General features: G+C 70.0%; 44 protein-coding genes (1 of these 44 cut by a window edge). 17 read left to right on the top strand and 27 right to left on the bottom strand.

Going from position 1 to position 57,671, the window contains the following annotated elements; all coding sequences use genetic code 11:
• Positions 1 to 50 precede the first annotated feature (50 nt).
• Positions 51 to 773, top strand: coding sequence for a ChaN family lipoprotein (locus HHL11_RS03415; protein WP_240979993.1), 723 nt, complete (start codon positions 51 to 53; stop codon positions 771 to 773).
• Here the strand turns inward: HHL11_RS03415 and aptA are convergent.
• Positions 770 to 2,104, bottom strand: a complete 1,335-nt coding sequence (gene aptA, locus HHL11_RS03410; RefSeq protein WP_169417038.1) for an omega-aminotransferase AptA — start codon at positions 2,102 to 2,104, stop codon at positions 770 to 772. The two genes, HHL11_RS03415 and aptA, sit on opposite strands and share 4 nt — an antisense overlap.
• Before the next feature lie 66 nt (positions 2,105 to 2,170).
• Positions 2,171 to 2,863: a DUF4197 domain-containing protein gene (locus HHL11_RS03405; protein ID WP_169417037.1), complete on the bottom strand. Its 693-nt coding sequence runs from the start codon at positions 2,861 to 2,863 to the stop codon at positions 2,171 to 2,173.
• Between the two features lie 79 nt (positions 2,864 to 2,942).
• On the opposite strand from HHL11_RS03405, the gene purU reads away from it, so the two are divergent.
• The 8 genes from purU to HHL11_RS03365 all read left to right on the top strand — a co-directional run bounded on the left by purU (position 2,943) and on the right by HHL11_RS03365 (position 14,297).
• Positions 2,943 to 3,791 carry a formyltetrahydrofolate deformylase gene (gene purU, locus HHL11_RS03400; protein ID WP_169417036.1) on the top strand — a complete coding sequence of 283 codons (849 nt, stop codon included), beginning with the start codon at positions 2,943 to 2,945 and terminating at the stop codon, positions 3,789 to 3,791.
• A gap of 6 nt (positions 3,792 to 3,797) precedes the next feature.
• On the top strand, positions 3,798 to 4,664 hold the full coding sequence (locus HHL11_RS03395; RefSeq protein ID WP_169417035.1) for a LysR substrate-binding domain-containing protein: 867 nt from the start codon (positions 3,798 to 3,800) through the stop codon (positions 4,662 to 4,664).
• Between the two features lie 62 nt (positions 4,665 to 4,726).
• Positions 4,727 to 6,097 carry a S1C family serine protease gene (locus HHL11_RS03390; RefSeq protein ID WP_169417034.1) on the top strand — a complete coding sequence of 457 codons (1,371 nt, stop codon included), beginning with the start codon at positions 4,727 to 4,729 and terminating at the stop codon, positions 6,095 to 6,097.
• An 18-nt stretch (positions 6,098 to 6,115) separates the two neighbouring features.
• The gene (locus HHL11_RS03385) at positions 6,116 to 7,426 is read left to right on the top strand and encodes a S1C family serine protease (RefSeq protein ID WP_169417033.1); all 1,311 of its coding nucleotides are present in this window, start codon (positions 6,116 to 6,118) and stop codon (positions 7,424 to 7,426) included.
• A 17-nt stretch (positions 7,427 to 7,443) separates the two neighbouring features.
• Complete coding sequence (locus HHL11_RS03380; RefSeq protein ID WP_169417032.1) at positions 7,444 to 8,724, top strand: S1C family serine protease; 1,281 nt, start codon at positions 7,444 to 7,446, stop codon at positions 8,722 to 8,724.
• Between the two features lie 74 nt (positions 8,725 to 8,798).
• The gene (locus HHL11_RS03375; protein ID WP_169417031.1) at positions 8,799 to 10,988 is read left to right on the top strand and encodes a carotenoid biosynthesis protein; all 2,190 of its coding nucleotides are present in this window, start codon (positions 8,799 to 8,801) and stop codon (positions 10,986 to 10,988) included.
• A complete protein-coding gene (locus tag HHL11_RS03370; protein ID WP_240980150.1) occupies positions 10,988 to 12,727 on the top strand; it encodes a sensor domain-containing diguanylate cyclase in 1,740 nt (579 codons plus the stop codon). Before HHL11_RS03375 ends, HHL11_RS03370 begins: the two co-directional genes overlap by 1 nt.
• Before the next feature lie 76 nt (positions 12,728 to 12,803).
• A complete protein-coding gene (locus HHL11_RS03365) occupies positions 12,804 to 14,297 on the top strand; it encodes an FAD-linked oxidase C-terminal domain-containing protein (RefSeq protein ID WP_169417029.1) in 1,494 nt (497 codons plus the stop codon).
• 15 nt (positions 14,298 to 14,312) lie between these two features.
• Here the strand turns inward: HHL11_RS03365 and HHL11_RS03360 are convergent, their stop codons facing one another.
• Positions 14,313 to 23,312, bottom strand: a complete 9,000-nt coding sequence (locus HHL11_RS03360) for a YDG domain-containing protein (protein WP_169417028.1) — start codon at positions 23,310 to 23,312, stop codon at positions 14,313 to 14,315.
• Positions 23,313 to 23,545: 233 nt separating this feature from the next.
• On the opposite strand from HHL11_RS03360, the gene HHL11_RS03355 reads away from it, so the two are divergent.
• Positions 23,546 to 24,490, top strand: coding sequence for a GlcNAc-transferase family protein (locus tag HHL11_RS03355; protein WP_169417027.1), 945 nt, complete (start codon positions 23,546 to 23,548; stop codon positions 24,488 to 24,490).
• Between the two features lie 3 nt (positions 24,491 to 24,493).
• On the opposite strand, the gene HHL11_RS03350 is transcribed toward HHL11_RS03355, so the two are convergent.
• Genes HHL11_RS03350 through tsaB form a run of 3 tightly spaced genes read right to left on the bottom strand, consistent with a single transcriptional unit; the run spans position 24,494 to position 26,486 of the window.
• A complete protein-coding gene (locus HHL11_RS03350; RefSeq protein ID WP_169417026.1) occupies positions 24,494 to 25,315 on the bottom strand; it encodes a uracil-DNA glycosylase in 822 nt (273 codons plus the stop codon).
• Positions 25,312 to 25,776 (bottom strand): ribosomal protein S18-alanine N-acetyltransferase, encoded by a 465-nt coding sequence (rimI, locus tag HHL11_RS03345; protein WP_169417025.1) that lies wholly within the window; start codon positions 25,774 to 25,776, stop codon positions 25,312 to 25,314. The genes HHL11_RS03350 and rimI overlap by 4 nt, the downstream gene beginning before the upstream one ends.
• Positions 25,773 to 26,486 carry a tRNA (adenosine(37)-N6)-threonylcarbamoyltransferase complex dimerization subunit type 1 TsaB gene (gene tsaB / locus HHL11_RS03340; protein WP_169417024.1) on the bottom strand — a complete coding sequence of 238 codons (714 nt, stop codon included), beginning with the start codon at positions 26,484 to 26,486 and terminating at the stop codon, positions 25,773 to 25,775. Before tsaB ends, rimI begins: the two co-directional genes overlap by 4 nt.
• 44 nt (positions 26,487 to 26,530) lie before the next feature.
• On the opposite strand from tsaB, the gene dacB reads away from it, so the two are divergent.
• Positions 26,531 to 27,931 (top strand): D-alanyl-D-alanine carboxypeptidase/D-alanyl-D-alanine endopeptidase, encoded by a 1,401-nt coding sequence (dacB, locus tag HHL11_RS03335; RefSeq protein ID WP_169417023.1) that lies wholly within the window; start codon positions 26,531 to 26,533, stop codon positions 27,929 to 27,931.
• A gap of 34 nt (positions 27,932 to 27,965) precedes the next feature.
• Here dacB and HHL11_RS03330 read toward each other — a convergent pair whose 3' ends face one another.
• The 4 genes from HHL11_RS03330 to purE form a co-directional block, all read right to left on the bottom strand.
• A complete protein-coding gene (locus HHL11_RS03330; RefSeq protein WP_169417022.1) occupies positions 27,966 to 28,916 on the bottom strand; it encodes an SGNH/GDSL hydrolase family protein in 951 nt (316 codons plus the stop codon).
• A gap of 61 nt (positions 28,917 to 28,977) precedes the next feature.
• Positions 28,978 to 29,967: an L-threonylcarbamoyladenylate synthase gene (locus HHL11_RS03325; RefSeq protein ID WP_169417021.1), complete on the bottom strand. Its 990-nt coding sequence runs from the start codon at positions 29,965 to 29,967 to the stop codon at positions 28,978 to 28,980.
• 2 nt (positions 29,968 to 29,969) lie between these two features.
• On the bottom strand, positions 29,970 to 31,127 hold the full coding sequence (locus HHL11_RS03320) for a 5-(carboxyamino)imidazole ribonucleotide synthase (RefSeq protein ID WP_169417020.1): 1,158 nt from the start codon (positions 31,125 to 31,127) through the stop codon (positions 29,970 to 29,972).
• Positions 31,124 to 31,627, bottom strand: coding sequence for a 5-(carboxyamino)imidazole ribonucleotide mutase (gene purE / locus HHL11_RS03315; RefSeq protein ID WP_169417019.1), 504 nt, complete (start codon positions 31,625 to 31,627; stop codon positions 31,124 to 31,126). The genes HHL11_RS03320 and purE overlap by 4 nt, the downstream gene beginning before the upstream one ends.
• 36 nt (positions 31,628 to 31,663) lie before the next feature.
• Between purE and trxA the strand changes: the two genes are divergently transcribed.
• Positions 31,664 to 32,554, top strand: a complete 891-nt coding sequence (trxA, locus tag HHL11_RS03310; RefSeq protein WP_169417018.1) for a thioredoxin — start codon at positions 31,664 to 31,666, stop codon at positions 32,552 to 32,554.
• On the opposite strand, the gene HHL11_RS03305 is transcribed toward trxA, so the two are convergent.
• From HHL11_RS03305 to pyk, 3 genes are all read right to left on the bottom strand, one after another.
• Entirely contained in the window at positions 32,551 to 33,456 is a 906-nt protein-coding gene (locus HHL11_RS03305; protein WP_169417017.1) for a phosphoribosylaminoimidazolesuccinocarboxamide synthase, read from the bottom strand. The two genes, trxA and HHL11_RS03305, sit on opposite strands and share 4 nt — an antisense overlap.
• A gap of 70 nt (positions 33,457 to 33,526) precedes the next feature.
• Entirely contained in the window at positions 33,527 to 34,591 is a 1,065-nt protein-coding gene (gene fba / locus HHL11_RS03300) for a class II fructose-bisphosphate aldolase (protein WP_169417016.1), read from the bottom strand.
• Between the two features lie 90 nt (positions 34,592 to 34,681).
• Positions 34,682 to 36,115, bottom strand: a complete 1,434-nt coding sequence (gene pyk, locus HHL11_RS03295) for a pyruvate kinase (RefSeq protein ID WP_169417015.1) — start codon at positions 36,113 to 36,115, stop codon at positions 34,682 to 34,684.
• 125 nt (positions 36,116 to 36,240) lie between these two features.
• On the opposite strand from pyk, the gene HHL11_RS03290 reads away from it, so the two are divergent.
• The gene (locus HHL11_RS03290) at positions 36,241 to 37,317 is read left to right on the top strand and encodes a fatty acid desaturase (protein ID WP_169417014.1); all 1,077 of its coding nucleotides are present in this window, start codon (positions 36,241 to 36,243) and stop codon (positions 37,315 to 37,317) included.
• Between the two features lie 4 nt (positions 37,318 to 37,321).
• Here the strand turns inward: HHL11_RS03290 and HHL11_RS03285 are convergent, their stop codons facing one another.
• From HHL11_RS03285 to def, 7 genes are read right to left on the bottom strand one after another with little or no spacing between them, the layout of a single operon-like run.
• The gene (locus HHL11_RS03285; protein ID WP_169417013.1) at positions 37,322 to 38,515 is read right to left on the bottom strand and encodes an ATP-binding protein; all 1,194 of its coding nucleotides are present in this window, start codon (positions 38,513 to 38,515) and stop codon (positions 37,322 to 37,324) included.
• 9 nt (positions 38,516 to 38,524) lie between these two features.
• Entirely contained in the window at positions 38,525 to 39,718 is a 1,194-nt protein-coding gene (locus HHL11_RS03280) for a phosphoglycerate kinase (RefSeq protein WP_169417012.1), read from the bottom strand.
• Between the two features lie 45 nt (positions 39,719 to 39,763).
• A complete protein-coding gene (locus HHL11_RS03275) occupies positions 39,764 to 40,105 on the bottom strand; it encodes an AzlD domain-containing protein (RefSeq protein ID WP_169417011.1) in 342 nt (113 codons plus the stop codon).
• A 58-nt stretch (positions 40,106 to 40,163) separates the two neighbouring features.
• Complete coding sequence (locus HHL11_RS03270; protein WP_169417010.1) at positions 40,164 to 40,901, bottom strand: AzlC family ABC transporter permease; 738 nt, start codon at positions 40,899 to 40,901, stop codon at positions 40,164 to 40,166.
• Between the two features lie 3 nt (positions 40,902 to 40,904).
• Positions 40,905 to 41,864 (bottom strand): methionyl-tRNA formyltransferase, encoded by a 960-nt coding sequence (fmt, locus tag HHL11_RS03265; RefSeq protein WP_169417009.1) that lies wholly within the window; start codon positions 41,862 to 41,864, stop codon positions 40,905 to 40,907.
• Complete coding sequence (locus tag HHL11_RS03260) at positions 41,864 to 42,367, bottom strand: hypothetical protein (protein ID WP_169417008.1); 504 nt, start codon at positions 42,365 to 42,367, stop codon at positions 41,864 to 41,866. The genes fmt and HHL11_RS03260 overlap by 1 nt, the downstream gene beginning before the upstream one ends.
• Positions 42,368 to 42,386: 19 nt before the next feature.
• The gene (gene def / locus HHL11_RS03255) at positions 42,387 to 42,902 is read right to left on the bottom strand and encodes a peptide deformylase (protein WP_169417007.1); all 516 of its coding nucleotides are present in this window, start codon (positions 42,900 to 42,902) and stop codon (positions 42,387 to 42,389) included.
• Between the two features lie 138 nt (positions 42,903 to 43,040).
• Here def and HHL11_RS03250 point away from each other — a divergent pair, with 138 nt between their 5' ends.
• The 3 genes from HHL11_RS03250 (at position 43,041) to HHL11_RS03240 (ending at position 45,940) form a co-directional block, all read left to right on the top strand.
• A complete protein-coding gene (locus HHL11_RS03250) occupies positions 43,041 to 44,273 on the top strand; it encodes a LysM peptidoglycan-binding domain-containing protein (protein WP_169417006.1) in 1,233 nt (410 codons plus the stop codon).
• A gap of 4 nt (positions 44,274 to 44,277) precedes the next feature.
• Positions 44,278 to 45,387, top strand: coding sequence for a DNA-processing protein DprA (dprA, locus tag HHL11_RS03245; protein WP_169417005.1), 1,110 nt, complete (start codon positions 44,278 to 44,280; stop codon positions 45,385 to 45,387).
• A 73-nt stretch (positions 45,388 to 45,460) separates the two neighbouring features.
• Entirely contained in the window at positions 45,461 to 45,940 is a 480-nt protein-coding gene (locus tag HHL11_RS03240) for a Smg family protein (protein ID WP_169417004.1), read from the top strand.
• Between the two features lie 14 nt (positions 45,941 to 45,954).
• Here HHL11_RS03240 and HHL11_RS03235 read toward each other — a convergent pair whose 3' ends face one another.
• From HHL11_RS03235 to HHL11_RS03215, 5 genes are all read right to left on the bottom strand, one after another.
• Positions 45,955 to 48,525, bottom strand: coding sequence for a DUF1631 family protein (locus tag HHL11_RS03235; RefSeq protein ID WP_169417003.1), 2,571 nt, complete (start codon positions 48,523 to 48,525; stop codon positions 45,955 to 45,957).
• A 10-nt stretch (positions 48,526 to 48,535) separates the two neighbouring features.
• Positions 48,536 to 49,492, bottom strand: a complete 957-nt coding sequence (gene secF, locus HHL11_RS03230; RefSeq protein ID WP_169417002.1) for a protein translocase subunit SecF — start codon at positions 49,490 to 49,492, stop codon at positions 48,536 to 48,538.
• 81 nt (positions 49,493 to 49,573) lie between these two features.
• Positions 49,574 to 51,454: a protein translocase subunit SecD gene (secD, locus tag HHL11_RS03225; RefSeq protein WP_169417001.1), complete on the bottom strand. Its 1,881-nt coding sequence runs from the start codon at positions 51,452 to 51,454 to the stop codon at positions 49,574 to 49,576.
• A 71-nt stretch (positions 51,455 to 51,525) separates the two neighbouring features.
• Complete coding sequence (gene yajC / locus HHL11_RS03220; RefSeq protein ID WP_169417000.1) at positions 51,526 to 51,858, bottom strand: preprotein translocase subunit YajC; 333 nt, start codon at positions 51,856 to 51,858, stop codon at positions 51,526 to 51,528.
• A 115-nt stretch (positions 51,859 to 51,973) separates the two neighbouring features.
• Positions 51,974 to 55,531: an indolepyruvate ferredoxin oxidoreductase family protein gene (locus HHL11_RS03215; RefSeq protein WP_169416999.1), complete on the bottom strand. Its 3,558-nt coding sequence runs from the start codon at positions 55,529 to 55,531 to the stop codon at positions 51,974 to 51,976.
• Positions 55,532 to 55,627: 96 nt separating this feature from the next.
• On the opposite strand from HHL11_RS03215, the gene HHL11_RS03210 reads away from it, so the two are divergent.
• Positions 55,628 to 56,104, top strand: coding sequence for an Lrp/AsnC family transcriptional regulator (locus HHL11_RS03210; RefSeq protein WP_169416998.1), 477 nt, complete (start codon positions 55,628 to 55,630; stop codon positions 56,102 to 56,104).
• Here HHL11_RS03210 and HHL11_RS03205 read toward each other — a convergent pair.
• Positions 56,101 to 56,751, bottom strand: coding sequence for a hypothetical protein (locus HHL11_RS03205; protein WP_169416997.1), 651 nt, complete (start codon positions 56,749 to 56,751; stop codon positions 56,101 to 56,103). The two genes, HHL11_RS03210 and HHL11_RS03205, sit on opposite strands and share 4 nt — an antisense overlap.
• Positions 56,748 to 57,671 carry the 3' portion of an alkaline phosphatase family protein gene (locus HHL11_RS03200; protein ID WP_169416996.1) on the bottom strand. Its footprint extends 1,221 nt past the window's final position, so 924 of the gene's 2,145 nt are visible here — the last part of the coding sequence; its start codon lies off the right edge, out of view; its stop codon occupies positions 56,748 to 56,750. Before HHL11_RS03200 ends, HHL11_RS03205 begins: the two co-directional genes overlap by 4 nt.

The following is a 57,671-nucleotide window of genomic DNA, read 5'->3' as shown; positions in this document are numbered from 1 at the left end:
CCGCCGGGCTTCGTCGTTTCGGGGCCCCTGGAACGCTTAGCATGCGCCCCATGCGCTACCCCCTCGCCGCCGCGCTGCTGGCCCTGGCCGGCTGTGCGGCTCCCCTCCCCGACCTCGGCGGCGCCGGCGCGGTGCTGCTGGGCGAACAGCACGACGCGCCCGGCCAGCCAGCGCTGCAACGCCAGTGGGTGGACGACCTGGCCCACCGCGGCAAGCTGGGCACCCTGGTCCTCGAAATGGCCGATCGCGGCGCCAGCACCGCGGGCCTGCCGGCCAGCGCCGGCGAAGAGCAGGTCCGCGCAGCGCTGCACTGGAGCGACCAGGCCTGGCCCTGGGACCGCTATCGGCCGGCCATCATGGCGGCCGTGCGCGCCGGCGTCCCGGTGGTGGGCGCCAACCTGCCGCGGGCCGAGATGCAGCAGGCCATGCGCGACACGTCCCTGGACCGGCTGCTGCCCGGCCCGGCGCTGAAGGCGCAGCAGCAGGCCGTGCGCCTGGGGCACTGCGAGCTGCTGCCGGAAAGCCAGATCGCGCCGATGACGCGCATCCAGATCGCGCGCGACCTGTCCATGGCCCGTACGATCACGGACGCAGCCGCGCCGGGCAAGGTGGTGGTGCTGGTGGCCGGCGCCGGCCACGTGCAGCCGGATGTCGGCGTGCCGCTGCACCTGGCCAGCGAGCTCGGGGCCCGGCCGGTCGTCTTGCCCGGCGAGCCCACGGGCCGCGATTACTGCGAGGAACTGCGCGAGCAGATGTCGCGCAAGGCTTCCTAGGCGTGCTTCCTGACGGAGTCCGCCAGCGTGTTCACCAGCTGGTCGATGTGGCTCTTCTCCACGATGTAGGGCGGCGCGATCACCAGCACGTCGCCGGCCGGCCGCACCAGCGAACCCTTCTTGAAGCAGTCGACGAAGATGTCGTAGGCGCGCTTGCCGGGTGACCCGGCGATCGGCGCCAGTTCCACCGCGGCCGCCAGGCCCAGGCTGCGGATGCCGATCACGTTCGGCAGGCCCTTGAAGGTGGAATGGAAGGCGTCGCCCAGCACCTTGCCCATCTCGCCCGCGCGGGGGAACAGGCCTTCCTTCTCGTACACGTCCAGCGTGGCGATGGCCGCGGCGCAGGCCACCGGGTGGCCCGAGTAGGTGTAGCCGTGGAAGAACTCGATGGTGTGCTCCGGCGCGTCGGTCTTCATCATCGCGTCGTACAGCTTGTCGCGGCAGATCACGCCGCCCAGCGGGATGACGCCGTTGGTGACGCACTTGGCGAAGTTCAGCATGTCCGGCACGACGCCGTAGAAGTCGGCGCCGAAGTTCGTGCCCATGCGGCCGAAGCCGGTGATGACCTCGTCGAAGATCAGCAGGATGCCGTGCTTGTCGCAGATCTCGCGCAGGCGCTGCAGGTAGCCCTTGGGCGGCAGGTACCAGCCGGCCGAACCGGCCACCGGTTCCACGATGATCGCGGCCACGTTGCTCGGGTCGTGCAGCGGCAGGATGCGCTGTTCCAGCTCCGCCAGCCAGTCCTCGCCGAACTCCGGCTCCACGTTGTGGATGTAGGCGGCGTTCTTCGGGTCGTGGATGAAGCGCATGTGGTCCACGCGCGGCAGCAGCGCCGTGCCGTAGGCCTTGCGGTTGGCCGGGATGCCACCGACGCTCATGCCGCCGAAGCCCACGCCGTGGTAGCCGCGCTCGCGGCCGATGAAGACGTTGCGGTGGCCTTCGCCACGGGCGCGGTGGTAGGCCAGGGCCACCTTCAGCGAGGTGTCGGCCGCTTCCGAACCGGAGTTGCAGAACAGCACCTTGTTCAGGTCGCCGGGCGCCATCGCCGCGATCTTCTCGGCGGCCAGGAAAGCCTGGTCGTTGCTGGCCTGGAAGGCGGTGGCGTAGTCCAGGGTGTCCAGCTGCTTCTTGATCGCTTCGTTGATCGGTTTGCGGTTGTGGCCGGCGCCCACGCACCACAGGCTGGAGATGCCGTCGATGACCTGCTTGCCATCGTGCGTGGTGAAGTGCATGCCGTCGGCAGCCACGAACACGCGCGGGTCCTTGCGGAAGGCGCGGTTCGGCGTGAAGGGCAGCCAGTGGCTGTCCATGTTGAAGTCGTTGTAGGCCATGGGGTACTCCTGGAACGAAGCCCCATTTTGCTACTTCGGGCGCTGGGGTCGCGGCGCGAGCCCAGCCTACTTCAGGGCGCCGAACACCTTCGACAGGATCGCGCTGCCCGTACCCACCGGGTCGCGGCGGATCTTCTTCTCTTCCTCGCCGATCATGAAGTACAGGCCGTCCAGCGCCTTGCGCGTGACGTAGTGGTCGACGCTGGCGTCTTCCTGCTTCACCAGCCCGAAGCCGGCTGCCTTGCCAGCCACCAGGTCGTACTTGGCGGCCAGGTCCACCTTGGAGGTGGCCTGCTTCACCACCGGCAGGAACTGCGCCGACAAGGGCGTGCGGGTCTTTTCGGCGAAGAAGTTCGTGACCGAGGTGTCGCCGCCGGTCAGGATGTTCTTGGCGTCGGTCACCGTCATCTTCTGGACGGCCCCCACCAGCAGGTCCTTGGCCATGGGCACGGCGTTCTCCGCCGCCCGGTTCATCGCGGTTTCCAGGTCGTCCACCTGCTTCTTCTGCCCCAGGGCGCTGAGCAGCTTGGCCGCGTCCTTCAGGTAGCCGGGCAGGGGAATGTGCACCTGCGGGTTGCCCAGGAAGCCGCCCGGTTTCCCCAGCAGCTGGATGGCGCTCATGGCGCCGGTTTCCAGGGCCGTCTTCAGGCCCTTGCTGGCGTCCAGGTCACTGATGCCGGCCAGGCCCTGCGCCTGTACCCGGGTGGCGGCCGCCAGCGCTCCCAGCGCCAGCCAGGCCGAAATCTCTCGGCGGTCCATATCGTTCTCCTCTGAGCCATCGATCATGCCCGGGCCGCCAAAAGCGCGTCAACGGCGCCCCTGCGACAATTGCACCGATATGTCTCACGCCTACATCCTCACCCTCTCCTGCCCGGACCGGCCGGGCATCGTGCATGCCGTTTCCGGTTTCCTGCTGGAGCGGGGCGGCAACATCGAGGAAGCCGCGCAGTACAACGACCACGACACCGGCCTGTTCTTCATGCGCGTGCGCTTTGCCTGCGGGCAGCTGGCGCCGGAGGACCTGCGGGCGCAGCTGAAGTCTTTCGCCGAAGGCTTCAAGATGGACTGGAAGCTGCACGGCGGCGAGCAGCCGGTGAAGACCGTGATCTTCGTCAGCAAGGAAGGCCACTGCCTCAACGACCTGCTGTTCCGCTGGAAGAGCGGGCTGTTGCCGCTGGACATCCGCGCGATCGTCTCCAACCACCGCGAGTTCTACCAGCTGGCGGCCAGCTACAACGTGCCCTTCCACCACATCCCGGTGACGGGCTCGACCAAGGCGCAGGCCGAGGCGCGCCAGTTCGAGGTGATCGAAGCCGAAGGCGCGGAGCTGGTGGTGCTGGCGCGCTACATGCAGATCCTGTCGGACGACCTCTGCCGCAAGCTGTCCGGCCGGGCGATCAACATCCACCACAGCTTCCTGCCCAGTTTCAAGGGCGCCAAGCCCTACTACCAGGCACACGACCGCGGCGTGAAGCTGATCGGCGCCACCGCGCACTACGTGACGGCGGACCTGGACGAAGGCCCGATCATCGAGCAGGACGTGGCCCGCGTGGACCACGGCTACACGGTGGAAGACCTTACCGCCACCGGCCGCGACACCGAGGCGCAGGTGCTCGCCCGCGCCGTCAAGTGGCACTCCGAGCACCGCGTGCTCCTGAACGGGCACAAGACCGTCATCTTCCGTTAGGGCGCCGTGCCGCCGCGCATCCCGCCGATCCAGTGCCTCCTGACCTTCGAGGCGCTGGCACGGCTGCGCTCCGCCACCCTGGCGGCCGATGAACTGTGCGTCACGCCCAGCGCGGTGAGCCACCGCGTGCGCCAGCTGGAGGAGATCCTGGGCGCCAAGCTGTTCGGACGTTCCGATTTTTCGCTCACCACCGAAGGCAGCGAATACCTGGCCCACGTGCGCGAAGGGCTGGCGGTGCTGGGACGCTTCCCCGGCCGCGAGGGCGCCGGCAAGCGCAAGCTGCGCGTGGCCGTGACGCCGACCTTCGCGCGCTCCATCCTGATGCCGCGGCTGCGCGGCTTCATCGAGGCGTATCCGGACATCGACCTGACCTTGCAGGTCTCCATCCCCTTGCTGGACGTGGTGGCGGAAGACGCCGACCTGATGATCCGCTTCGGCGCCGGCCGCTATGCCGACGTCGAACACACCTGCCTCGTGACCGACGACGTCACGCCGCTGGCCGCGCCGGCCTTCCTGCGCGAGCACGGCCCCATCGAGAACATCGAGGACCTGCTCGCCTCCAAGTTGATCAAGAGCCCGCTGGAGCCCTGGCGCACCTGGTTCCTGGCGCATGGCATCGACGCCCCGGAACCGGCCGAAGGCTCCTCGTTCAACGACGTCGGCCTGGTCTGCGACGCCGCCGCCCAGGGCCTGGGTGTGGCGCTGGTGCGACTGAAACTGGGGCGGCCGTGGCTGGAAGACGGCACCCTGGAGCGCATTTCCGAGCGCAACGTACCCAGCCCGCACGCCCACTACCTGTGCTGGCGCACCGGCACCATGGACCGGTGGGAATGTTCCGCTTTCGCGGACTGGCTGAAGAAAAGCCTCGCCTGAGCGCCTGCGCCGTTACATCTCTGCAGTAGAGTTTCCGCAGAGAGAAGAGGGGACGCACTTCCATGGCATGGCAAACGCGCGCGCTGTCCGGCGCCCTTGCAGCATTCATCCTGGCCGGACCGGCCGCCGCGCAGCGATCCGCGATCACGCCCGAGGAGTTGTACGAGCGGGTCGCGCCCAGCATCTGGCTGGTGGAGAACGACATGGGCAGCGGCAAGGGGGCCATCGGCAGCGCCGTGGTCGTCGCCCCGGGCACGCTGGTCACCAACTGCCACGTCGTGGAAAAGGCCGAGACGCTGCACGTCGTGCACCGGCGGCGCCGCTTCACCGCGCGCCTGCAGTACCGGGACCCGGTGCGCGACCTCTGCCAGCTGCAGGCCCCCAGCGTCGACGCGCCGCCGGTGCGCATTGCCGCGGCCTCGCACCTGCGCGTCGGCGCCAAGGTCTACGCGGTCGGCAACCCCAAGGGCCTGGAGCTCACGCTGACCGACGGCCTGGTGTCCGCGCTGCGCGAAGGCAGCGCCGGCGACCTGGAATACCTGCAGGTGTCCGTGCCGATCTCCCCCGGCTCCAGCGGCGGCGGCCTGTTCGACCAGGCCGGCCGGCTGGTGGGCATCACCGCGGCGGGCATGAAGGACGGCCAGAACCTCAACTTCGCGCTGCCGGCCGAATGGATCATCGAGCTGCCCGCGCGTGCCGGCGGCGGGCCGGCCGTGGCGAAGCTGGAGTCGGACGCGCCGCGTGAAGCCGTGGCCGCGGCGCCTGCGCCTGCGCCTGCACCCGCCCCGGCCCCGGCCCCGGCCCCGGCCCCGGCCCCGGCCCCGGCCCCGGCCCCGGCCCCGGCGACTGTGCCCACACCGGCAGCCGTCGCCACGCTGCCCAACGTCTACGAATACCGCCTGCGCGACGCCATCTCCGGCAAGGTGCGCGAGGTCGTCTACCACGTCGACAAGCGCGTGGGCGATACCGTGGTCATGAACGGCGGCGGCCGCGTGGAGGACAGCAAGGGCCGCGTGATGGCGCTGAAGGCAGTGATCGCCGGTGAATTCGAACAAGCCATGCCGCCGGGCGGCTGGATCGCCAGCGAGCCCGCCAGCGGCGCCAGCTGGGACCTGAACTACAGCGCCGGCCTGCCCGGCCAGCCGGTGGACATGAAGCTGCACGCCCGCGCCACTGGCGAGTCGACGACGCTCCATGTCCAGGGCCGCGACCTGCGCGCCGTGGCGGTGGAATTCAACGGCTACACCGAGCGTGGCGCGGGGATCAGCTCGCTCCCGCCCGGCCCGCCGGGCCGCTACCGGGCCCGCGCCTGGTACGCGCCGGAGCTGGGGCGCGTCGTGCGTTTCGAGGCCAAGACCCATGGCGGGATGTCCGGTGCCGCGGCCTTCCTGATCGAAGAGCAGCTGGACCTGGTCGACATCCGCACGGAATAGAGGGAAGGACGCATTTCCATGGCATGGCAAACGCGCGCGCTGTCCGGCGCCCTCGCAGCATTCATCCTGGCCGGACCGGCCGCCGCGATCAGCCCCGAGGAACTGTACGAACGCGTCGCCCCCAGCATCTGGCTGGTGGAGAACGACCTGGGCGGCGGCAAGGGCGCCATCGGCAGCGCCGTGGTCGTCGCCCCGGGCGCGTTGATCACCAACTGCCATGTCCTGGAAAAGGCGGAATCGCTGCACGTCGTGCACGGGCCGCGCCGCTTCACCGCCCGCCTGCAATACAAGGACCCCGCGCGCGACCTCTGCCAGCTGCAGGCCCCCAGTGTCGACGCGCCGCCGGTGCGCATCGCCGCGGCCTCGCAACTGCGCGTGGGCGCCAAGGTGTACGCGCTCGGCAACCCGCGCGGCCTGGAACTCACGCTGACCGACGGCCTCGTCTCCGCCCTGCGCCACGGCCGGGCCGGCGAGCTGGAATACCTGCAGGTCTCGGTTCCCATTTCACCTGGCTCCAGCGGCGGCGGCCTGTTCGACCAGGCTGGCCGCCTGGTGGGCATCACCACGGCGGGCATGAAGGAGAGCCAGAACCTCAACTTCGCGCTGCCGTCCGAATGGATCATCGAACTGCCGGCGCGCGCCGGCGGCCGCCCGGCGGTGGCGCGGCTCGAGACGGAAGGTCCGCCCGCGCCCGCGCAAGTCGCGGCAGCGCCTGCGACTGCGACTGCGCCTGAACGACCCGCGCCCCCTCCCGCCGTGGAGCGAGACGCAGATCCGAACGCCTGGCTGGCGGCCGGCCCCGGACGGAGCTATGAATACCGGTTGCGCAACCGCCTCACGGGGCAGGAATCCAGCTTCACCCTGAAGGTGGACCGGCTGGAGGGCGACCGCATCGTCTTCAACGGCGGCCAGCGCATCGAGAACCTGCGGGGCACGCTGCTGTCGCCGGGCGCGGCGCTGGCGGGCGAAGCGGACGCGGCCATGCCTCCCGATGGCTGGCTTCCGGGCAGCGCGATCCCGGGGAGCAAGTGGCGCGTGCGGCGCGATCCACAGTCCTCGCCTGGCGACATCGCCCTGCAGCTGGACGCGCGCGCAGTCAACGAGGAGCTGCTCCAGGTCGATGGCCGCCCCATCCAGGCGCTGCGGGTCGACTACAGCGGCTACACCAGCCGCGGGGTGACCCTCGGGCGCTCCCCAACCGGCGCCTATCGCGCGCGCGCCTGGTATGCCAGGGGCCGGCTGGTGCGCTTCGAGGTTCGCACGCGCGGCGGGGTCGGCGGCGACACCTTCGTCGTGGACGAAGTGCTGGAACTCGTGCACGCCCGCTGAGGCAGGAGACCCCGCAAATGAAGCTGCAAGTACGCGCGCTGTCCGCAGCCCTGGCGGCCCTGGTCCTGGCCGGGCCGGCCGCCGCGATCAGCCCGGAAGAACTGTACGACCGCGTTTCCCCCAGCATCTGGCTGGTGGAGAACGACATGGGCGGCGGCAAGGGCGCCATCGGCAGTGCCGTGGTGATCGCCCCCGGCGTCCTCGTCACCAACTGCCACGTGGTGGAGAAGGCGGCGTCGCTGCGCGTCGCCCACGAGGAGCGCCGCTTCCCGGCGCAGTTGCAGTACCAGGACCCGGTGCGCGACCTGTGCCAGCTGCAGGCGAGCGGCGTCGACGCGCCGGCGGTGCGAATCGCCGCGGCCTCGCACCTGCGCGTGGGCGCCAAGGTGTACGCGCTGGGCAACCCGAAGGGCCTGGAGCTGACGCTGAGCGACGGGCTGGTCTCCGCCCTGCGGCATGGCCGCGCGGGCGAGCTGGAATACGTGCAGATCTCGGTGCCGATCTCGCCCGGCTCCAGCGGCGGCGGCCTGTTCGACCAGGCTGGCCGCCTGGTGGGTATCACCACCGCGGGCATGAAGGACGGCCAGAACCTCAACTTCGCGCTGCCCGCCGAATGGATCGTCGACCTGCCCGCACGCGCGGGCGGCGGGCCCGCCGTGGCGCGGCTGGACGCGGAGGCGCCGGCACGCGCCGCCCCTGCGCCGGCGGCCGTGGCGCCCCCTGCCGAACCCGCGCCGCCAGCGGCCGTCGCCACGCTGCCCAACGTCTTCGAATACCGCCTGCGCGACGGCCTGACCGGCCAGGCACGCACGGTGGTCTACCACGTGGACAAGCGCGTGGGCGACACGATGGTCATGAACGGCGGCGCCCGCGTGGAAGACGCGAGCGGCCGCGTCGTCAGCCTGAAGCAGGCGATCGCCGGCGAATTCGAGCAGGCGATGCCGCCCGGCGGCTGGGTGAGCCGCGAGAACGCGGGCCTGGCCGGCTGGTCCAGCAAGTACGACGCGCTGGGCGACAGCCGCCGCTTCGGCATGGAACTGAAGGCACGCGCCATGGGCGATTCGACGATGCGGCTGAACGGCCGCGAACTGCGCATCGTGCGCGTCGCCTTCGACGGCTTCACCACCCGCGGCGGCGGCGCCACCAACAACCCGCCGGGCCGCTACCAGGCCGTGGCGTGGTTCGCGCCGGAACTGGGTCGCGTGGTGCGCTTCGAGGCGAAATCGCGGGGCGGCCTCGGCCTGACTGCTTTCGTCGTGAACGAATCGCTGGAACTGGTCGACATCCGAACGGAATAGTGCGCGCGCCATCGCCGTGATGGAGAATCTCGACCGGCACGCAATAAAAAAACCTGTGCCCGGAGGAGAAGATCTTGGCTGAGCGGCGCTTGGGAACGAGTTCGGACTTGCTGTTGCCCGCGGGGCTTGCCGCGGCGCTGGTTGCCTGGACGGCGGCGGGCTGGCGGCCCGTGACGCTGGCCCTGGTGCTTGCCTCTCTCGCCTGGTTCGCGGCCAGCCTCTGGTCCAGCCGCGCCTTGATCGGGCGGCGCGCCAGCTGGATCTTCGTCGGCCTGGCCGCGGCGCTGGGCTGGTTCGCCGAGGAGATGGGCTCGCGCTACGGCTGGTTCTTCGGCGACTACCACTACACCGACGTGCTCGGGCCGCGGGTCGGCTCGGTGCCCATCGTCATCCCGCTCATGTGGTTCGGCGTCTGCCAGGTGGGCCTGACGCTCGCCTGCCTGATTGCATGGCGCCGGCCGGTGCCGCCCGCGCAGGGCTGGCGCACCGGCGCGCTGGTCGCCCTGTTCACCGCGCTGCTGGTGACGGCCTTCGACCTCGGCGCCGACCCCTATTTCGTCTACCAGCTCAAGGCCTGGATCATGGTCAAGGAGGGCGACTGGTTCGGCGAGACCGTCTGGGGCTTCGCCGGCTGGCTGTTCGTGAGCTTCACCATCACGGCGCTGTTCCTCTGGCGCGCCCGCCCGGCGCAGGCGATCGACACCCCGCCCGCCACGCTGCGGCGCGCCGCGCTCGTGCCGATCGTGGTCTACGCCGGCATGATGGCCTTCCAGGTGGCGGTGGGCGACCCGCTCGCCTTGCGCGTCATCTCGTTCTTCGCCATGGGCATCCCGGCGCTGGCCGCGGCGATCGCCTGGCACCAGTGGCGCAGCGAACCGGCGCAGCAGTCGCCCGCCGAACAGCCGGCACGCGTCATCGACTGGGAGGCAGCCACGCTGCAGGCCGATCCGCTGGCCGACCAAGCCGTCGCCGCCATCGTCGGCCCGTGGGAGCCGGGCGCGCAGCCGCCGGCTGCCGCCATGGCGCGCCTCGGCCAGGCCACGCGCCTGCTGGCAAGCTGGACCACCAACGCCAGCATCGCGAACTGGACGCCTCCGGCCCCCGGCAACGACCCGCAGGTGGTCGCGGCGCTGCAGGCCTACCTCGCCGCGGCCGGCCCGGCGCCGGACTGGATGGACGCTGTCCAGGTGGAAGCCGCCGAAGACGTGTTCATGGACTACGGCCCGCTGTCCTGCACCTTGCTGTTCTGCGCCAGCCTGCCGGAGTGCTACCTGCTGCCGCAGTTGTCCGAGGTGCTGCACGTGGCGGGCCAGCTGGAAGCGCGCACCGAGTACCGCATCCGCCAGACCGCCGCGATGGTGTTCCCGGTCATGATGAAGGGCGGCCTCACGCGCGCGGACGGCGGCGGCATCGCCCAGGTGTTGAAGGTGCGCCTGATCCACGCCACCATCCGCCACCTGATCCTGCGCGGCGCGCCGCACGAGGCGCAGGCCACCTGCGTGCCGCCGCTGGCCAAGGTGGCGCCCGGCGCCAGCCTGAACGAAGCCCTGCTCGCGCACGGCTGGGACGCCGGCCGCCAGGGCCAGCCCTGCAACCAGCTGGAACTGGCCTACACCCTGCTCACCTTCGGCTATGTGTTCCTGCGCGGCCTGCGCAAGCTGGGGCTGCCCCTCACGCCGGAACAGGAGCGCGCCTACCTGCACGCCTGGAACGTCGTCGGCCACGCGCTGGGCATCCGTCCCGAGCTGCTGGCGCACACGATGGAAGAAGCGGAGGCGATGTTCGAGCAGCTGCAAGCCCGCGCCTTCGCCAAGCCGGCCGATCCCGACGTCCGTGCCCCCCTGGGACGCGCGCTGATGAACGCGATGGCGAATTCGATCGCACTGCCGGTGCTGCGCAACGTGCCGGTGCCCATGACGCGCTGGCTGATCGGCCGCAAGACGGCGAACGCGATCGGCGTCCGCCGCGGCGGGCTGCTGGCCACGCTGCTGTTCAACTTGGGCCGGGTCTGCATCCTCGGCTTCGACCGCGTCGTACGGCTGGTGCTGCCGGACTTCTCGCTCACGCGCATGTTCACGCGCGTGGTCGGCTACCGCATGCTCTCGCGCTTCCTGCTGGACCAGGCAAGGCCGCTGACGCTGCCCGAGGAACTGCTGAACCCGATGCGCCGCACGGTGGCCGGCTGGCGCAGCGACGCCCGCGCGCCGCGCTGGGTGAATCACCTGGAGACGCAGCTGACGCAACCGGGGAGCGCGGCTTCGTGATGCGGCTGGCGCTGTTCCGGGTGCTGCGCTGGGCCGCATTGGCCCTGCTGCTCGCGGGCGCGGGCGCGTGGGCCCGGGCGCCGGGTGAAGGCGAGATCACGCTGCAAGGCCGCTACTGGATCGATCCGACCGGCACGGCGACCATCGCCGACGTGGCCGGCGGCGCGGCGCAGCTGCAACCCTTCGAGCGGCATCGCGCCTTCATGCTGGGGCAGGCGGCGCTGTGGATGCGCTTCGACCTGCCGGCGCTGGACGCGGGCCACCGCTGGTACGTGCTGCTTCCGGGCTCACCCTTCATCGACCGCGCCAGCCTGTTCACGTCCGCGGACGGCCAGTGGCGCGAGCAGCACGCCGGCGACCACATCCCGGTGGCCCAGTGGGACCACCCTTTCATGTCGCCGCTGTTCGAGCTGCATCCGCCGCACCCCGGCACCGTGTGGTTGCGGGTGGAAAACCAGCCGGCGCCGACCAGTCCCTTCGTGCGGCTGCTCACCGACGACTCGCTGCAGCAGCAGATGCAGTGGACCGACCTGCTGGTGGGCGCCTACCTCGGCTTCGGCCTGCTGGTGCTGCTGGTCGGCCTGATGCATGCGCGCCTGTACGGCGACCGCGTGTTCGACATCTACTGCGCCTACGTCGCCTTCATGCTGCTGTTCCAGCTGGCCTTCACCGGCCTGGGCGGCGTGTTCCTGTGGCGCGAATGGGCGACGGTCAACGACACCGCGCCAGCCGTCTTCATGCTGTGCATGATCGCCTGCGGCATCTGGTTCGTGCGCGAGGCGACCGCGGTGCAGCGCCACAGCCGGATCGTGGACCGCTTCGCCCGCGGCTTCTCGGTGTTCGGCCTGGTTCTCGCTGCGTTCTACGACCTCGGCCGCGACCACGGCGCCTACACCTTGCTGAACGTGTACGGCCTCGTCTCGGTGGTGGTGAGCCTGGGCCTGTGCGCCTGGACCTGGCGCAAGGGTGAGAAGTATTCCGGCTGGCTGCTGCTCGGCTTCCTGCCGGTGCACCTGGGCTACCCCTTCCCGGCGTTGCGCGCGGCCGGCGTGCTGCCGGACAGCTGGGCGACGCAATACGCAGTGCTGATCGGCTCCGCCATCGAGATCCCGCTGCTGCTGTGGATCCTGCACTGGCGCGCCAAGGACTTCAGCGAGAACCGCGTGCGTGCCCGCGCCCTGGACAGCATCGATCCACTCACCGGTCTCGCCATCGCGCCGGTGCTCCGCCTGCGCCTGCGCGATGCCTTGCGGCGTGCGGGCAGCACGGGCCAGCGCTGTTCGCTGATGCTGGTGGAACTGTGCAACCACGCCGCCATCGTGGCGCGCGAAGGCCGCGAGGCCGGCGACCGCGCGCTGGTGGTGGCCGCGGCACGCATGTCGGAGCTGGTGCGCGACCTCGACACGGTCTGCCGCATTGCCGACACCCGCTTCGCCATCCTGACCGAAGGTTCGCAGGACGAGGACCGCCGCCGCATGCTGGCGCAGCACATCGTGGCCCGCGGCCTGGAGCCCGTGCCGCGGCTCGCGCGCGACACCGCGCTGCACTTCCGCATCGTCACCGTCGCGGCGCCGGGCGGTGCGCTGGAACTGAGCTCCAACGCCGCCTTCGACGAGCAGTACCTGATGCAGCGCTTGAACCGCACGCTGGACCGAGTGACCGCCGAAGCCCGCAAGGTGGTCTTCCACATCGAGCCGCGCCCGGAGTTGGACAGCCGCGTCCCGGCCTCGATCCCCTGAGCCGATCCGGCTTTTTTTCAGCCGGCGCCTGCAATTTCTTCAGCCCGGCCGGCCGCGCCGGCCCTACAGTGCGGGCATGAACGCCCCCGATTCCCGCCCGCCCCTGCAGCGCGCCGAGCGCCAGGCCCAGGTGGTGGCCGCGCTGCAGCAGGTGCTGCCGCGCGACGCGCTGCTCTGGCAGCCGGAAGACACCACGCCCTACGAATGCGACGGCCTCACGGCCTACCGCCAGCGGCCGCTGGTGGTGGCGCTGCCGGAGGACGAGCAGCAGGTGCAGGCGGTGCTGCGGGCCTGCCACGGCCTGGGCGTGCCGGTGGTGGCGCGCGGCGCCGGCACCGGCCTGTCCGGCGGCGCGATGCCGCATGCGGAAGGCGTGACCTTGTCGCTGGCCAAGTTCAACCGCATCCTGAAGGTCGACCCCGTGTCGCGCACCGCGCTCGTGCAGTGCGGCGTGCGCAACCTGGCCATCAGCGAAGCGGCCGCCAGCTACGGCCTCTACTACGCGCCCGATCCATCCAGCCAGATTGCCTGCACGATCGGCGGCAACGTGGCGGAGAACTCCGGCGGCGTGCACTGCCTGAAATACGGCCTGACCTTGCACAACGTGCTGAAGGTGCGCGGTTTCACCGCCGCGGGCGAGCCGGTGGAGTTCGGCAGCGACGCGCTGGACGTCGCCGGCTACGACCTGCTGGCCGTGCTGGTGGGCAGCGAAGGCATGCTGGCGGTGACGACCGAGGTGACCGTCAAGCTGGTGCCCAAGCCGCAGCTTGCGCGCTGCATCATGGCCAGCTTCGACGACGTGCGGAAGGCCGGCGACGCCGTGGCGGCGGTGATCGCCGCCGGCATCATCCCGGCCGGCCTGGAGATGATGGACAAGCCGATGACCGCGGCCGTCGAGGACTTCGTGCACGCAGGCTACGACCTCGACGCCGAAGCCATCCTGCTGTGCGAGAGCGACGGCACGCCGGAGGAAGTCGAAGAAGAGATCGAGCGCATGTGCACGGTGCTGCGCAACTGCGGCTGCGGCGCGATCCAGGTGAGCCGCGACGAGGCGGAGCGCCTGCGCTTCTGGAGCGGCCGCAAGAACGCCTTCCCCGCCTCCGGCCGCATCAGCCCCGACTACATGTGCATGGACTCCACCATCCCGCGCAAGCGGCTGGCGGACATCCTGCTGGCGATCCAGGAGATGGAGAAGAAGTACGCGCTGCGCTGCGCCAACGTCTTCCACGCCGGCGACGGCAACCTGCATCCGCTGATCCTGTTCGATGCCAACGACCCCGACCAGCTGCATCGCTGCGAGCTGTTCGGCGCCGACATCCTGGAGACCAGCGTCGCGATGGGCGGCACGGTGACGGGCGAGCACGGCGTCGGCGTCGAGAAGCTGAACTCCATGTGCGTGCAGTTCAGCGCCGAGGAGCGCGAGCAGATGCTGGGCGTCAAGCGGGCCTTCGACGCGCAGGGCCTGCTGAACCCCGGCAAGGTGATCCCCACGCTCACGCGCTGCGCCGAGTACGGCAAGGTGCTGGTGCGCGGCGGCCGGCTCGCGCACCCGGACCTGCCGCGCTTCTGACGCGGCCTCAGGCCGTCACGGCCGGCACTGGTCGGTGACGACGATGTCGTCCTTGCCCTTCGGTTTCGGGTCGGACTGCGCGAACGCTTCCTGGACGAACAGCGTCGCGAAAGTCACCACCTGGTTCTGCACCTGCTGCACGCTCGTCGGCGAGGCCACGGCCAGCGCGCCGTTCAGGTAGCTGATGCTGTAGTTGCCGGCCGAGAAGCCCGAGCCGCCGGCCGCGTTGGTGGCGAAGATCGGGTAGGCGCCCACCGCCGCCGCAGCGGGCGCGCCGTCGCTGGCGAGCGAGACGCTGGCGACCGTGTCGCCGCCCTTCAGGCCGGTGGCGCTGAACTCGGTGCCGTTGAAGGTGAACTCGGTGCCCTGCGCCTTGCCCTGGTTGTTGGCCTGGATCGTCAGCGGCGCCGGCGTGATGTCGGCCTTGCTGGTCGCCGGGGCGCTCTGCACCGTGTAGTTCTGCGCATCCGCGCCCGTCAGCGTGACGCCGCCGAGATGGACCGTCTTGCCGGTGCCGGCGTTCGGGTCCGCGAAGTTGGCAGCCGCGCTGACCACGAAGTTGTCGCCGCTGATGCGGTTGTCGGTGGCGGCGCCGGTGCTTGCCGTGGTCGTCGCGTCGTAGACCTTGTTGTTGGCCGCGATCGAGGTGATCGTCAGCGCACGCGGCGTGATGTCCGCCTGCGTCGCGGTCGGCGCGTTCACCAGCACGTAGTTGCCCGCATCGGTGCCGGACAGCGAGAAGTTGGACAAGCTCACCGTCTTGGCTGTGCCCGCGTTCTTGTCGGCGAACGCACCGGTGGCACCGACCGCCAGCACGTCGCCGCTGATGCGGTCGTCGGTGGCGGCGCCGACGCTCGCGGCCGTCGTGCCGTCGTAGACCTTGTTGACGCCGGCCACGGCGCTGACGTTCAGGCCGCGCGGCGTGATGTCGGCCGTGGTGCTCGTCGGCGTGCTGCCCACCGTGTAGTTGGCCGCATCCGCGCCGCTCAGCGCGAAGTTGCTCAGGTTGACCGTCTTCGCCGTGCCCGCGTTCTTGTCGGCGAACGCCCCGGTCGCGCCGACCGTGAGCTCGTCACCACTGATCCGGTCGTCCGTAGACGCGCCGGTGCTCGCCGCGGTCGTGCCGTCGTACACCTTGTTCACGCCGGCCACCGCGCTGACGTTCAGCGCGCGCGGCGTGATGGTGACGTTGCCGCCCGTGAAGCTGAAGGCATAGCCGGTGGGCGCCTGCAGGTCACCCTGCGTGATGGCATAGGTGCCGACGTTCTTGGTCAGGCCCGGCACCGCGATGAGGCCGGAGAACTGGTCCTGCAGGAACACGTTGCCGTAGGACGCGGCGTCCACCAGGCCGCTGACGTTTTCCTGCAGGTTGACGTTGGTCGTGCCGTCGTAGACGTGGCTGACCGAGGGCGCGTCCACCGCCAGGGTCGGCTGGAAGGCGAACAGGTAGCGGTTGCCGGTTTCCGTCACGCTTTCCGGCGGGCTGCCGGCGTACGTGCGGCCCCACAGCGCGAGGTTGTTCGACTGCAAGGTGCCGAAGTTGTTGCCGGCCAGCGGGCCGGCAACGTAGGCCAGCCAGCGCGTGGACGGGTCGATGGCCAGGCCGCCACTGGCGCCCACGCTGTAGCTGTTGGCGGCCAGCACGATGGAGTTGGCCGTGCCCGCCGGCGCGGTCGCGTCGGTGTAGTTGCCGGTGACGACGCCGTTCAGCGTCAGCGTGCCGCCCGTCTGCAGGACCAGCTGCGGGTTGACGGCGACGGCGCTGTCGACGGACAACCCGCCCGTGTTGGCGGTGTCGCCAATCACCAGCCGGCCCGCGTTGATGCGCGACAGCTCGCCCGCGTCCAGGTTCAGCGTGTTGACCTCGTCGGTGCCGCCCAGGTGCACGGACGTCGTCGGCGTCAGCGCCTGGATGCTGGCGACGCCGGTGCCGGCATCGATGGAGCCATCGAGCTGCAGCGAATCGGTGGTGACCTGCACGCCGCCCGTGGTGCCGACCAGCGCGGACGTGGAGGACACCACCACCTGCGGCGCGTTCACGGTGACGACGCTGCCGGTGACGCTGGAACTGGTGTCGGTCGCGGCGAAGGCCAGCAGCCGGTTCGTCGATGCCGACACGTCGACCATCACCGCACCGGTGGCGGCCAGGCTGACCGGCGCGCCGGCGAAGCTGCCGGAGGAGGTGGTGTCGATCGGCGCGAAGACGTCCAGCACCGCGCTCGGATTGCTGGCCGTGCCGAAGGCGGGATCGCCCGCGCTCAGCTTGACCGCGCCGCCGGCCGTGGTGATGGCGGAATTCACCGCCAGGTTGCCGCCCGCCAGCGCCGTCAGGCCCGAGCGGTACATGAACAGGTCGCCGGTGAGGTCCATGTCGCCGGCGGCATGAAGGTTGGTCATGCCGACGCCGCGGTCGGGACCGGACGTGGCGTCGTCGCCGTTCGCGCCGGAGAAGCCGGCACTCGACGACAGGCTGCCGCCCGCCAGCGCCAGGGAGCCCAGCGTGGATTCCATGGTGACCGTGCCGCCGGCGCCACCTGCGCCGCCCAGCGAGGTGCCGTCCATGTTGGCGGTGCCGCCGGAGCCACCGGAGGCGAGCCCCGTGACGTTGGCCAGCGACAGGTCGCCGGCAGGTTTCACCACGCTGACCGTGCCGCCGTCGCCGCCCGCGCCGCCGGTCGGCACGGTGGCACTGCCGTTCGCGCCGTTGCCGCCGCTCGCATCGATGGTGGTGGTGGCCGCCGCCAGGGTGCCGCCGAGCGTGATCGCGATGGCGCCGCCCTGGCCGCCCGCCGCGCCGTCCGGGGCCCCGTTGCCGCCGAAGGCCTGGATGTTCGCCGCGTTGACGTCGACGGCCGCCTGCAGGGTGATGGTGCCGCCCATGCCGCCGGGTGCACCGTCGCCGCCGGCGGCGGTGATGCCGTAGCTGCCGGCGGAATCGTGGATGTCGAGGCTGCCGCCGCTGGAGCTCAGGGCGACGTCGCCGCCCTGGCCGCCGGCGCCCGCGGAGCCGTGGCCGCCATCGGCAACGATGCCGAAGTAGCCGGAATAGGCGCCGCCCACGGAGATGTCGCCAGGCGCCTGGATCGTCACCGTGCCGCCCTTGCCGCCGGTGTCGCCGCTGCCGCCCGGCGCCCAGATCTGGCCATCGACCGTGACGCCCGCGGTAGCGGAGGCGAGCAGCACGCTGCCGGCCGCGCCGCCGGCGCCCGGCGCCACCGAGGCGCCACCGCCCGGGACATTGACCCAGGCCAGGTGCACGCTCTTGTCGGCCTGCACCGTCACGCTGCCGCCATTGCCACCGTTGCCGCCGTTCTCGCCCATCCCGCCGGACGCGTCCAGCGTGCCGGTGACGGTGATGTTGCCGAAGCCGGCCGCCGTGTTCTGCGCCAGCAGCGTGATCGCGCCGCCCGCGCCGCCGCCGGCACTGCCGAGGCTGGAGGAGTAGTTGTCCCCGGAGACACTCGCGCCGCCGAGCGTGATGTTGCCGCCGCTGAGGACGCTGATGGTGCCGCCGCCGGCCTGGCCGTCGGCCGACAGCTGGTTGGCCGTGACGCTGCCCGAAGGCGTGTTGATGTCGATGGTGCCGCCGAGGCCGCCGCCGGCCGGCCCGGCCGAGCCGCCGCGCACGGACACCGAGGTCAGCATCATGTCGGTGCGGCCATGGACCGTGACGCTGCCGCCGCCGCCCGCGATGCCGCTGTCGGAGTAGCCGCCGTCGGCCTGCAGGGCGTCCGTGGACAGCACCTGCCCGCCCGGGGTGCCGGTGGCGGTGAGCGCGATGATGCCGCCCTGGCCGCCGTTGGCATTGCCATAGCCCGCCCCGCCGCCGGCGGTCGCGCCGCCATAGACCGAAAGGCTGCCAGCCGAAGTCCCGAAGGCGATGTTGCCCGTCGTGGAGTTGATCGTGATGTTGCCGCCGACGCCGCCGCTCGTCAGGGCAGCGGTCGAATTGCTGCTGTAGCCACCGCTGGCGTACAGGTAGCGCAGGTTGGCGTCGCCTCCGGCCGTGGCCTGGATGCTGCCGCCCTGGCCGCCATTGGCATCCTGGCCGCTGCCGCCATTCGCGTACCAGCTGTCCGTGGCGCTCACGGTGGTGCCCGCGTCGAGGACGATCGAACCACCGCCGCCGCCGGCTGCGAGCGAGGAGCCGTAGCCGCCCTCGACGTCGGTATAGCCCAGAGCAACCGCGCCGCTCGTGCTGGTCGCGCTCAGCTGCCCGCCATGGCCGGACTGGCCGATCTGGTCCGCCGCGCCGCCCGTGCCGGGCACCCCGCTGGCGTTGCCGCCATAGAGGTAGACCGAAGGCAGCGTGATGGCCTTGTCGGCGGTCACCGTCAGCGAGCCGCCCTTGCCGCCGCTGAAGCCGCTGCCGCCGGTGCCCCAGACCTGGCTGTCGACCGTGACGCCGCCGGTCGCGGAGGCCAGCACCACGGTGCCGCCGGCGCCGCCGCTACCCGTCGCCGCCGATGCGCTACCGCCCGCCACGTTGACGGTATCGAGGTGCACGTCCTTGTCGGCTCGCACCGTCACGCTGCCGCCGTCGCTGCCACTCGCTCCGCTGCCGCCGGACACATCCAGCGAACCGGAGACGGTGACGTTGCCCTGGCCGGCCGCCGTGTTCTGCGCCAGCAGGGTGATCGCGCCACCGCCGCCGCCGCTGCTGCCGGAGGCGCTGGCGCCGATGAGGTTGATGTTGCCGCCGGCCGTGACCTGGATTCCGCCGCCCTGGCCGCCATCGGCCTGGGAGCCGCTGCCGCCGCCGGCCTCGAGGTATTGCGAGACGTTGACGTTGGTGCCGGCGTTGAGGACGATCGAGCCGCCCGCGCCGCCCGCAGCCAGCGACTCGCCGTAGCCGCCTTCCACCGTCACGGAGCCGAGGGTGATCGCGCCGCTGGACGACGTGGCATTCACCTGGCCGCCGTGGCCCGCCTGGCCGACCTGGTCGGGCGTGCCGTTGATGCCGATGGCTTCGCCGCCATAGAGCGAGATGGCGCCGCTCACGCTGATGTCCGTGGCGGCGCTGATCGTCACCGAGCCACCGTTGCCACCGGCGAGGCCGCCGCTGGCGCCCTCCGCATAGATCTCGCCATTGACCGTGACGCCGCCGTTCGCGGACCCGAGCCTCACGGTGCCGCCCGAGCCACCGGTCCCCGTCGCCGACCCGGCGTTCGCGCCAGGGTCGTTGACCGAGGCCAGCTGCACGCCCTTGTCGCCCTGCACCGTCACGCTGCCGCCGCTGCCGCCGTTCGCGCCCGAGCCGCCGGAACCTTCCACCGTGCCGAGCACGTTCACCGTGCCGCCGGAAGTGACCGTGATGCTGCCGCCGGACCCGCCGTCACCGCCCTGCGAGCCGGCGGAGGCGCCGCCCGCGTCGAGCGAGTTCGTGACCAAGATGCTGGCGCCGCTGCCGCCGGCGCTCAGCACGATGGCGCCGCCACCACCGCCCGCCGCCAGCGAATTGCCGTAACCGCCGCGCACCATGGCGCCGCCGTACACCGAGATGCTCGTGCCGTCGGTGCTCATCTGGCCGAGGGCGATCGAGCCGCCGGCCGATGCGATGCTGACCGTGCCGCCCTTGCCGCCGATCGCCGACGTCGCCGTGCCGGTGCCATCGAAGTTCGCCGCGCCGCCATTGGCGTCGGCGTTCTGCAGCTGGATGTTGCCGGCCGCTTCGACCTTGATCGTTCCGCCGGCGCCGCCGCTGGCCTGCTGGCCGTCGCCGCCGTTCGCCACGAGGTCGCCGTTCACCGTGACGGTGCCACCGCTGCCGGTCGCATGCAGCCACAGGCCGCCGCCGGCCCCGCCGGCGCCCGAGCCGATCGACACATAGCCCGAGCCGCCGCTGGCGCTGGCGCCATCGAGCCGGATGCTGCCGGCGCTGGAACCCACCTCCACCTGGCCGCCCGCGGCGCCATCGCCGGCATAGCTGTAGCCGCCATTGGCGAAGATGCTGCCGCCGGTGACGTCGCCCTTCGCGCTCACCACGACGTTGCCGCCAACCACGCCACTCGAACCGCTCGAATTGATCGTGTTGAAGGAGATCGTGCCGTTGGTGGCGCTCAGGTGGATCGAGCCGGCGAGCGTGCCGTTGCTGGAGAAGGACCCGTTGCCCAGGATGCTGTTGCCGGCGGTGATGTCGATCGGCGACTGGTAGCCGTTGACGTTGGTGAAGGCACCGAAATCGACGGATCCGTTGTCCGCGGTGACGGCCACGCCGCCGGCCGTGACGCCCTTCTGCCCGTACAGGTTCACGTACGACGGGTTGCGGGTGTCGCTGTTGCCGAACGCGATGTCGCCGACCGCGTGGATCGTCACCTTGTCGTTGGAGCTCAGGTAGGTGGAGGTGGAGCCGTTCCCGGTGCCCGGGGCGACCGTGACATTGCGGCCGGCATCGATGGTCAGCCCCTGGTCCCCGAAGAGCGAGGTGCTCGCAGAGTCCACGGTCGGCGCGACGGCGACGTCCTGCCCCGCCAGCAGGCTCAGGCCGCCGTTGTGCGCTTGCAGGCTGGTGCCGCCGACCTTCAGGTCGCGCGCCGCCGACAGCGTGATGCTGGCGGCCGTGACCGGCGCGTTGTCCGCCACCGTGAGGTCGCTGCCGGCGCCCGTGGTCGTGACCTTCACGACCGTCGCGCTGTCGCCCAGGATGCCGTTGCCGGAGGCGTAGTTGTCCGGCGTCTGGCCAATGGCCAGCGACTTCGCGTTGTTGAAGGTGAACTCGGAGAACTGGCCGCCGGCCACGCCGGCCAGCGTGTCCACCTGGTTGGCGCCGGTCAGCTGCACCTTGCCGGCGTTGGCGTTGCCGCCGCCGTTGTCGGTGGCCGACGCGAACAGGAAGGGCGTGGTGATGACGCCGCCGCCGACGATGCCACCGTCCTTGGCCACGAGGCTCAGGGAACTGGCCTGGCCGGTGCCCCAGAGCGCGCCATCGAGCTGCATGCCCTGGTCGGCTTCGATGTCGGCGTTGCCGGCGAAGTCGATGCGGCCGCCGGCGGCCGTCGTGATCGTGCCGCCGCCGCCCGATTCGCTGACATGGCCCGCGACCAGCACCACGTCCCCGGTGCTGGCGGCGATGGTGCTGGCGCCGATCTGGATGTCGCCCGCAGCGGCCGTGAGGCTGACGCTGCCCGCCGAAATGTTGGCGCCATCCGCCACCTTGAGCAGGCCGACGTCGGTGACGAGGTTGACCAGGCCGGCCGGATTCGTCCCGTCGGAGGTGACCGTGATGCCGGTACCGGACGCGTAGGGGCCATTGACGCTGCCCACCGTGAGCGCCTGCTGGTTGAAGACGGAGAAGCTCGCGTTGTCGCCCTGCGCCGTGCCGGCGATGGTGCCGATGCGGTTGGAACCGCTCAGCGCCACCTGGCCGCCGCTGCCGCTGGCGCCTTGCGTCGCGGATGCAAACAGCGAGCCGACCTGGATCGTCTGGCTGCCGGTGATGTTGCCGTCCGCCGCGACCATGCTCAGGCCGCTGCCCGCGCCGCTGGCCGAGATGGTGCCGTCGAGGATGATGCCCTTGTCGGCCTGCAGGCCCAGGGTGTGGTCGGCGGTCCAATTGACGTCCGCGTTCGACAGCAGGTGGATCTGGCCGCCATTGGGCCCCACGCTGCCGCCGGACGTGGTGACCAGCACGTCGGCGCCGGCCAGCTGGGCGCTCAGCGTGCCGTCGAAGAGCGTGCTGGTATTCGGATCGGAATTCGGCGTGTCGCCGGTGTGCGCGATCTCGACGTCTTCCGGATCCAGCAGCAGCTGGCCGGCCTTGCCCCGCGGCGCGCGCAGGTCGGTGAAGCCGGTATAGGCCAGGACCTTCTTGCCCGAGACCTCCGTGAAGCCGCCATTGCCGCCCTGCTCGCCGCCACGCGCCGAGATCTGGCCGTCCATGCGCGTCGCTTCGTCCGACCACACGATCACGCGGCCGCCGTTGCCGGCCTGCGTGGCATCGGCCCGGATCGTCGCGCCGGCGTCGACCGAGGTCCGTTTCGCGTTCGGCACCTCCGCGTTGAGGCCCTGGTAGTCGCCGCCGACGCGGACCTGGCCGCCACCGGTGGCGCCGCTCGCATCGATGCTGGCGCCGGCCCGCAGCGCCACGCTCTCGCCCAGCACATCCACGCTGCCGCCCTTGCCATCGGCCGACTTCGCCGTGATGGTGCCCGTCACTTCGTTGTCGCCCAGCGCGCGCAGCACCACCTTGCCGCCTTCGGTGCTGACGGCCTGCGCCTGCACCAGGCCGCTGTGCTTCAGCGTGCCGGCGAACATGCCGATGGCGTCGCCCTTCAGCGTGCCGAGGTTCACCGCGCTGTCCTGCGGCGCCTGCACTTCGAGGTGGATGCCTTCCAGCCCGCGGCCCGTGAGTTCCACCTTCTGGCCCGCGGCCAGCACGGTGGCGCCACCCTGGGCTTCGACCACTGCATTCGCGCCGGTCTGCACCTGCGTCGCGATCAGGAACACGTCACCGCCGCGCGCGACGATGCTGCCGTTCACCAGCAGCGGCCCCGGGCTGCTGCCCGCGGAGAAGCGCAGCCGGCCGACGATGGCGTCTGCCTCGCTCATGCCCAGCGTCGATGCCGTGAAGCCCGCGGTATCCACCACCGCGCCCTGGCCCACGGTGATGCCGGCCGGGTTCACCAGCACCAGCTTGCCGTTGGAGCTGAGCGTGCCGTAGATGGCCGACGGGTCGGAGCCGAGCACGCGGTTGATCGAGGTGCTGGTGGCCGAGGGCTGCACGAAGCTCGTCGTGCTGCCGGCCGGCACCGAGAAGCTTTGCCAGTTGATCGCCGAGTGGTTGCTGCCCGCCGCGTTCTGCGTCGTGACGACCAGGTTGGCCCCGTTGCTCGTGAAGGTCGCCTTGCCCGCGATGACCTGAGGCGCTACCGGCTGCGCGCGCACCGGCGTGACCTGCAGGCCGAAAGCAGCGGCGACTGCGAGTGCAGCTGCCGCGGGCGGAAAGCCCGCCAGCAAGGGAGTCGGAGCCACCGCGCGGGCGGCGCCACGCACGTCACGGGAGGGAAGCCTGGACATCTCTATGCTCCTGCGGCCACACCCGCCTCTCGCGAGGCCGGACTGGCGTGACCCGTCAGATTGGTGTTCTGCGGCGCGCCGCGCAACCCGGAATGTACCGAGGGGATCGCGACGGGCGCCATTGCCCGTCGAAGGTAGCACAGCGTTACAAGTGTCGCAATGAACCGAAAGGGTGAGGCGCACCATTTGGCTGCTGCCGGAGCGTGGCGTGCTTGCTACCATGCAGTGAAAACGTGCGCACTCTGTTCGTCTCCATCGCTTCGTATTGCGACCCCGTCCTGCCGTTCACGCTGCAGCGGGCGGTGGAAACGGCGCGCCATCCGGACGGCCTGCATTTCGGCATCGTCGACCAGGCGCTGCCTGGCATGGAGGCGGCATCGCAACCGCCCGCAACGCGCGTCAGCGAAGTGCGCATCGACGCACTGCAGGCGCGCGGCCCGTGCTGGGCGCGCGCCATCGCGTTGTCGCTGTACGACGGCGAGGACTGGTTCCTGCAGCTCGACTCGCACATGGATTTCGAAGCGGGCTGGGACGAGAAGCTGGTCGAACAGGCGCGCGCGCTCGGCGCGCCGGAGCGCGGGATCGTGATTTCCTCCTACCCGCCGGCTTTTGCCTTCGAAGCCGGCCGGCCGGTGCTGCGCGGGCCGGGCGGGGGCGTGCTGGCCCACGTGCTGAAGCCGGGCGTCGCCTTCGAGGCGGACCACCCGGTGCTGTCGTTCGAGGCCCATCCCGTGGACGGTGAGGCGCCGCTGCCTGCCTTCCACCTGGGCGCCGGCTGCCTGTTCGCGCCGGGGCGCTTTGCGCAAGCCTTCCCCTACGATCCCTGGTTCTACTTCCACGGCGAGGAGCAAGCGCTCGCCTTGCGGCTCTACACGCATGGCTGGGACCTGTTCCACATGCCACGGCTGCCGATCCGCCACCTGTACAACGATGCGCAGTCCGGCGCGCCGCCGCGTCCGCTGCACTGGGACGCCGCGCACGAGGCGCTGCGCAGCGAGCCCTGGTGGGCGCGCGAGCAGCGTTCACGCGACCGGCTGGCCGCCTTGGTGGCGGGCGAGCCGCTGGGAGCCTACGGACTGGGCTGCCAGCGCAGCGTGGCCGATTACGCGGCCTTCAGCGGCATCGATTACGCGGCGCGCACCCTGGCGCCGCACGCTTTCACGCCGAAGCTGGCCTGATCCTCAGCTGCGCTCGCGCAGCACGGCCTGCGCCAGGCACAGGTCGGCCCAGGCCTTGGCCTTGTCCGGCAGGTTGCGCAGCAGGTAGGCCGGGTGGTAGGTCACCACCACCGGCACGCCGTTGTACTGGTGGACGCGCCCGCGCAGGCGGCCGATCGGTTCGTTCGTCTGCAGCAATGTCTGCACCGCGAAGCGCCCCATCGCCAGGATGATCTTCGGCTGCAGCAGTTCCACCTGCCGGCGCAGGAAGGGCTCGCACTGCGCCACTTCTTCCGGCTCCGGGTTGCGGTTGCCGGGTGGGCGGCACTTCAGCACGTTCGCGATGTAGACGCGCTCGCGCCGGTTCAGGCCCAGCGCCGCCAGCATGTTGTCCAGGAGCTTGCCGGCCTGGCCGACGAAGGGTTCGCCCTGCAGGTCCTCGTTCTCGCCGGGGGCCTCGCCAACAACCAGCCAGTCGGCCTGCTGGTCGCCGACGCCGAACACGGTGTTGCGGCGGCCTTCGCACAGCTTGCAGGCCTCGCAGCTGGCCACGGCCTGCTGCAGGGCGTCCCACTCCATCACTTCGATGCCGGGGATGCGCAGGCGGCCTTCGGCCCGCGCGACAACCGGGGCCGCCACCACGGGCGGGGCGACCGGACGCGCGACCGGGGGCGCGGCGACCGGTGCCGGGGCGGGCGCAGGCGCAGGCGCAGCGCGCGCCACTACGGGTTCGTCAGCGGGCAGCGCCTCGAGGATGGCCTCTTCTTCGCGCGCGGCGGGCCAGAACACCCGCACGCCCATTTCAGCCAGCATCGCCCGCTGGCGTTCGTCGAGGTCCAGGCTCATAGCTTGTAGCTCATGACGATGGCGTCCTCGCGCCCATCCTCGGCCGGGTAGTAGTTCTTGCGCTCGCCCACTCGCCGGTAGCCATAGCGCTGGTACACCTGCTGCGCGCGCGCGTTGCTGGTGCGCACTTCCAGCCACAGCCACTGTGCGCCTTCAGCACGCGCCCACAGGGCCAGCGCGTCCAGCATGATCCGGCCCCAGCCCTGGCCCTGGAACGCCGGCGTCACGGTGATGTTCAGGAGGTGGACTTCGTCGACGCCCTTCATGGCCACGAAGTAGCCCAGGAGCTGCTCGCCGGCGCACAGCAGCTGCGCGTGGTAGCCGGAGCGCAGCGAATCGGCGAAGTTGCCGCGCGTCCAGGGATGGCCGTAGGCGGCCCGCTCGATGGCGACCACCTCGTCCAGCCGGGCTTCGGTCATGGGCTCGAAGCCCGCTTCGACGGTCTTGAAGACTGCGCTCATACCACCCCGGGGCGCGACCCCCGGTCCATCTCCTTGCGGGCGCGCTCGGCGGCGCGTTCCTCGGTAGTTTGCGCCACTTTGTCCCGGATGTAGAGCGGAAGCGCGTCCTGCGCGCGCCCGGCGTGATGCAAGGCCAACTCGGCCGGCGCCAGCCGCAGCAAGGCCGCGGCGGTGGGGAGCGCATCGACCCGCGGACCGTCGCCGGGCACGGGCATCGCCGGGACGTTGCCGGCGATGGTCCAGCCCGATGGCGCTTCCACCGCTTCGGGCCGGCACAGGCGCGGCGCCGTCTCGGTGGTCCAGGCGCCGGATGCGTGTCGCCGGTACGCGGCCCAGTAGACCTCGCCCATGCGGGCATCGAGCACGGCGACCACCTCGGTGGCGCCGGTGCGTCCGTGGGCGTCCTCGGCCACGGCCAGCAGGGTGTCGATGGGCAGCACCGGCCGGCCGGCGCCGAAGGCCAGGCCCTGCGCCACGGCACAAGCCGTGCGCAAGCCCGTGAAGGAACCTGGGCCGCGGCCGAAAGTGATGGCATCCAGCTCGCGCAGCGCGAGCCCCGCCTGGGCGAGCAGGCGCTCGATGGCGGGGATCAGGCTGGCGGAAGCCTGCGCGCCGCCCGCGCCCGCGTGCGCCAGCACCGGCTGGCCGGCGCCGGGCTGGAGGGCGATGGAGAGCAGCTCGGTGCTGGTGTCGAAGGCAAGCAGTTTCACGGGAGCCGCCATTATCCCGGGGAGGGAGCACCATAATGGGCCGCATGCCTTTGTCGTGCCGCCTTGCCCGCAATTTCGTGGCCTCGGTGGCCGTGCTCGCCGCCCTCGCGGCCGCCGCGCAGGGCCTGCCCCCGGAAGTCGAGCAGGCGCTGGACAGCGCCCAACTGCCGCGCGACGCCGTCTCGGTGCTGGTGCTACCGGCCGAAGGCGGCCCGCCCCGCGTCGCCTGGCGTGCCGATACGGCAGTCAACCCCGCTTCCGTCGCCAAGCTGGTCACCACCTACGGCGCCCTGGAACTGCTCGGTCCCACCGCCACCTGGAGCACGCCGGTCTACGTGGAAGGGCCGGTGCGCGACGGCGTGCTGCAGGGCAATGTCTACATCCGCGGCCAGGGCGACCCCAAGCTGGTGATGGAACGCCTGTGGCTGCTGCTCAAACGCGTGCAGGACCTGGGCATCCACCGGATTGCCGGCGACATCGTGCTGGATCGCAGCGCCTTCGCGCTGCCGCCGCAGGACCCGGCCGCCTTCGACGGCCAGCCGCTGCGGCCCTACAACGCCGCGCCCGAGGCGCTGCTGGTCAACTTCAAGTCGGTCGCCATCACGATCACGCCGCAGGGCCAGCAGGCGCGCATCAGCGTGGAGCCGCACCTGGCCGGCGTGCAATGGCCCGCGAGCGTGCCGCTGGCGCGCGGCGAATGCGGCGACTGGATCACGCCGCTGCGGGCCGACTTTTCCAAGCCGGAGCGCATCCGCTTCGCCGGCAGCTTCCCGGCCGCGTGTGGCGAGAAGACCTGGCAGCTGGCGTATCCCGACCCGGCCGCCTACACGCCGCGCGTGATTGCCGCGCAATGGCGCGAGATCGGTGGCGAACTGGCCGGGCAGGTGCGCGATGGCCGGGTCCCGGCGGGCCTGCAGCCCGCTTTCGAATTCGCTTCACCGCCGCTGGCGGAGGTGATCCGCGACATCAACAAGTACAGCAACAACGTGATGGCGCAGCAGGTGTTCCTGACGCTGAGCCTGCGCGACAAGGGCACCGGCACCTGGGAAGGCTCGCGCGAGGTGCTGCGCGGCTGGTGGCGGGAGCGTTTCGGCGGCGAGCCGCCGGTGACCGAGAATGGCTCGGGGCTGTCGCGCATGGAGAGCATCACGCCGCGCCAGCTGGGGCAGCTGCTGCAGGCGGCCTGGGCTTCGCCGCTGATGCCGGATTTCGTCGCCTCGCTGCCGGCGCTGGGCCTGGACGGCACGCTGCGGCGCGTGCGCCAGAACGTCGGCCTGGCCCACCTGAAGACCGGCAGCCTGAACGACGTGTCCGCCTATGCGGGCTACGTGCACGGCCCGCAGGGCCGGCGCTACATCCTGGTGGCGGTGGCCAACCACCCACGGGCCGCGCAGCTGCGGCCGGCGGTGCAGGCGCTGGTGGATTGGACCGCGCGCCTGCCTTGAGCACAGGTGCGCAGCAAGCTGCGCACCCTAAGGATCACCAACGGTCGTGGATGCGGCTCAAGGCGTAGTCGCCGAACAGCGACTGGCTCTGCGGCGTCATGTAGACCAGGTCCGCGAACACGTAGTGGTTGTAGTCCGTCGCGATCAGGGTCGACGTCGTGCACAGGTTGGAATTGATCCGGCCCAGGCCGGTCCCGATGCCGGGGCCCGCGTCGACCGAGTTGCAGACGGCGCCCGAGACGTTGTTGAAGCTGTAGCTGCTCGGCGACGAGGTCACCAGGTTGAAGTAGAACGCGGCATCCACGTACAGCACGCGGTCGCCCAGGTCCACCATGTTCACCAGCAGGCGGTTGTTGAACTGCAGCGAGAGCTGTTCCATCAGCGACGTGCTGGTGGCGATCTGCGCCCACACGGAACGGCCCATGTTGTAGGGCCCCACCACCACCACGTGGGTGGCGCCGGCAGCCAGCACGCGGCGCACCTGGTCGGACAGGTCGTGGCCCGCCTGGTCCAGGTTGGCCATGGCCTGCGCCTGGGTGATGGTGCCGTCCAGCACGGCCTTGGTCTGCACGATGACGTCGGAGGTGCCGCCGTTGAAGATCACCAAGTCGGTGGAGCCGGAGCCGTGGCTGGCCAGGAAGGTGCTGACCTGCTGCGCCACCGTCGGCGTGGCGGCGTTGCCGGCGGCGTCCGGGGTCTGCGTCACGCGGGCATTGCCGATCGCGTAGGAAAGGCCGCCGTTCACCGAAGCTGCCAGCGCGCGACCGTAGTTGTTGGCGATGACGGTGGTCCAGTTGTTCACCGAGCCGTCGTTGACCGTGTAGCGGGCGCCGTTCTGGCCGAGGTCGGCCACCGCGTCGCCGAACACCACGATGCGGTCCGGCGTGAACTTGGAATCGACGGTGCCGCCGCCGCAGGCCGCGAGCACCAGGGCCGAGGCCGCTGCCACCAGCAGCAGGGCTCGGCGCAACAACTTGGTTGCCATGTGAAGCTTCTTTCCAGAGGGGAAGCCGGGAGTGTAACGACCCCCGTGTAAACGATCGGTATCAGCCCGCGGCGGCCCGACGGAGGCGGTCGCGCACGCCTTCCCATTCGGGGGTGTCGGGCGGTGTTTCCACCCAGATCAGCTTGACGCCGGCAGCGTCGAACTCGCGCAGCACCGCGAACAGCTGGCGGGCGGTCTCGGCCGGATCGTCCGGCATGCGGCGCAGGCGCGCACCGCGGGCGCGCTGCACGCTGCGGGCGTATACCGCGACGGCCTTGGCGTCGTCGCCCAGCACGTCCAGCGCCGTCTGCAGGCTGCGCGCGTCCATCAGGCGCACCTTGGCATTGGGCGCGTAGTGCGACTCCAGCGTGCCGGAAGCGCGCGGCGCGGCGCTGTCCATCTCGTGCGGCAGGCGCACGCGCTCGCCGCAGGCCGCCTCGATCTGCTCGCGCGTCAGCGTGCCCGGGCGCAGCAGCACCGGGGCGCCCCGGGTGCAGTCGACGATGGCAGATTCGATGCCCACCGGCGTGGCGCCGCCATCCAGCACCAGCAGGTCCGGCGGGAACTCGCCGGCGACGTGCTGCGCGGTCGTCGGGCTGACCCGGCCGAAGCGGTTGGCGCTTGGCGCGGCCAGCCCCAGCACCGGCGGGTTGGCCTGCGCACAGGCCAGCAGCAGCGCATGCGCCACCGGGTGGGCCGGGCAACGCAGGCCGATGGTGGCCTGGCCGCCGGCCGACGCCGCGCCCATCTCGGGGCGGCGCGGCAGGATCAGGGTCAGCGGGCCGGGCCAGAAGGCGGCCATCAGCTTCTGCGCCACCGGCGGCACCTGCGCCGCAAAGCGCGAGGCCGTCGCTGCATCCGGCACGTGCACGATCAGCGGGTGGTCGCTGGGCCGGCCCTTGGCGGCGAAAATGCCCGCTACCGCGCCGTCGTCACCCGCGTTGGCGCCGAGGCCGTAGACCGTCTCGGTGGGGAAGGCGACCTGGCCGCCGGCGGCCAGCACCTGCGCCGCCTGTTGGATCGAGGATTCCGCGTGGCCGTCGACGATCATGCTCAGAACCCCGGCAGGCCCAGCAGGGCGCAGGCCTGCCTCGCGGCGGCGCGCACGGCTTCCACGCTGGGGCCGGTGAGCGTGAGGTGGCCCATCTTGCGGCCCTTGCGGGCCTCGGTCTTGCCGTAAAGGTGCAGGTGCGTGCCAGGCAGCGCCAGCACGGCGGCCCAGTCGGGCGTGACCGCTTCCGCGCCGCGTGCGAACCAGAGGTCGCCCAGCAGGTTCAGCATGATGGAAGGACTGTGCTGCCGCGGCTGCGTGAGCGGCAGCCCGGCGAGCGTGCGCACCTGCAGCTCGAACTGCGAGACGTCCGCCCCCTCGATGCTCCAGTGGCCGCTGTTGTGCGGCCGCGGGGCCATCTCGTTGACCACCAGCGAGCCGTCTTCCAGGCCGAAGAACTCCACGCACAGCACGCCGACGTACTGCAGGCCGGCGGCGATGGCCTTCGTGGCTTCGATCGCGCGCTGCGCCTGGTCCGGCGCCACGTTGCCAGCGTAGACCTCGGTCACCGCGAGGATGCCGTCGCGGTGCAGGTTGTGCTGCACCGGCAAATGCACGATGGCGCCATCGCGCCCGCGCGCCACCACCACCGAGCACTCGAAGGCCAGCGGCAGCATCTTTTCGAGCACGCAGGGCGCGCGCTTGAGGCCGTCCCAGGCCGCGCGCAGCTCCTCGCGCGTGCGCACCCGCACCTGGCCCTTGCCGTCGTAGCCGAGGCGGGCGGTCTTGAGGATGCCGGGCAACAGGTCGTCGCCAATGCGGGCGAGATCCTGTTCGTCGTTCACCACCGCGTTCGGGGCGCAGGGCACGCCGCAGCGGGTGAAGTGCTCTTTTTCCAGCGCGCGGTCCTGCGCGATCGCCACCGCCGCGGCGGCGGGCGCAACGAAGCGCTGCGCGGCCAGGCGGGCCAGCGCCTGCGCCGGCACGTTCTCGAATTCGGTGGTGATCGCGTCGGCCTGGCTGGCCAGCTTGGCGAGGCCGGCCTCGTCGAGGTAATCCGCCTGCACGTGATGGTGGCTGACGCGGCCGGCGGGGCTGGACGCATCCGGGTCCAGCACCGCGGTGAAATAGCCCATGCGCTGGGCGGCGTGCACGAACATGCGGCCCAATTGGCCGCCACCCATCACGCCCAGGGTCGCACCCGGCAGCAAAACCGTCATGGCATTTCTTTCGGGGGCAGGGTCATGGCGCGCGCGGCCTCGGTCTGGCGGATGCGGAAGGCCTCCAGCTGCGCGCGCAGCTTCGGGTCTTCGTTGGCCAGCATGGCCACGGCGAACAGGGCCGCATTGGCCGCGCCGGCGGTGCCGATGGCGAAGGTCGCGACCGGGATGCCCTTGGGCATCTGCACGATGCTGTGCAGCGAATCCACGCCCTGCAGGTGGCGGCTGGCCACCGGCACGCCCAGCACGGGCACCGTGGTCTTGGCCGCCAGCATGCCGGGCAGGTGGGCGGCGCCACCGGCGCCGGCAATGATCGCCTTGAGCCCGCGGCCGGCCGCCGCCTCGGCATAGGCGAACATGTCGTCGGGCATGCGGTGCGCCGAAACCACCTTCGCTTCATGCGCGATGCCGAATTCCTGGAGAATCTGGACCGCATGCTGCATGGTGTCCCAGTCGCTGCTGGAACCCATCACCACACCAATGGACACTTTGCTGCTCATCCCCTGATTTTACGAATTGAACGAGAGCGAACCGGAATGATCGACGTCACCATCGAGAACTTCGAGCAGGAGGTGATCGCCGCCTCCATGAGCCAGCCGGTGCTGGTGGACTTCTGGGCGCCGTGGTGCGGGCCCTGCAAGGCCATCGGCCCGATCCTGGAAAAGCTGGAAACCGCCTATGGCGGCGGCTTCAAGCTGGTCAAGATCAACTCCGACGAGGAGCAGCAGCTGGCCCAGGCCTTCGGTATCCGCAGCATCCCGACGGTGGTCCTGCTGAAGAACGGCCAGCCGGTGGACGGCTTCATGGGCGCGCTGCCCGAGGGCCAGGTGCGCGAATTCCTCGACAAGCACGTCCAGGCGCTGGCGGCCGAGGAAGAGGAAGAAGAGCTGCCCGCCGAGGACCCGGAAAGCGACGACCCGGCCGCCCAGCTGGAAAAGCTGCAGCACGCCGTGGCCACCGACCCGGCCAACGACGACGCCCGCTTCGACTACGTGAAGGCCCTGCTGCTGGCCGGCCGCGAGGCGGACGCCCGCCGCGCCTTCGAGCCGGTGGCCAACAAGACCGGGCTGGTGCGCCGCCTGGACGCGCTGGCGCGCTGGCTGGACGCCCTGGCTTTCCAGGCCGGCAATCCCCCGGCCGCCGAACTGGACGCCAGGATCGCCGCCAACAAGCGCGACTTCCAGGCCCGCTTCGACAAGGCCCGGCTGCTGCTGGCACAGCAGCAATGGACGGCCGCGATGGACGAGCTGCTGGAGATCCTGATGCGCGACAAGGCCTGGAACGAGGACCTGGCGCGCAAGACCTACATTGCGATCCTGGAGATCATCGAGCAGCCCCGGCCCAAGGTCGCCGAAGGCCAGATCCCGCCCGACGACCCGATGGTGGCGAGCTACCGCCGGCGGCTGTCGAGCGTGGTGCTGAGTTAACCGGTGAGGCGCTCCAGCGCCTCGCGGTACTTCGCCGCCGTCTTCTCGATCACTTCCTTGGGCAGGCGCGGCGCGGGCGGCGTCTTGTCCCAGGGGTGGCCGTCGATGCGCACGCTTTCCAGCCAGTCGCGCACGAACTGCTTGTCGTAGCTGGGCGGGTTCTCGCCCTTGGCGTAGGCCGCTTCGTAGCCTTCCACCGGCCAGTAGCGCGAGGAATCGGGCGTCAGCACCTCGTCCATCAGCACCAGCTCGCCCTTTTCATCGAGGCCGAACTCGAACTTGGTGTCGGCAATGATCAGGCCCTTGGTCAGCGCGAAGTCCGCCGCTTCCTGGTAGATGCGGATGCTGGTGGCGCGGATCTTCTCGGCCAGGTCGGGGCCGATCATCTCCACCACGCGCTCGAAGGAGACGTTCTCGTCGTGGCCGCTGGTGGCCTTGGCCGCCGGCGTGAAGATCGGCTGCGGCAGCTTGCCCGCATTGCGCAGGCCGGCCGGCAACGTGACGCCGCAGACCGACTGCGACTCCTGGTATTCCTTCCAGCCGCTGCCCGCCAGGTAGCCGCGCACCACGGCTTCCACCATGATGGGCTGCAGGCGCTTGACCAGCATGGAGCGACCCTTCACCTGCGCCACTTCGGCCGGCGTCACCACGCTTTCGGGCGCCGCGCCGGTCAGGTGGTTGGGGCAGACGTGGCCCAGCCGGGCGAACCAGAACAGCGCCATCCGGGTCAGGATCTCGCCCTTGCCGGGAATGGGCTCGCCCATGATCACGTCGAAGGCCGAGAGGCGGTCGCTCGCCACCATCAGGATGCGGTCGGTTCCGACCGCATAGTTGTCGCGCACCTTGCCGCGGGCCAGCAGGGGCAGCGAGGTGATGTTGGAGGTGTGGAGGGCGGTGGCCATTGCAGGTGTTCCCAAAAGGCAAGACGGCCCGTGGGAGCCACGGGCCGTCGCCGATTATCTCAGGCTGGGGTCAGTTGACGACTTGCGCCAGCTCGCCCTTGGAGTACTTGGCCGCCACGACCTGCAGGGTTTCGCCCTTGATCTTGCCGGCCTGGCCTTCGCAGCCGAACTCGATGTAGCGCTGCTTGCAGATCTGCTTGGCCGCCTCGCGCGCGGGCTTCATCCACTCGCGCATGTCGAACTTCTCGGGGTTCTCGGCCAGGAACTTGCGCGCCGCGCCCGTCATCGCCAGGCGGATGTCGGTGTCGATGTTGATCTTGCGCACGCCGAACTTGATGGCGTGCTGGATCTCCTCGACCGGCACGCCGTAGGTTTCCTTCATGTTGCCGCCGTACTGGCGGATGATGGCCAGCAGGTCCTGCGGCACGGAGGAGGAGCCGTGCATCACCAGGTGCGTGTTGGGGATGCGGCGGTGGATTTCCTTGATGCGGTCGATCGCCAGGATGTCGCCGGTGGGCTTGCGGGTGAACTTGTAGGCGCCGTGGCTGGTGCCGATGGCGATGGCCAGCGCGTCCAGCTGCGTGCGCTTGACGAAGTCGGCGGCCTGCTCGGGATCGGTCAGCAGCTGCTCGCGCGTCATCGTGGCGTCGGTGCCGTGGCCGTCTTCCTTGTCGCCCTTCATGGTTTCCAGCGAGCCCAGGCAGCCCAGTTCGCCTTCGACGGTGACGCCCAGCTTGTGCGCCATGTCGACCACCTTGCGGGTGACGTCGATGTTGTAGTCGTAGCTGGCGATGGTCTTGCCGTCGGCCTCCAGCGAGCCGTCCATCATCACCGAGGAGAAGCCCAGGTTGATGGCGCCCTGGCAGACGTCGGGGTTCTGCCCGTGGTCCTGGTGCATCACCAGCGGGATCTGCGGATAGGCCTCGATCGCGGCGGAGATCAGGTGCTTGATGAAGCTTTCGCCGGCGTACTTGCGGGCGCCCGCGCTGGCCTGCAGGATCACCGGCGCGTTGGTTTCCTTGGCCGCTTCCATGACGGCCTGGACCTGCTCGAGGTTGTTGACGTTGAAGGCCGGGATGCCATAGCCATTGGCGGCGGCATGATCCAGCAGTTCGCGCATGGAGACGAGAGGCATGGCAATTCCTGTAGGTCGAAAGGGTGCGCGCGGTCGATGTAACCGCGTGGTAACTGCCGGGATTTTAGCGGTTGAGGCGCCGCCGGAGGATTACACCGCCCGGCAGATCTTCAACATGTTGGTGCCACCCGGCGCGCCCATCGGCTCGCCGCAGGTGATGGCGTAGATGTCGCCCGACGCCACGATGCCACGCTTCTTCAGGTGCGCTTCCGCCTCGGCCAGGGCCATGTCGCGTTCGGCGCTCTGGTCCATCAGCAGCGGCCGCACGTTGCGGTACAGGGCCATCTTGCGCTGCGTCACCAGCTTGGGCGTGAGCGCGTAGATCGGGATGTGGATGCGGTGCCGGCTCATCCAGAGGGCCGTGGAACCCGAATCGGTCAGCGCCACGATCGCCTTGCAACCGAGGTGGTAGGCCGTGAAGAGGGCGCCCATGGCGATCGACTGGTCGATGCGCGAGAAGTGCATGCCGGTGAAGTCGGCATCGAGCTTCACGTCTTCGGCCATTTCCGCCTCGGCGCAGATGGCGGCCATCTGCTGCACCACTTCCACCGGATAGGCGCCGGTCGCCGTCTCGGCGCTGGTCATGACGGCGTCGGTGCCATCGAGCACCGCGTTGGCGACGTCGCTGACCTCGGCGCGCGTCGGCACCGGCGCCGTGATCATCGACTCCATCATCTGCGTGGCGGTGATCACCACGCGGTCATGCTCGCGCGCCATCCGGATCATGCGCTTCTGCAGCGCCGGCACCGCGGCGTTGCCGACTTCGACGGCGAGGTCGCCACGGGCCACCATGATGCCGTCGCTGGCCTTCAGGATCGCTTCGAGATTGGGGATCGCTTCGGCGCGCTCGATCTTCGCGATCAGCGCCGGCTTATGGCGGAACTCCGCGGCCGCCACGTTGCACAGCTGGCGCGCCATTTCCATGTCGGTGGCGTTCTTGGGGAAGCTCACCGCCACGTAGTCGGCCTGGAAGCTCATCGCGGTGCGGATGTCCTCCATGTCCTTGGCCGTCAGCGCCGGCGCCGTGAGGCCGCCGCCCTGCTTGTTGATGCCCTTGTTGTTGGACAGCACGCCACCGAGCTTGACGGTGGTCCGGATCTGGTCGCCCTTGACGCCATCGACCACCAGCACGATCAGGCCGTCGTTCAGCAGCAGGTGGTCGCCAGACTTCACGTCGCGCGGCAGCTCCTTGTAGTCGAGGCCGACGCCGTTGACGTCGCCCGGCTCGGTGCGCGACGCGTCCAGCACGAACTTCGCGCCCGGCTCCAGCATCACCTTGCCTTCGGCGAACTTGCCGACGCGGATCTTCGGGCCCTGCAGGTCCGCCATGATGGCCACTTCGCGGCCTGCGGCCTGGCCGGCCTCGCGCACCAGGCGCGCGCGGTCGATGTGGTCCTGTGCCGTGCCGTGGCTGAAGTTCAGGCGCACCACGTTGACGCCGGCGCGGATCATCCGCTCGAGGACGGCGGGGTCGCTGGAAGCGGGGCCGAGGGTTGCGACGATCTTGGTGGCGCGACGGGCCATGGAATAGCGTTCCTTGTAATTTAGTTTCGGATTCTTGCACGGAAGCCGTTACGGGCGCGTTACCAAACCAATGCTTGACGCGCATCAGCAACCCGAGCGTGGAGCCGGCCTAGCATCGAAGGTCCATGTCCGAACCACTCGTCCCCGTTCCCGCCGCGGCGCCCATGCCGCACCGCAAGGAGATCCGGGCGTGGCTGCTACCGCTCTCGGCACGCACCACCGCCTGGCCCATCTTCCTGCTGCTGTTCGACTACGCGCTGCTGCTCGCGGCGCTGGCCGGCGTCGCCGCATTCGATGCCTGGTGGGCAAAGCTGTTTTGCGGCCTCGCCGCCGGATTCGTCATCGGCCGGCTCTTCATCATCGGCCACGACGCCTGCCACCACAGCCTCACGCCGAACCGCCGCCTCAACCATTGGCTGGGCCGCATCGCCTTCCTGCCTTCCTTCACGCCCTACAGCCTGTGGGACGTGGGGCACAACGTGGTACACCACGGCTATACGAACCTGAAGGGTTTCGATTTCGTGTGGGCGCCCTACACGCCGCAGGAGTTCGCCGCGCTCACGCCGCGCCAGCGCCTGCTCGATCGCATCTACCGCAGCGGCTGGGCGCCCGGCCTGTACTACATGGTGGAGATCTGGTGGAAGCGCATGTTCTTCCCGAACCGCCGCCACATGCCCACACGCCGCCGCGTGTTCGTGCTGGACAACCTGCTGGTGAGCGGCTTCGCGCTGCTGTGGCTGGCCGCGCTGGCCGTCGTGGCCGCCGCGACGGCGCAGCCGCTCCTGCCGCTGCTTGCCTATGGCTTCGTCGTGCCCTTCGTGTTCTGGTGCGCGATGATCGGCTTCGTCGTCTACGTGCACCACACGCACGTGGAAGTGCAGTGGCACGCCGAGCGCGGCGAGTGGTCACGGGCGCAGCCTTTCGTGTCGACCACCGTGCACCTGACCTTCCCGCTGGCGGTCGGCACCGTGCTGCACAACATCATGGAACACACGGCGCACCACGTGGACATGACGATCCCGCTGTACCGGCTGAAGCAGGCGCAGGCCAGGCTGGAACAGATGCTGCCCGGCCGCATCATCATCCAGCGCTTCTCGTGGAAGTGGTACTTCTCCACCGCGCGGCGCTGCAAGCTGTACGACTTCGCCCGCCAGTGCTGGACCGACTACCGCGGCCGGCCGACCTCGCTCGCCGCGGCCTGAGGCTTCAATACTCGCGCGAGGAATCGAAGCCCTGCGCGTCGGGCAAGGTGACCCAGAAGGTCGCACCGGCGCCGGGACGGCCTTCGGCGCGCACGCTGCCACCGTGCCGCTGCACGATGCGCTGCACCGTGGCCAGGCCGATGCCCGTGCCAGGGAACTCGCTCGAGTGGTGCAGGCGCTGGAAAGGCATGAACAGGCGGGCCGCATGCTGCGGGTCGAAGCCGGCGCCGTGGTCCTCGATCCTGAGCGTGGTGGCGCCGGCCGGCCCGCCCCAGTCCTGCGCCACCGCGACGTGCACCAGCGGCTTGCCGGTGGAGAACTTCCAGGCGTTGCCCAGCAGGTTGCGCAGCACGATGGCCATCAGGGCCGCATCGCACTGCATATGGATGGCCGGCTCGACCTCCACTTCGGCCAGGCGGTCCGGGTCGCCGGCGCGCAGTTCATCCAGCACGCCGCGCGCCAGCTGCGACACGTCGACGTCGGCGCGGCGCAGCGGTGCCGAACGCGCCACCTGGTGCAGCGCCAGCATGGCGTCGATCAGCGTGAACATGCTGCCGGCACCGGCCCGCACGCGCTCCAGGTAGCCGGCTTCGCGCGGGTCGAGCCGGCCCTGCAGCCGCTCCTGCAGCGCCTGCGTGAAGCCGTCGATGGCGGCCAGCGGCGCCTTCAGGTCATGCGACACCGAATAGGAGAAGGCCTCCAGCTCGCGGTTGGCGTTTTCCAGCTGGCGCGTGCGGCGCTGCACGCGGCGTTCGAGGTTGGCGTTGAGGCGCAACACCTCGTCGCGCGCCTGCCGCAGCGCCGTGATCTCGGTGTGCATCAACAAGGCGGCGGGTCCGCCGTTCCAGTCCACCGGCACCGCCTGCAGTCGGAACCAGCGGCGCGTGCTTGGCGCGGGTGACTGGAAATCGACCGTGTACTCGCGGCTGTGTCCCGCCAGCACCGCGCGGAATCCGGCGCCGGCCGCCAGCGCTTCGGCCGCATTGGCGCCATGCGCGGCCTCGCACAGGGCCAGGTGCTCGAAACCGTCGGCGCGTGAGGGCGGCAGGCTGGTTTCGGCAGCGAAGCGCTGCCAGCCCGCGTTCACGGCCAGGATGCGGCCGCTGGCGTCGACCACGGCCACCTGGCCCGGCAGCTGCGCCAGCAGCGCCATCGCGGGCGCCGCTGCCTGGTCTTGCTCGGGCCGGGGGTTCGCCACCAGGAGACGTCAGCCGTTCGCGCGCTTGGCCAGGATCTCGAAGGCCGGCAGGGTCTTGCCCTCCAGCACTTCGAGGAAGGCGCCACCGCCGGTGGAGATGTAGCCGATGTCCTGCTCGATGCCGTACTTGGCGATCGCGGCCAGGGTGTCGCCGCCGCCGGCGATGCTGAAGGCGTCGGACGCGGCGATCGCGCGCGCGATCGTCTCGGTACCGTGGGCGAAGGCGTCGAACTCGAACACGCCCACCGGGCCGTTCCAGACGATGGTGCCGGCCGCCCCCAGCTGCTGCGCCAGCTTCTGCGCCGTCTGCGGGCCGATGTCCAGGATCAGGTCGTCGGGCGCCACGTCCTGGGCCGCCTTGACCGTCGCCGGCGCGTCGGCCGCGAAGGCCTTGGCCACGACCACGTCGGTCGGGATCGGCACCTCGGCGCCGCGCGCCTTCATCGCGGCGATCACGGCGCGGGCGTCCTCCACCAGGTCGGCCTCGGCCAGCGACTTGCCGATCGGCAGGCCGGCGGCCAGCATGAAGGTGTTGGCGATGCCGCCGCCGACCACCAGCTGGTCGACCTTGTCCGCCAGCGACCTCAGGATCGTGAGCTTGGTCGACACCTTGGAGCCGGCAACGATGGCCACCAGGGGCCGCTTCGGATTGGCCAGTGCCTTGGTGATGGCATCGATCTCGGCGGCCAGCAGCGGGCCGGCGCAGGCCGTCCTGGCGTACTGCGCGATGCCGTAGGTGGAGGCTTCGGCGCGGTGCGCCGTGCCGAAGGCGTCATGGACGAAGATGTCGCACAGGGCGGCCATCTTCTGCGCCAGCGCCGGGTCGTTCTTCTTCTCGCCCTTGTTCAGGCGGCAGTTTTCCAGCAGCACGACTTCGCCCTGCTGCACGTCGACGCCATCCACCCAGTCCTGCTTCAGCGTGACGGGGCGGCCCAGCAGGTCCTGCAGGCGCTTGGCCACCGGCGCCAGCGAATCTTCCGGCTTGAACTGGCCTTCGGTCGGGCGGCCCAGGTGCGAAGTGACCAGCACCGCCGCGCCGCCGGCCAGCGCCATCTGGATGCAGGGCACCGAGGCCCGGATGCGGGTGTCCTCGGTGATGTTGCCGGCATCGTCCAGCGGGACGTTCAGGTCGGCGCGGATGAACACGCGGCGGCCGCGGGCCAGGCCTTGGTCGCACAGGTCGGAGAAGCGCAGGACTTTCATGGAGGCGTTTCGTTAGGGGCGAAACCATCCATTCTAGGAAACCGGCTACCAGCCGAGGCCGAGATGCAACGGAAGATACACAGCCATGCCGCCGATCAAGGTCAGCAGCACGCTGCGGCGCCAGTAGAACAACAGGGCGCCGGCAGCGGCTGCGTACAGCCGCGCGTCCTGCCAGGTCGCTACCAGCTGGCCGTTGCTCATCACCACTTCAGGCACGACGACCGCCGCCAGCGCGGCCACCGGCGCGTAGTGCAGCGCCCGGTGCGCCCAGTTCGGCAGGGCCCAGGGCCGGTCCAGGATGAAGAAGAAGCAGCGTGCGATCACCGTCACGGCCGCCAGGCCGAAGATGACGAACAGGGTCCAGGGATCGGTTTCTCCAGGAGTCACAGGAGCACCTCCGTGCTACGCACTCCGGTGCGCGCCCCTTCGGGCGGCCGTGCGGGGCTCACGCCGCCTGCTCCTTGAGCGACTTGGGCATGCGCCCTTCAAGCCAGAAGCAGGCAATCACCGCCACCGCGATGGCCGTGATGATGTTCAGCTTCAGCGGCAAGGCATAAGCGGCCACCGCGGCCACGCCGGCGACCACCAGCGCCAGCAGGCGCAGCGGCGTGTTGGCCAGCGAACACAGCACGCCCAGCAGGCACAGCACGCCGGCAAAGCCCAGCCCCCAGGCGCTGGGGATCAGGTTGCCCAGGCCGACGCCGACCAGGCTGGCGCCGCACCAGGCTGTCCAGGTCAGGAAATAGCTGCCCGCCAGGTTGGCTTCCTGGGCCAGCCGGCCTTCAGCGTCGGTCGCGGGCTCGGGAAACTGGCGGGTGAAGACCGCATAGGTCATGTCCGCGGTCAGGAAGCCGTTGATGAGCCGCCGCCAGCGCGGCAGGTGCATCAGGTAGTCGCGCAGGTGCAGGCTGAACACGACGAAGCGGAGGTTCACGCAGAAGCCGGTGGCCCAGATCACCCAGGCCGGCGCGCCGGCCACGATCAGCGGGATGGCGGCCAGCTGCGAACTTCCCGCGTACACCAGCATGGTCATGGCGACGGCTTCGGTCACGCTCATGCCGGAGCGGACCATGGCCACGCCGGTCATCAGGCCCCAGGCGGCGATGCCCGGTGCGACCGAGGCGATCGAGCGCATGCCCTGGCGAAACTGCGGATGCCGGTGGATGGAAGGCAGGAAGAACATCGATCAGGGCGTGAAGCGCTCGCCCGGCTCCAGCGGGAAACCGCGCAGGAAGTCGGCCGCGGCCAGGCGCTTGCCGCCGGGGCGCTGCAGTTCCGTGAGCTCCAGCCGGCCTTCCCCGCAGGCCACGCCGACGCCGTGCTCGTCGAGCGCGACGATGGTACCCGGCTCCACGCTGCCGCGCCCGCGCATCACCGCGCGGGCCTTCCACAGCTTGACGGTCTCGCCGCGCAACTGGCCGGCGGCGCCCGGGAAAGGATCGAAAGCGCGGATGCGGCGCTCGATGGCGTCGGCCGGCAGCGACCAGTCCACGGCCGCTTCCGCCTTCTCGATCTTGTGGGCGTAGGTCACGCCCTGTTCGGGCTGCTTGACCGGCTGGAAGCCGCCGCAGGCCGCGAGTTCCAGCGCCTCGACGATCAGCCGGCCGCCCAGCGCCGCCAGCTTGTCGTGCAAGCTGGCCGTGGTGTCGTCGGGCGCGATGGGCTGGCGCTCTTCCAGCAGCATGTCGCCGGTGTCCAGGCCCGCGTCCATCTGCATGATGGTGACGCCGGTTTCCGCATCGCCGGCCTCGATGGCGCGGTGGATCGGCGCGGCGCCGCGCCAGCGGGGCAGCAGCGAAGCGTGGATGTTCAGGCAGCCCAGGCGGGGCAGGTCCAGCACCCATTGCGGCAGGATCAGGCCGTAGGCGGCGACCACCAGCACGTCGGGCCGGGCTTCGAGGAGCGCGTCACGCGCGGCGGCCGCTTCGTCGGGGAACTTGCCATCCAGGCGCAGGCTGCGCGGCTGGGCCACCGGGATGGCGCGCTCCAGCGCGAACTGCTTCACCGGCGAGGGCTGCAGCTTCATGCCGCGGCCGGCCGGCCGGTCCGGCTGGGTCAGGACAAGGGGAACGGTGAAGCCGGCCGCGGGCAGCCGCTCGAGGGCGGCGCGGGCGAATTCCGGCGTGCCGGCGAAAGCGACCCGCATCACCGGGAGGCGCGATCGTTGGGCGCGTTGATCATCTCCATGCCGGGATGCGCGCGGGCCACCACGCCTTCAGGCGTGAAGTAGATCCAGTAGAACATGTCGGTGTCGGTGGCGCGCCAGCGATAGGTCCAGACCGGACCGTTCCAGGAGGCGACGCGGTCGATCGTCGCTGGCGGGCCGAAATCATATTCGACGTCTTTCGTCGTCCACTTGCCGGGCTGGATCTTCTGCAGGTTGGCCTCGGTCAGCATCTGGCCGGAATCGACCACGCGGCCGCTGGCGTCGAGGTCCGCCACGAAGACATAGCGCCCCATCGGCTGCATCGTGTACAGCAGGCGCTCGCCGCCCTCGGGCCGCGGATAGGTGCGCGCCGGCTGTCCGGCGCGGGCCAGCACGTCCGCCTTGGTGGAGCCCGGCGGGATGTCGGCGACGTTCCAGGGGTTGGCGGCGCAGGCCGCAAGCAGCACGGACAGGCCCAGGACGGGCAAGGCAGGCAGGCGCACGAAGGTCTCCTTCAGGGACCTAGACGCGCTCGGTCGTCTCGCGGCGGGCCTTGAGCATCTTGGTCTTGATGCGGTTGCGTTTCAGCGGCGACAGGTACTCGACGAACACCTTGCCGCGCAGGTGGTCCATCTCGTGCTGGATGCAGACCGCCAGCAGCCCCTCGGCCGCGATTTCCCGGGACTGGCCGTGTTCGTCCAGCGCTTGGACCCGGATCGCGCTGGAGCGTTCCACGCCGTCGTAGATGCCGGGCACCGACAGGCAGCCCTCGTCGCCCACCTGCACCTCCTCGCTGGCCCAGGTCAGCTCGGGGTTGATCAGCACCATGGGCTCGTCGCGCTCCTCGGAGGTGTCGATGACGATCAGGCGCTCATGCACGTCCACCTGCGTGGCGGCCAGCCCGATGCCATTGGCGTCGTACATGGTTTCCAGCATGTCCTTCACCAGCGCGCGGATGCGGTCGTCGACGGCGGCGACGGGCTTGGCGACGGTGTGCAGCCGGGGATCGGGATAGACGAGGATGGGGAGCAGGGCCATGCGCGGTAGATGGGGGCGTTGTCGCTATTTTCGCCACTTTTGCCCCCACCGACAGGCTACAAAGGCAATAAACATTGCGTAAATCAAGGACTTGAGCCCAGAATCGTTCGTAACTTGTCAAGAGCGGACGAAAACGAGATGGCTCCAACCAAGGCAGCTTTTGGCGCGGCTACGGGAGGCCTTGCGGCCTGCGCCGCCATTGCACTGGCCTGCGTCGCCGTGGTCACCACCGCGGCCAATGCCCAGAATTTTCCCATCACGCCCCAGCAGCGGAACACCGCTGAAGTGGTGGCGCAAAGCGGTATTCCGCTGTCGGAACTGTCGCCCAAGGCACCCGACAGCTACACCGTCAAGCGCGGTGACACTCTGTGGGCGATCTCCGGCCTGTACCTCCTGCGCCCGTGGCGCTGGCCCGAGCTGTGGGGCATGAACATGCAGGAGATCCACAACCCGCACCGGATCTACCCCGGGCAGGTGCTTTACCTGGAAAAGGTCGGCGGCATGGCGCGCCTGCGCGCCGGCCCGATCCCGCCGCAGGCGCCGCTGGAGACGGTGCGCGTCTCGCCGCGCGTGCGCTTCAATTCCCAGGCTGACCTCGGCATCCCGACCCTGTCGCCGCAGGCGATCGAACCCTTCCTGAACGAAGCGATCATCGTCAACGACGGCGAGATGGACCTGGCCCCGCGCTTCGTGGCCGGCCCCGAGGAGCGCGTGCTGCTGACCCGCGGCGACCGCGCCTACGCAATGGGCCGCGCCGGCACCCCGCTGGTGGAAAGCGATCCGCGCGTGATCGACCAGTTCCGCGTGTTCCGCGAAGCCAAGCCACTGCGCGACCCGGTCACCAATGCCATCCTGGGCTACGAAGCCGCCTACCTGGGCGCCGCCGAACTGGTGCGCAGCGAAAGCGTGCAGCCGATCCGCACGGCCAGCGGCGGCGTGGTGAACACGCCCGTCCCGGCCACGGTGGACATCACCCGGGCCCGCGAAGAAATCCGCATCGGCGACCGCCTGGTGCCGGAACCACCGCGCCAGATCATGAGCTACGTGCCGCGCGCGCCGTCGACGCCGGTGGATGGCACCATCGTCTCGGTGTACGGCGATGCCGTCGCGCTGGCGGGCCAGAACCAGGTGGTGGCCATCAACCGCGGTACCGCCGAAGGCATGGAGCCTGGCGTGGTGCTGGCGATCCAGAAGGCCGGCGCCGCCATCAAGGACCGCTCGCAGCGCGGCGAGATCGTCCACGTGCAGCTGCCGGACGAGCGCAACGGCCTGATGATGGTGTTCCGCACCTTCGACCACCTGTCGTATGCGCTGATCCTGCACATCACCGACGTCGTGCAGGTCGGCGACCGGTTCACCTCGCCGAAGTAGCGCGATGGAGCGCGAGGAACTCGCAGCCTGGCTGCGCCTCGCGCTGACTCCCGGCCTGGGCAGCGCCGCCGGGCGCCGGCTCCTCAAGGGCTTCGGCCTGCCCGGCGCCATCCTCGCCCAGGACGTCGCCACCCTCTCCCAAGTTGTCGAACGCAGCGCCGCCCAGGCGCTGCTGGCCGCGCCGGAGCGCTTCGAGCCGCAGCTCGAAGACACCTGGCGATGGCTGCAGCAGGACACCGGACGGCGCGCGATCGTCACGCTGGCCGACCCCGACTATCCCGCTTCGCTGCTGCAGATGGCCGACCCGCCGCTGCTGCTGTACCGGCAGGGCCTGCCGCTCTCGGCAATGCGGCCCGCCATCGCCATCGTCGGCAGCCGCAACCCCACAGCGCAAGGCCTGCAGAACGCGCGCCGCTTCGCCCGCAGCCTGTCCGAAGCGGGGCTGACCGTGGTGTCGGGCCTCGCGCTGGGCGTGGACGGCGCCGCCCATGAAGGCGCGCTGGAAGGCGCGCCCGCCGGCGTGCTCGCAACGATTGCGGTGGTCGGCACCGGCCTGGACCGCGTCTATCCGCGGCAGCACCACGAACTCGCCCACCGCATCGCGGACAGCGGCACGCTCCTGAGCGAATATCCGCTCGGCACGCCGCCGCGGCAGGACAACTTCCCGCGCCGCAACCGCCTGATCGCCGGCCTCAGCCAGGGCACGCTGGTGGTGGAGGCCGCGCTGCAGTCCGGTTCGCTGATCACCGCGCGCATGGCGGTGGAACAGGGCAAGGAAGTGTTCGCCATCCCGGGCTCGATCCATTCACCCCAGGCCCGCGGCTGCCATGCCCTGCTGCGCGAAGGCGCCAAGCTGGTGGAGAGCGCACAGGACGTGCTGGAGGAATTGCGGCTCGCCCCGCGCACGCCGGCGGCCGCGATGGCGGAAGCGCCCGAAGGCGAACCCGATCCGCTGCTCGAAGCCATGGGCTTCGACCCGGTGACGCTGGATGCGCTGATCGCGCGCACGGGCATCCCGGCGCCGAAGCTGCAGGCACAGCTGCTCGAACTGGAACTCGCGGGCCACGTGGCGCGTTTGCCGGGGGGCCTGTTCCAGCGCGTCGCGAGCGCCTGATCGACGCACGCGAGCAACGGTTATTGGAAAGCCCCTTGCCGAGCTGCAACGGTTTCCGGCTATATTGGGGTTCATGCTTGAAGTGCTGGTGTTCGTTTACGAAAACTACTGGCGCGGCGATGCCTGCCCCGAGCTCCACGCTCTGGAGCGCAAGCTCAGCGCCCATGGCTTCGAACCCGATGAGATCCACGAGGCGCTGGTCTGGCTCGATGGTCTCAATATCGCGGCGCAGACCATCTGCCTGCCGCAGGAAACCGAAGCCGAATGGAAGCCCGCGCCGAGCGACGCCGCGATGCGCGTGTACTCGGTGGCCGAGCAGGACCACCTGGGCGCGCAGTGCCTGGGCTTCGTCAGCTTCCTCGAAAGTTCCGGCGTGCTGCCGCCCGCGCTGCGCGAGATCGTCCTCGACCGCGCGATGGCCGCGCCCGCTCCGGTGCAGCTGGACGCGCTGAAGATCATCGTGCTGATGGTCTACTGGCGCTTCGGCCACGAGCCGGATGCGCTGATCCTCGACGAGCTTTGCGACGACTCGGAGGACCGCGTCGCGCACTGAAAAGGCGGACAGCCTTACTGCAACAGCCGCTCCGGATTCGCATCCAGCTTCGCCAGCGCATCGCGCGTGGCGCGCACCGTCAGCGCTTCCTCTTCGTTCGGCACCAGCAGGGCCGCCTGCAGGTAGGCGGCCAGGCGCCGCACCGGCATCAGGTAGCAGTGGCCGTCGCTGGCCGCGAACAGGTGGAGCTGGCGGCGTTCGCTGGCCCAGGCGTACTGCACCTGGGTCATGCGGCCGTTGTGGTCCAGCGTGAACCAGGTGCCCAGCTGCAGTTCGTTGGCCCAGGACATCATGGCCGCGCCCGGCTGCGAGCCGCCGGAGCTGATCACTTCGATCATCGAGGCGTCGATGCCCAGCATCAACTCGATGCTTTCCTGGTCCAGCGGCAGTTCGCCGGCGTCGTCGTCGGAGACGAAGTCTTCCAGGTTCGCCAGCCGCTTGGTCATCTCCTCGATGCGCGCGTGCGGGATGGCTTCGGTCTTGGACATGAAGGCGTCGGCCAGCGTGTCGCCGATCACCTTGATGTGCGTTTCCTGGTCGTTGGGCTGCACGCCCAGCAAGGTCATGCCGCGGCGCAGGCGCGCCAGCAGATCCGGCAGTTCCTGGATCACCTTGGCGCGGTCGTTGCGGTTCGGCTTGGCCGAAGCCGCCCACACCAGGTCGGACGCGGACTTCTTCAGCGCCAGCGTCTCGTCGTTCTGCGGGCCGTTCTTGACGGCGGCCACGGCCAGCACCTCGGCCCAGACCTTGAACAGGAACTCGCGGATCTCCTCGCGCACCGGCACGTCGCTGAGCATCTTGCGCAGCTCGATGGTGTACTGGATCGCCATCGTTTCCTTCTGCTCCACCTGCTGCGCCACGCTCACCAGCTTCTGCGTGGGGCCCTTCTGCGTGAGGAAGCGCGAGAGGAACTTCTGGAATTCGTCGTAGACCAGCTGGAACACGCGGCGGCCGGTCTCGGGGTACTGCTCGATCACCTGCACGATGCGCTTGATCTCCTGCTCCAGCTCGCTGCCGCCGATGGCGGCGGCGTCGAAGCCGAGCACGCAGGAACCCATGCGGTCGATCAGCTGGCGCGCCGGGTGTTCCAGCGAGCCGAAGAACTCGGGTTCGGCCAGCGCCACCCGCAGCACGGGCATCTGCAGCCGCGCGAACCAGACGCGCACCGCCGGCGGGATGCGCTCCTCGGCCAGGATGCTCTGGAACATCAGGGCCACGATCTCGATGGTCGCCTTCTCGTTCGAGGTGGCGGCCTTGTTCTTCAGGTCCTGGGTGCGGCTGCGCAGGTCCAGCGCCACCTGGGCGACGGCGGCGTCGTCGAAGATGACGATGTCGCCGGCCGACTGCGCGGCTTCGGCCACGCGCGTCTGCACCTGGGTCTGCACCTGCGTGGCATGCGCCGTGACGGCATCCATCAGGCCGGCGCTCGGGCGCATGCCGCCCTGCTGCGCGGCATCGAAGCCGGCCACGCGTTCGCTCAGGAGCCGGCGCAGCTGGCCCAGCACGCCGGTGGCGCGCGCCTTGGCCCGAGCCAGCGGCGTCTGGCCGGTCGCGCCGCCGTCCATGCCCATGCCGCCGGGCCCGCGCGTGGCGGGACCGACGCCGAAAGTCGAGGCCGCAGCGCCGCCCGGGCCATAGCTGCCACCGTTGCCACCGCCATAAGCGCCGCCGCCGTAGCCGCCACTCGGGCCGCCGGCCATTGCCGCACCAGGCTCACCGCCCGGGCCACCGGGCCCGCCGCCGTAGCCACCAGACCCGCCAGGTCCGCCGGCGCCACCGCCACCGCCGTAGCCGCCGGGCGGGGCAAAAGCCGAGGCCGCACCGCCGCCACCTCCGTGGCCAGCCCCACCACCACCGCCACCGGCACCGGCGGTGCCGCCAGCGCCGCCATCGGCCGCCGCGCCCGTGCCGGCCGCGCCGCCGCGCCCCGGCGTGGCCGGCGGACGCTTCACGCGCGAGGTGAGGTCGATCTCCGGCAGCACGCCGCGGTCGACCAGGAATTCATTGGCCTGGCGATAGCCTTCCACCGCCCGCGGCACGATCTTGCCGGCGATGGTGTCCTTGACCGCGGTCCAGGTGTCGCGCGGCAGTTTGCAGGCCATCCACTGCTCCACCAACAGCTGCGACAAGGCCTCCGGCCGGAGCACGTCCTCGCTTGCCAGCTCGTCGCCGCCTTCCAGGTGGTGGATGCGGGCCATCAGGTCGTTGAGGTCCCAGACCGCCTTTTCCGACACGGCCATGGCGAGCCGCGAGGACAGGATCTTGTTCTCGACGACGTCGTCGCCGATCAGCTCCAGCGCCGCCAGCTGCATGCGCACGCGGCTGGTGGCGGTGGCCGGAATGACGGCGCGGCGCCAGGCGCGCGCCGCCGATTCGGCCCACTTGGCCGCTTCCCGCTCGAAATCGACCAGCGCGTCGCGGCGCTGGTGCATGTCGCGGCTGGAGGTGGCGTTGGACATCTGCTCGGACAGCGCCGTGCGGATGTCGTCGCACAAACCGGGCAGCACGCCCTCCATGTGCGCGACGAACCGCTCACGCGCCTGCCGGGCCAGGGGCGTCGCGGCGGGGGTGAGGGTGGTCGGCATCAGGCGGTCCTCAAACCGTCGCGCCCGCGTTGGGGTCGTTGGGGTCGGTCTCGCGCTTGCCGCCGCCGTGCTTCACCAGGTCTTCGCGCTTGATGCCCAGCCACATGGCGATGGCCGCGGCCACGAACACCGAGGAGTAGATGCCGAAGCAGATGCCGATGGTCAGCGCCAGCGCGAAGTAGTGCAGCGTCGCGCCGCCGAACAGCAGCATCGACAGCACCATGATCTGCGTGCAGCCGTGGGTGATGATCGTCCGGCTGATCGTCGACGTGATCGCGTTGTCGATCGTCTGCACCGTGGTCAGCTTGCGGTACTTGCGGAAGTTCTCGCGGATCCGGTCGAAGATGACGACCGACTCGTTGACCGAATAGCCCAGCACCGCCAGCACGGCCGCCAGCACCGCCAGCGAGAACTCCCACTGGAAGAAGGCGAAGAAGCCCAGGATGATCACCACGTCGTGCAGGTTGGCGATGATCGCCGCCACGGCGAACTTCCACTCGAAGCGCACCGCCAGGTAGATCATGATGCCGATCACCACCGACGCCAGCGCCTTCAGGCCGTTGGAGACCAGCTCCTCGCCGACCTGCGGGCCGACGAACTGCGCGCTCTTCAGGACGACGCTGGCATCGACCGCCTTCAGGGCGGCCAGCGCGGCGTCGCTCTGTTGCGCGGAACTCACGCCTTTCTGCGCCGGCAGCCGGATCAGCAGGTCGCGGGCGGTCCCGATGTTCTGGACCTGCACGTCGTGGTAACCGAGGCCGGAGACGGCGCGGCGCACCGCTTCGACGTCGGCCGGCTGCGAATAGGTCACCTGCATGACCGTACCGCCGGTGAATTCGACCGACAGGTGCAGACCCCGCGTCACGAGGAAGAACACCGCGGCGAGGAAGGTGATCAGCGAGACCACGTTGAAGATCAACGCGTTCTCCATGAAGGGAATGTCCCGCCGGATCTTGAAGAACTCCACTGCCTTTTCCTTTGATCAGGGGGGTCCGCCGCCGGCCTCCCCAGTTCTTCGCCCGCCCCTCTCGGGACGGGCGAGTTTCTTCTACTCAGCCTTTATAGCGCCATCCGCGCCAGGCCGCCAGACGGTACCAATAGATACCGACTTCAACTTCTTCTTCCGGCCGTACCAGAAGTTCACCACGCCGCGCGAGAAGAACACGGCGGAGAACATCGATGTCAGGATGCCGATGCAGTGCACGACCGCGAAGCCGCGGACCGGACCGGTGCCGAAAGCCAGCAGGGCAATGCCGGCGATCAGGGTGGTGACGTTCGAGTCCAGGATGGTCGCCCAGGCGCGGTCGTAGCCGGCGTGGATGGCCGCCTGCGGCGAGCTGCCGTTGCGCAGCTCCTCCCGCACCCGTTCGTTGATCAGCACGTTGGAGTCGATGGCCATGCCCAGCGCCAGGGCCATGGCGGCCATGCCGGGCAGCGTCAGGGTCGCCTGCAGCATCGACAGCACCGCCACCAGCAGCAGCAGGTTGACCGCCAGCGCCAGGCCGGAGAACAGGCCGAACAGCTGGTAGTAGATGGCCATGAACACCACGATGGCGACGAAGCCCCAGGTGACGCTGTGGAAGCCCTTGGCGATGTTCTCGGCGCCCAGGCTGGGGCCGATGGTCATTTCCTCGATGATTTCCATGGGCGCGGCCAGCGAGCCGGCGCGCAGCAGCAGCGCGGTGTCGTTGGCTTCCACCGTGTTCATGTGGCCGGAAATCTGCACCCGGCCGCCGCCGATCTCGCTGCGGATCACCGGCGCCGTCACGACCTGGCCCTTGCCCTTTTCGAACAGCAGGATGGCCATGCGCTTGCCGACGTTCTCGCGCGTGACGTCGCGGAAGATCCGCGCGCCCTTGGCGTCCAGCGTCAGGTGCACCGCGGCTTCCTGGGTCTGGTTGTCGAAGCCGGCCTGGGCGTCGGTGAGGTTTTCGCCGGTCAGGATGACCTGGCGGCTCACGATGACGGCGCGGCCATCGCGGTCCAGGAAGCGCTCGGAGCCAAAGGGCACGGCGCCGGAGCCGAGTTCCGCGGCGCGGCCCTCGGTGCTCTCGTCCACCATTCGCACTTCTAGGGTGGCGGTGCGGCCGAGGATGTCCTTGGCCTTGGCGGTGTCCTGCACGCCGGGCAGCTGCACGACGATGCGGTCCAGCCCCTGCTGCTGGATCACCGGCTCGGCCACGCCCAGTTCGTTGATCCGGTTGTGCAGGGTCACCATGTTCTGCTTCAACGCCTGTTCCTGCACCTTGCGGGCGGCTTCGGGCTTGATCGTGGCGTGCACCGTGGTGGTGTCGCCGGCCACCGTCTCGGCCAGCACCAGGTCCGGGAACTGGTCGGCCAGCACGCCGCGGGCGGCTTGCAGGGCGGAGGCGTCGCGGAACTGGATATCGATGGCCTGGCCGGTGCGGGAGATGCCGGCGTGGCGCACGTTCTTGTCGCGCAGCACGGTGCGGATGTCGCCCGCGAAGGACTCGGCCTTCTTGGTCAGGGCCGCCTGCATGTCCACCTGCAGCATGAAGTGCACGCCGCCGCGCAGGTCCAGGCCCAGGTACATGGGCTGGGCGCGCAGGGCGGTCAGCCAGCTCGGGGTGGCCGAGATCAGGTTCAGCGCCACCACGTAGGAGGCGTCGTTCGTGTCCGGGACCAGGGCGTGCTGGATGGCGTCCTTGGCCTTCAGCTGGATGTCGGTGTTGGCAAAGCGCGCCTTCACCGAATTGGCGTCGCGGTCCACCATCAGCGGCTGGATGCCGGCCTGGGCCAGCGCCTGTTCCACCCGCTGCTGGGTGGTGGCGTCGATCTTCACCGTGGACTTGGCGGGGGAGACCTGCACCGCCGGATCCTCGCCGAAGAAGTTGGGCAGGGTGTAGAGCACCCCGATCAGCAGCGCGACCGCGATGATCGCGTACTTCCAGAGGGGATAACGATTCATGTGTTGAGCGTTGAGCGTAGCGCGTTGAGCGGAATTCAGGCTCGCTGAACGCCCAACGCCGAACCCCGAACCTACTTGAGCGAGCCCTTCGGCAGCACCTGGGTCACGGCGGAACGCTGCACCTGGACTTCCACGCCAGGCGCCAGCTCCACCTTCAGGAACTGGTCTTCCAGCTTGGTGACCTTGCCGATCAGGCCGCCGGAGGTGGCCACCTCGTCGCCCTTGGCCAGGGCGTCGATCATGGAGCGGTGCTCCTTCTGGCGCTTCATCTGGGGCCGGATCATGACGAAATACAGGACCACGAACATCAGCACCAGCGGCAGCAGCTGGCCGAAAGAGCCGAACATGTCGCTGCCTGCGGCGGCGGCCGGCGCCGTTTGGGCGAAGGCGGAAGAAATGAACACGGTGTCTCCAGGGCCGGTCGGCCGTCAACGGGGAAAGTGCGCCCGTGGCGCAGCCGCGCTGGGGGCTGCGCCACGGTGAGAAGCCGGATTGTATGCGGGCTGTCCCCGCGCCGAGTCAGGCGGCCTGGCGCACGGGCTCGCGCCACTGCTGCATCAGGGCGTCCCACTGCGGCTGCACGGCCGCCAGGTTGCGGGCCTTGACGTGGCCATAGCCCTTGACCTGCTCCGGCAGGCGGGCGATGGCCAGCGCCTGGGCGTGGTTGCCGGCGTCCAGGCGCTGCAGCAGTTCTTCCACCGTCGCCCGGTATTGGGCGATCAGGGCCCGCTCGCCACGGCGCTCCTCGGTGCGGCCGAAGATGTCCAGCGCGGTGCCGCGCAGGCCCTTGAACTTCGCCAGCAGCCGGAACAGGTGGACGGTGGCCGGGCCGAACTTGCGCTTGACCAGCTCGCCGCGATCGTTGGTCTTGGCCAACAGCGGCGGGGCCAGGTGGTAGTGGATCCTGAAATCGCCCTCGAACTGCGCCGCCACCTTTTCGCGGAAGCCGGTCTGGGTGTGCAGGCGGGCAACCTCGTATTCGTCCTTGTATGCCATCAGCTTGAACAGGCCGCGGGCCACCGCCTCGGCCAGCGCCGTCTTGCCCAGCGCCGCCTCGGCCACCCGCACCCGCTCCACCAGTTCGCGGTAGCTCTGGGCATAGGCAGCGTCCTGGTAGTCCGTCAGGAACTCGACCCGGCGGGCGACCAGGCTTTCCAGCGTCTCGCGCTTCTTGAATTCGACGACCTGGGCCGGCTGCAGCAGCGACTCGACCTTCTTCCAGTCGTGGGCGGCATGGCGACCCCATTCGAAGGCGGCCTTGTTGGCGTCGACGGCCACGCCATTGAGCTCGATCGCGCGCATCAGCGCGTCGCGGCCCAGCGGCACCCAGCCCTTCTGCCAGGCGAAGCCCAGCATCATCGGGTTGGTGTAGATGCTGTCGCCCATCAGCTTGGTGGAGGCCGCGTCGGCATTGAAGGCAGCCAGGTGCTCGGCGCCGACCGACTTGCCGATTTCGGCCGCGCAGGCATCCGCCGGGTTCGCCCAGTTGGCGTTCTTCACGAAGGCGGCGGTCGGCGCGCTGTGGCCGTTCAGGGCGACCCGGGTCCGGCCGGCCCGCATGCGCAGCACCGTTTCCTTGCCGCCGGTGACGATGGGATCGCAGCCGATGATGAGGTCGGCGCCGGCCATGCTGACGCGGGTGGTGCGGATCGCTTCCGGCGAATCGGCCACCAGCACGTGGCTCCACGTGGCGCCGCCCTTTTGCGCCAGGCCGGCGGCATCCTGGGTGACGATGCCCTTGCCTTCGATGTGCGCCGCCATCCCCAGCAGCTGGCCGATGGTGATGACGCCGGTGCCGCCGACACCCGCGACCACGATGCCATAGGCCTCGGAGGTGGCCGGCAGCCGCGGCTCCGGCAGTTCGCCCAGCGCATAGGGCGAGGCCGCTTCCTGCTTCGCCTTCTTCTTCAGCGCGCCACCTTCCACCGTGACGAAGCTGGGGCAGAAGCCCTTGAGGCAGCTGGTGTCCTTGTTGCAGGTGCTCTGGTTGATGGTGCGCTTGCGGCCGAACTCGGTTTCCAGCGGCTCCACCGACAGGCAGTTGCTCTGCACGCTGCAATCGCCGCAGCCTTCGCAGACCAGGTCGTTGATCATCACGCGGACGGCCGGGTCTTCCATGGTGCCGCGCTTGCGCCGGCGGCGCTTCTCGGTGGCGCAGGTCTGGTCGTAGAGGATGGCGGTGGTGCCGGCGATCTCGCGCAGTTCGCGCTGGATGCGATCGAGCTCGTCGCGGTGGTGCACCGTGACGTCCGGCGGCAGCGCCGCGCCGTCGTACTTGGCGGGCTGGTCGGTCACCACCACCAGCTTGCTGACGCCTTCGGCCACCAGGCTGTGCGCGATCTGCAGCGGGCTGTGGCCTTCGGGCCGCTCGCCGACCGGCTGGCCGCCGGTCATGGCCACCGCGTCGTTGTACAGGACCTTGTAGGTGATGTTGACGCCGGCCGCGATGGACTGGCGGATCGCCAGCAGGCCGCTGTGGAAGTAGGTGCCGTCGCCCAGGTTGGCGAACACGTGCTTCTCGTTGCTGAAAGGCTGCTGGCCGACCCAGGGCACGCCCTCGCCGCCCATCTGCGTGAAGCCCACGGTGGCGCGGTCCATCCAGGTCGCCATGAAGTGGCAGCCGATGCCGGCCATGGCGCGCGAGCCTTCCGGCACCACGGTGGACGTGTTGTGCGGGCAGCCGGAGCAGAACCAGGGCGTGCGGTCGCCCTTGACTTCCACCGCCGCCATCGCCTGTTCCTTGGCCTGCAGGATGGCGAGTTGCGACTCGACGCGGGCGCCGATGTCGCCTTCGAGGATGCCCAGCTTCTTCAGGCGGTGCGCGATGGCGCGGGCGATGAGCGCCGGCGACAGGTCCGCATTGGCGCGCAGCAGCGTGTTGGCCGAGGGGTTGGGCATGCTCCATTCGCCGCCGGAGTAGTCGCCTTCCACCTGGTCGAACTTGCCCAGGATGTTGGGCCGCACGTCCGGGCGCCAGTTATAGAGTTCTTCCTTCAGCTGGTATTCGATGACCTGGCGCTTTTCCTCCACCACCAGGATCTCGCGCAGGCCCTGCGCGAACTCGCGCGTGCCCTGCGCTTCCAGCGGCCAGACCACGGCGACCTTGTGCAGGCGGATGCCCAGCTGGCGGCACGTGGCGTCGTCCAGGCCCAGGTCCAGCAAGGCCTGGCGCGTGTCGTTATAGGCCTTGCCGCTGGCGATGAGGCCGAAGCGGTCGTTGGGGCCTTCGATGACGTTGTGGTTCAGGCGGTTGGCGCGGATGTAGGCCAGCGCGGCGTACCACTTGAAGTCGAACAGGCGCGCCTCCTGTTCCAGCGCATGGTCCGGCCAGCGGATATGCACGCCGCCGGGCGGCATGGGGAAGTCCGTCGGGACGACGATCTGCACGCGGTCCGGGTCGATCGTGGCGGTGGCGCTGGATTCGACGATCTCCTGGATCGTCTTCATGCCCGCCCACACGCCGGAGTAGCGGCTCATGGCGAGGGCGTGCAGGCCCAGGTCCAGGATCTCCTGCACGTTGGTAGGGAAGAACACCGGCAGGCCGCAGGCCTTGAAGATGTGGTCGCTCTGGTGGGCGGCGGTGGAACTCTTGGCCACGTGGTCGTCGCCGGCCACCGCGATCACGCCGCCCCAGGGCGTGGTGCCCGCCATGTTGGCGTGCTTGAAGACGTCGGAACAGCGGTCGACGCCCGGGCCCTTGCCGTACCAGATGCCGAAGACGCCGTCGAACTTGTTGCTGCCCGCCGGCGCGAAGCCCAGTTGCTGCGTGCCCCAGATGGCGGTGGCGGCCAGTTCCTCGTTGACGCCCGGCTGGAACACGATGTTCTGCGCCTGCAGGTACTTGCGCGCCTTCCACAGCGCCTGGTCGTAGCCGCCCAGCGGGGAGCCGCGGTAGCCGCTGATGAAACCGGCGGTGTTCCGGCCCTGCAGCGCGTCGCGCTGGCGCTGCAGCATGGGCAGCTTCACGAGGGCCTGCACGCCGCTCATGAAGGCGCGGCCGTAGTCCAGCGAGTACTTGTCATCGAGCGTGACGGTTTCGAGCGCCTTGCGGATATGTTCGGGCAGGGGTGCGTTCATGAGGAGCGAGTGTAGGGACGACTCGCCGATATGTCTTTGCTTTTTGTGCCCGAAATGGCCTAGGATGAGAAAGGATCTTTCTCAATCTGGCCAAAAATGGAAAAGCTCGACCGCTTTGACGTCCAAATACTGAACGAGCTGCAAGCCGACGCGCGCCTCACCAACGCCGAACTGGCGCAGCGCGTGGGCCTGTCGGCCGCGCCCTGCTGGCGGCGCGTGCGGGCGCTGGAGGAGGCGGGCTACATCAAGGGCTACCACGCCGAGATCGACCGGCACCGCATCGGCCTGGGCGTGCTGGCCTTCGTGCGGCTGGATGCCGACCGCAACACCGGCGAGAGCACGCGGGCGATGGAAGAGGCGATCAAGAAGATCCCGGAGATCGTGTCCTGCCACTACATCAGCGGCGCCGGCACCTTCGAGATGCAGGTGGTGTCGAGCGACCTGAACAGCTTCTCGCAGTTCGCCCGCGAGGTGCTGATCAACCTGCCGAACGTGAAGGACATCCACACCAGCTTCTCGCTGGGGGAAGTGAAGGCCAGCAGCAGCTGGCCTCTCAAACAGCTGAAGCCCTAGTCTTTCTCGATGTCGCCGTTGGCGTCGTTGCGCACGAAGTCCCGGTCGTGCACCTCGAACACGCTGGCCCGCACCGGGCCGCGCTGCAGCTGCGTCACGCGCCAGACCTCCTGCCCCTCGTCCGACACGATCGATAGCGGCAGCGCGGCGGCCTGGCTCCAGCAGACCTTGCTCGCGCGGCCCTCCTGCGTGAGCTGGTACCAGTCGCAGGCGGCCAGCGGCTTGCCGGCGCCGGCCGGTGCGGAGACGCGGGCGAGCTGGTAGTCGCCGCGCGGATGGCGCAACGCATGCGCCAGCTCGAACCAGTCGGTGAAGCTGCCGATGCGAAACAGGTTGCTGCGGTCGATGCGGGTCGAGATGCGGCGCCGCAGGTCCAGCACCGTCATGCGGTATTCCGGCTCGTGGGCCGAAGCGCGCACCGCGTAGCTTTCCACCTGGCCGTCGGTCACCCGCTTCAGGCGCAGGCCGCGGTCCACCCAGGCCTCGAGCTGGTGGGACGCGCCGCGCGCCTGGTACTCGGCCTGGTAGTGCAGCGACACCGGCGCTTCCGCGAAGGCTTCGTCGAAGCGCAGCGCGCGCTCCGGAGCCGCCGCCGCAGCCGTCGCCAGCAGCGCAGCCGCGAGCGCAGGAACGCGAACCAGCCTCACTGGCGCACCGCCTTCGCGTAATCGAAGTAGCGGTAGGTCCGGCCGCCCACCGTCAGGTCCTTGACCGCCAGGTTGATGGTGTAAGTGCCCTGCGTGAGCGCGGCATCGGCCGTGGCGCCGGTCGGGTCGTTCGGCACTTCGAAGCGCAGGCCGGTGGCGGCGCTGGCAGGCGCCACGACGCTGCTGGTCACGGCGGGCGCGGCGCTGCTGCGGGGCTGGGCCAGTGCTTCGTCGATCACGCGGCCGTCGGCCTGGTCCATGGACAGGCCCAGCAGCCAGGCGACGGTGGGCGCGACGTCGACGTTGCCGGTCGGCGTGGCGATCGCGACGGAGCCCTTGAAGGACGGACCGTTGGCAATCAGCGTGTTGTGCACGTCGTTGATGCCGAAGCTGCCGTGCATGCCGCGCTGGCCGCCGATGCTCTCGAACTCGATGCCGGGCATGCCCTGGACGCTCACCGTGCTGTCCCAGCTGAAACTCACCACCACGTCGGGTTGGCCCTTGTCCTTGCGCGTGGCGTTCTCCAGGTTCACCTGGTTCAGGGTCAGCGTGCCGGGGAGGGCGCCGTAGCGGCTGTCGACGAAGATCGCGCCGTATTCCTGGCGCTGCTGCAGGAACTTGACGAGATTGCGCACCGTCGCGGCGTCGTGGCCTGGCACGTAGAAGTAGTCGGAGCCGCCATTGGTGGCCACGACGATGCCGTTGGCCGGCACCTTGCCCGGGGCCGGCACCTTGAAGCTGGCCACCGGCGCGGGCAGCGTGGCGCTGATTGCCTGGTACTTGGTGTTGGCCGCGCCGCACAGGGCGCCGCTCGCATCCACTTTGACCGGCACGGTGGGCACGCCGGCGGCGCTGAGGCCCAGCATCGCGGAAGTGCTGCAGCCGGCGCCGTCGTAGGCCTGGAAGCCGCGATAGGTCAG

It is taken from the genome of Ramlibacter agri (assembly GCF_012927085.1).
GTDB lineage: Bacteria > Pseudomonadota > Gammaproteobacteria > Burkholderiales > Burkholderiaceae_C > Ramlibacter > Ramlibacter agri.
This window is presented reverse-complemented; position numbering and strand designations above follow the sequence as displayed.

Excerpts from the sequence above, each read along its gene's own strand:
- HHL11_RS03415 (WP_240979993.1), top strand. The coding sequence starts at position 51 with ATGCGCTACCCCCTCGCCGCCGCGCTGCTGGCCCTGGCCGGCTGTGCG.
- aptA (WP_169417038.1), bottom strand. The coding sequence starts at position 2,104 with ATGGCCTACAACGACTTCAACATGGACAGCCACTGGCTGCCCTTCACG.
- HHL11_RS03405 (WP_169417037.1), bottom strand. The coding sequence starts at position 2,863 with ATGGACCGCCGAGAGATTTCGGCCTGGCTGGCGCTGGGAGCGCTGGCG.
- purU (WP_169417036.1), top strand. The coding sequence starts at position 2,943 with ATGTCTCACGCCTACATCCTCACCCTCTCCTGCCCGGACCGGCCGGGC.
- HHL11_RS03390 (WP_169417034.1), top strand. The coding sequence starts at position 4,727 with ATGGCATGGCAAACGCGCGCGCTGTCCGGCGCCCTTGCAGCATTCATC.
- HHL11_RS03385 (WP_169417033.1), top strand. The coding sequence starts at position 6,116 with ATGGCATGGCAAACGCGCGCGCTGTCCGGCGCCCTCGCAGCATTCATC.
- HHL11_RS03380 (WP_169417032.1), top strand. The coding sequence starts at position 7,444 with ATGAAGCTGCAAGTACGCGCGCTGTCCGCAGCCCTGGCGGCCCTGGTC.
- HHL11_RS03370 (WP_240980150.1), top strand. The coding sequence starts at position 10,988 with ATGCGGCTGGCGCTGTTCCGGGTGCTGCGCTGGGCCGCATTGGCCCTG.
- HHL11_RS03365 (WP_169417029.1), top strand. The coding sequence starts at position 12,804 with ATGAACGCCCCCGATTCCCGCCCGCCCCTGCAGCGCGCCGAGCGCCAG.
- HHL11_RS03360 (WP_169417028.1), bottom strand. The coding sequence starts at position 23,312 with ATGTCCAGGCTTCCCTCCCGTGACGTGCGTGGCGCCGCCCGCGCGGTG.
- HHL11_RS03350 (WP_169417026.1), bottom strand. The coding sequence starts at position 25,315 with ATGAGCCTGGACCTCGACGAACGCCAGCGGGCGATGCTGGCTGAAATG.
- rimI (WP_169417025.1), bottom strand. The coding sequence starts at position 25,776 with ATGAGCGCAGTCTTCAAGACCGTCGAAGCGGGCTTCGAGCCCATGACC.
- dacB (WP_169417023.1), top strand. The coding sequence starts at position 26,531 with ATGCCTTTGTCGTGCCGCCTTGCCCGCAATTTCGTGGCCTCGGTGGCC.
- HHL11_RS03330 (WP_169417022.1), bottom strand. The coding sequence starts at position 28,916 with ATGGCAACCAAGTTGTTGCGCCGAGCCCTGCTGCTGGTGGCAGCGGCC.
- HHL11_RS03325 (WP_169417021.1), bottom strand. The coding sequence starts at position 29,967 with ATGATCGTCGACGGCCACGCGGAATCCTCGATCCAACAGGCGGCGCAG.
- HHL11_RS03320 (WP_169417020.1), bottom strand. The coding sequence starts at position 31,127 with ATGACGGTTTTGCTGCCGGGTGCGACCCTGGGCGTGATGGGTGGCGGC.
- purE (WP_169417019.1), bottom strand. The coding sequence starts at position 31,627 with ATGAGCAGCAAAGTGTCCATTGGTGTGGTGATGGGTTCCAGCAGCGAC.
- trxA (WP_169417018.1), top strand. The coding sequence starts at position 31,664 with ATGATCGACGTCACCATCGAGAACTTCGAGCAGGAGGTGATCGCCGCC.
- HHL11_RS03305 (WP_169417017.1), bottom strand. The coding sequence starts at position 33,456 with ATGGCCACCGCCCTCCACACCTCCAACATCACCTCGCTGCCCCTGCTG.
- fba (WP_169417016.1), bottom strand. The coding sequence starts at position 34,591 with ATGCCTCTCGTCTCCATGCGCGAACTGCTGGATCATGCCGCCGCCAAT.
- pyk (WP_169417015.1), bottom strand. The coding sequence starts at position 36,115 with ATGGCCCGTCGCGCCACCAAGATCGTCGCAACCCTCGGCCCCGCTTCC.
- HHL11_RS03290 (WP_169417014.1), top strand. The coding sequence starts at position 36,241 with ATGTCCGAACCACTCGTCCCCGTTCCCGCCGCGGCGCCCATGCCGCAC.
- HHL11_RS03280 (WP_169417012.1), bottom strand. The coding sequence starts at position 39,718 with ATGAAAGTCCTGCGCTTCTCCGACCTGTGCGACCAAGGCCTGGCCCGC.
- HHL11_RS03270 (WP_169417010.1), bottom strand. The coding sequence starts at position 40,901 with ATGTTCTTCCTGCCTTCCATCCACCGGCATCCGCAGTTTCGCCAGGGC.
- fmt (WP_169417009.1), bottom strand. The coding sequence starts at position 41,864 with ATGCGGGTCGCTTTCGCCGGCACGCCGGAATTCGCCCGCGCCGCCCTC.
- def (WP_169417007.1), bottom strand. The coding sequence starts at position 42,902 with ATGGCCCTGCTCCCCATCCTCGTCTATCCCGATCCCCGGCTGCACACC.
- HHL11_RS03250 (WP_169417006.1), top strand. The coding sequence starts at position 43,041 with ATGGCTCCAACCAAGGCAGCTTTTGGCGCGGCTACGGGAGGCCTTGCG.
- dprA (WP_169417005.1), top strand. The coding sequence starts at position 44,278 with ATGGAGCGCGAGGAACTCGCAGCCTGGCTGCGCCTCGCGCTGACTCCC.
- HHL11_RS03240 (WP_169417004.1), top strand. The coding sequence starts at position 45,461 with ATGCTTGAAGTGCTGGTGTTCGTTTACGAAAACTACTGGCGCGGCGAT.
- HHL11_RS03235 (WP_169417003.1), bottom strand. The coding sequence starts at position 48,525 with ATGCCGACCACCCTCACCCCCGCCGCGACGCCCCTGGCCCGGCAGGCG.
- secD (WP_169417001.1), bottom strand. The coding sequence starts at position 51,454 with ATGAATCGTTATCCCCTCTGGAAGTACGCGATCATCGCGGTCGCGCTG.
- HHL11_RS03215 (WP_169416999.1), bottom strand. The coding sequence starts at position 55,531 with ATGAACGCACCCCTGCCCGAACATATCCGCAAGGCGCTCGAAACCGTC.
- HHL11_RS03210 (WP_169416998.1), top strand. The coding sequence starts at position 55,628 with ATGGAAAAGCTCGACCGCTTTGACGTCCAAATACTGAACGAGCTGCAA.